The sequence below is a fragment of the Luteimonas sp. RIT-PG2_3 genome (assembly GCF_054902115.1).
On the sequence record NZ_JBUBPF010000010.1, the window covers coordinates 1 to 57671 of the forward strand.

The following is a 57671-nucleotide window of genomic DNA, read 5'->3' on the forward strand; positions in this document are numbered from 1 at the left end:
GCCCTATTGGCAACGATGATATACATCCACCAAGCTGGCCAGATAAGGCAGATGATCAGCCGGCATACCAAGCGCGGGATCCATTGTCACAACAGACGGAAATGACGACTTTGTGGATCTTTAAGTGCCCAAAGAGCGAGCTTCTTGAATCAGCGCGCCTTGAACCCGAAGGACAATCCAACTTCCAACAGCTTGATTGCCGCCGGTCCTGAAATGGAGAACGGATAACTTTCGAGAAGAGCAACCATTGACTGGTACGCAATTCCATACTCTCCTGCGTCTTCGATCCATTCACGGATCTGCTCGATTTGGTCATCAAACGACATAAGTTCTTTTGGAACAAGCAAGGCAACACTTGCCTGTCCTGCCATTTCCCGATGCAGGAGCATGAGCGCCGTCTCGACTTCATCTGAATTCATTGATGCGATTCCTGTTTCGGTTGACTTGTCACCCGGTTGCCCCTCGATCTTTCCGTCAAGCACCTGCTGACACTACTCGCTGCTTTCGGGCGTTAGTCGCGGCGGTAGAGGCAAAGCGCTCGCCTCCAGCGATGTGAACGGCCGCGCAATCAAGGCAAGACCTCTATCCTGACCCGCCTCGAGTGCAACCGACCGTCTTCCATGGACAGCAGACCCGGGGCGTTTGAGTACTTACGAGGAGCGGGGCTGAGGTACGACACTTGCAATTCATAGTCGCCAGGCTCCTGAAACAGGTCTCGTCCCTTGTCGACCCGACAGAAACCCAGCGAATGCCCCGGCCGAAGTGGAACAAAGTACTCCGGTTCTTCAAATGTGGATGGAATCGCTCGTAGATGATCCATTTCCTGAGACAACACCCGCTGCGTGCCGCCCCTGAGAACTTCCAATCGCAGCCCCCACCACTCGCCCCAGCCGAGCCGGCCATACACAGTGACATAGCCGCTGCCCTGGACGTTCTTGAGACTCGCGCACACAGAAATGTCGTCATCAATCCCTACCCTCGCGTGGTCAACGGCTGCATTCAATTCAATGGCATGCATACCGTCATCGCCGGCCAGTGCCGCTCCACTGATCAAGACGAACAGGGCACCCGCAAAGGCCGCTTGGAACCCCGGGGGATGATTGAGGGCAGATCCAGCCTTTCCGCCAACGAAATCGGAATGTTTCATCGCGACGAGACTAGTCGAAACATCGGCTTCATCCAATCATTCACCTTCTTCCCCGAATCGGTGGTTTGGAGAGACCCGGGGCAGGCCTGTAGCGGCTTCGGGTGGCTAATGGGCTGCGCCGGGTTTGCCAAGCCCACTGAAACGAGCTATGTCGGGAACGACGCCATCAGCCCAAAGCAGGTATAAGCAACCCAAGCCATGCAGTGCGGCTCGGCTTTGCCCCTGCGAGGATTCATCATGAACATCATCATCCCGGCGTTGGCATTGATGCTGCCCTGTCTGGCTGCAGCAGGTTCCGACTTCGCTCAGTCGACCGCGCCGATGCCTCTCGCCATCCACCCGACGGCAGCCAGCATATTTGAGTTCAAGAACGTCACGGTCGGCGACGCCAAGTCGGACGTCATCCGCAAGGCGGGCAACCCAGGGCTGAGGGGCCATCCGGGCAATGACCAGGAAGTCTGGTACTACATCGAGGACAACCTGAGGGTCGCAGTGACTTTCGACCGGGATGTGGTCACGTCGGTGGCGACGACTATTTTCTGAATTCTGCAAGTAGGACATAGCGGACGAGCACCGTCTGAGCGTATTGAATGCTCGGCGGCCGCTTTCGCATGCCTATGTTACTGAGCTTGCGAGATGGAAGAACAAGTAAGAGAGGGTCAATGTCCAAGGCTGCGCGTGGGATTCGAGCACGTTCGATCCAAAAGCGGAAGACGCCTCGCGCGATTGCCAGATTCCGACACCGCAGTTGACGCAGACCCCACTCATCGAGCTACTGACCTCGAATCTCCGCGATACTCCAAAGTAATACAAGCAACCACAGACGCCGAAAGCACAGCACCACGATCAGGACGACCTCCTGAGCAGCCCCCTCAAATAACGCCCCAAACCTATCTCGTCACCGTCACCTGGCGAAAAATCCATCTCCATTCTAGCCAAAACCGCATCACACCCACCCAATCTATTAACGACGCGCCCGACAAACTCAGAATCTCCCGCGAACAGCGTGACATCTTGATCCAACCTGATAATCCACTTCCCAGCCAATGAGAACACGTAATGATCCGACATGAAATTCAAATCATTCTTCCAGTATTCAAGTAATTCTAACAAATCCGCATTGATCACATGAACTGCAGCGTCATCGTCAATATCGCAGTCTTTTGCAACACTGATGGAGCGCGATCCAACTGAATCTTGCAGGTGCGTCGATAACCATTCACGCCAGACGTCATCAGGTGCGAATGATTCGTAAAGGTTTCGGTCAAATGCCATTCCTGTCCACGTACTGAGCACCAGCGGGTTCTCCGGCGGAAAGTTACGAAACAGATGACTATGTATAAAATCTGATACATGCCCCATTACCTGCTTCCTTTTGGATAGCGAATAGTCGTTGAAGGAACATTACTATCCTTCGGATAGTGCTTAATTGTGTCCGTTCCTGCAGGAGGCCCATCTTTGTAAGGCCTAGTGCTTGTATGCCGATTTGCATTGCTTCCATCTGGAAACTTTATGTTGTTAGGCCCATTAGATTGCGCACCCGGGATGCCATTCAGTTTCTCCCACGCGGCATCTCCGTCCCCTGCCCCCCCCTGACGCTCACCTCGCTCGCCCGCAGTACCCGGAGCTGGCGTCGTTCCTTCTAGAATCCCTTCAATTACATCATTCACGACGTCTGTCGGCGATTGCTCTTGATTGGCCTGATAGATCTTGTAACCAATCTCTCCAATCGCACCCGCAAGAATAATTGCGCCAACAACATCACCTGGCCCAGGGAGAGGACTATCTAATTGTGACGCTATACCCGCTTGAGTACCGCGCCTTACAGCCACATCCCCGACCACTTTCCAAGGAATCACGATTGCTCGCCCATCCGGATCAACAAACTTGTAAGGATTGTTGTTCGCATACCGATACCGATGGAACTGCCCCACCGGATTGCTGTATGCCGTCACCGGATCGACAGACAAGAACAATCCAATCTGCGGATCGTAATACCGCTGCTGCATGTACGTCAGGCCGGTCGCAGCGTCTTCCACATGCCCGGTGTAGCCAACACCATCCCTGGCAGCTCGATTACCGACACGCCCGTAAGGTTCGTACTCGCTGCGTTCGACGACAACGCGACTGGCATCGGTGATCGCGACCGGGCTACCAAGTGCATCGGTGTGCTGGTACTTGACGACGGCAGCGCCGGAAACCGTGTCCCGCTCACGAATGGCAACAAGGCTTCCATTCAAATGAACGTACCAGGACTGCAACTTTGCACGCAGGTCGCTCACGAAGGAAAGTTGCCCGTCGTTCGCATACTGACTGTACTTGCTCGCCGTAGTGTAGTCCCGTGCCCGACGACCATGGCCGTCATACACATAACTAGCAACTCCGTTCGATCCTCGCAGCCGATTTCCGTAGTCAAATACGTAGACTGCACCGTTCTTGTTTGTCACATTCCCTTGGAGGTCATAGCCAAGGCCCACCACGGTGGCTCCAGCGCATGACCCCGTCTTGACGTTTGTCAAGCGCCATGCGCCGTCATAGCAATAGTGGTGGTTTCGCGCTGCAAGGTTCGAAGTGGCTCCGACCTGGACACGAGTCAAGTTATCCAGAACGTCATATGTGTACGACGCGGTCCCGAACATCGGCGATACGGTGCCTGTCAGCCGATCCAGTGCGTCGTAGGTCATTGTCCGGTTGCCACGATTCCCCGTTCGACCATCACTGATCGCAGCTACGTTGGCATTGCCATCGTAATCGTAGCCGTCATTGAGGACAGCTGATGCGTTGCATGTGCCGTAATAGTCGCAACTCGTATCGGGCAAGCCACGCGCATTCTGCGTCAGCGTATGCCGTAGGCCATTGCCGTAGGAAAACTCTTTCATCGCCCCGTTGGGGAAGTACTTCACCCCAGTGGCATAAGTACCTGCCTGTGTCGGCTGGCCCAGCGCATTGGGCGCATAGGCCACCTGGAATCCGCCGTAACTGCCCTTCGACGCGAGATGACCATTCGCGTTGTAGGTGTACTGGATAGGCCAATCAACGCTTCCCCATAGCATCCGCTCGCCGATCATCAGGCGGCGACGGTTGTAGGTGTAGTTGGTGGTGACCTGGCTGGAACCACCATTGTCGGCTGTGATCGAAGCCAGCAATCCGTCAGGAGTGTAGGTGCTGATGGTGTTACCCAGGCCATCTGGAAAGCCAAGAGACGCCACCCTATTGCGCGCATCGTAGGCTCGAGTTGCCTTGCGAGCATTGATGACAGCGAGGTTCCCCGTGGCATGACAGGCAGTCGCTGCCGGGAGGCCGGATGCTGACCAAGTCAGATTGCCTGCACCGTCATAGCCCATCAACGTGGCGCCAGTCTCCGGCTCCACTGTGCGGCACAACTCTTGTGCCGTGTTGTAGGCGTAGCTGCGATTGACCGCGAGCGTGCCGCCGCTTGCACTACTGTTGTTGCTGCGACGCAACTGCTTGGGCTTACCGAAGACATCACGATCAATGTGTGTGTATGCCCCCGCTGGATGCCAGATCGTCACAGGATAATCGTGGCTGGGCTGGTCGAAAGCCTGGTACCAAGTCCGCGTCTGTCCACCCCGGGGATCGGTCACGAGCGTGTAAGAGCCCGCAGCATTGCTAAGGTATGAGGTGGTCGTGGTCAGCTGTCCAGCGCCTTCCCAGTCCTGCTTGACCGACCGCACCCGACCTAGTGCGTCGTAACTGGTCCAAGCCCCATTGGTCAGGTTGTGCACCGCCCCCGGATAGGATGCAAAAGTTGTCCTTCCTTCGTGGTCGTAAGCGAACCGAGTGAAGCGAGTGGTCTCGGAAATCTGGGACTGATCGTGCTCTCTTATCACAACCGGTCGCCACAAGGCGTCGTGATACACGTGCTTGCGATAGTTGCCCGTCGCAATGTCCTGACGCCAGTATCCCGCAGGCAAGCCAGATGCACCGGTGGACTGCGGAGCGAAGCTAATCGTGGTAGCCCCCCACTTAGACGTATCGCAGACTCCAGCCTGCGTATCCGACGGATAGATAATCTGCGTTACGCGACCCATCGGATCGTACTCATAGCAAGTCTTCGAATTTGTCTCGTCTGTGACGGACGTAATCCATCCATTGTTGTCTATGTCCGCAGACTGCACCGCACCTAACGGTGATTCAGGCGTGACTGGATGCTTGATACTTCCAGGAATGCCACGCTTCCAAGCAGACAACGTTGTGACGTTGCTATTGCCATCTTTGACGGTGACGACGTTACCGTTCGCGTTGTACGTCAACGTCTGCTGCAGCTTGCCGAACGCATACGTCTGCAACGGTAACGCAGTGGTGGCGTCATAGGTCGTCGCGTATTCGACCAATCCAGTATTGCTGTTGGTAGACGACGCAACCTGTCCCAACACCCATTTGCTGGTGTTGTCGTGATACACGATGACGTCCGTGCGCGTGTATGTCTGCGCACTGGCCAAGCCAGGCAACAGCGCGGCGCCAAGTGCACCGACCAGCACAGCAATTCGTAACCTATCCATTTGGTATCCCCATGAATCCTATTGCTCGCTACCAGCCATCCCATCGCGGTCAAGGTGTCGGCGCGCTAGATCTTGTGACGCTTAGTGGACGCCCCCGGCTATCCAAGCTATTGACTTGCGTAGAAAACGTCACGCCATCCTGCGTGATGGTCGAACGCACCAACGGCCGGAGCACCGCATCGTCATAGCTTCCTCCACGGAACTCAGGGTCGAACCCAACCGCTTTCGGATAAGCAGGGTTTCCTTGACCAAGCTCGTATGTGTTGGCAACTCGCCGACGAAGGACTCCGCCTCCGTCATAGGTATCGATGCTCAATAGCAGACCATCGTTCTGCTTGAAGACGTTGCCAAACGTGTGGATCTCGTATGAGCCATCCGGCTTCAGAACTTTGCCTTGTGTCGCGCCGCCCGTGAATGGCAGGAATCCCAGTTGCGACGTGTACGTGTATTTCCAGATGGCGTCAGCGAGCCCTGGGCCGGAAACCTTCTTGTAGGTCAACCCCAACCCTGAAGTCGCGACAGGGCTAATTGGCTGGTAAATATTCTCATAGCTGCCAGCTCCATCTGGCTGGATACCAATCACATAGCATTGCCTAGGCACTCCCGACCTCCCAATGATCAGGGGAGACACACCAAATAAGGCTTTCGCGCCGGATGGTGCCGTCACGGTATACGACCTTTCATACATCCCCGCACCCAACGTATGGTCCGGCACTGCGTTCGGATGCACATTACATCCGTCAAAGCTAACATCCGCGTAGTAGAGACTGCCGTACCTATCTCCGCCAAACTGGTAAAGCCACTTACTTTCGTCTGGATTATCAACTTGCGTAAGCATATAAGGGTAATTTCCCAGAGTAGACGGGCTTTGTCCATACGAGTACGTCCAAACCCGCCCATTTGCGGAAACAGATGAAACCTTGTCAGTTGCATACGGGATATTTGCATACGAAATGTCTATACGGCGGCCATCACTAGATTCGATAGCGTCTAGCTTGACCTTTTCAGTACTTTTGTTGGAATAACTATAGGTTACCCAGTTGCCAAATCTGTCTTCGATGCGAGTAGCGTGCAACGATATCTGAACGACATTCATGTTGAATGTACCGACATGATTTGATCTAAACGTAGATGGCCCACTATGAAAGGACATAAAGCTAGTGGAAACCCAGTCAAACCAGTATCTTGTTCCATCTGGTGCCAGCATCAAGTAGCCCTCTGAACTTCCCCACAATATCTCTTTGGCAGTTGCCCCACCTGCATTTTTTAGAGTCGGGATACACGAGAAGTAATGATTATCTTTTGTAAGCCAATAATAGGGTCCGCCTCCGCTCGGAGCGGCCATGTGCCCCAAGTTGTACTGAAGCCCAAGATCTTGACCTCCTGGAATGTGTACCCTTGGTGGCTGCCAGTATGTTTGAATGCCACCGAGATAAGGCTTGGTATCGTTTGGCTTTATTAGCGCGCTACCTCCGACCGAGCAGTTCTTTCTTGGCGCACTAGCATCCGACGTTAGCCAACCATCTATACCATCGTGAACCACGTAGATCCTGGGAAGATCTATCTCCCAGTCCACCATCGCGTTACGGTACGACCCTTCCGTCGTTCCCTTTACCATCTCCACCTTGCGGCGCCTGAACTCCACAGGAAGGCGATTGTTTCCTGGCAAAGATACGTCAACCACGTTGAACGATATCGTTCCAGTTTGCATGCTGACCTGATCACCAAACTCGCTCCCCGCAGTTGTCATCGGGGCATTCGAATTATTGTGGACAGAAGCATATTTCGGGTTCGGCTGATCCGAATTGTCCTGCGCCCAGGCGGACAACGCCGCAGACATGGTCAATACTGCGACCAGACACGCTTTGTGCTTAAGTCTATTACTGCCCTTCTGATCCACACATCCTCCAGCCATTTGGCACGCAAACGCAAGAACGCTCCGCGTAGAACGCGCAGCGGAAGTGATTACAGAAATTGGTGTTCCCAGAGCCCCTGATGAAGTCCATTTCTTCCTGCATGCAGACCCAATCCGGATCTGTTCATATCCCCTTGTCTGCCTAGATACCTCTGCCCTCGTAGCATGTCAACAGAATCGTGCGGCGGCGCGAATTTTTAACGCCCGTCTGGTCTGATTGGATAGGTCGCCCCGGCGGCACTAAAGTGGCAAGACGAGTACACCCAAGATCCAACGACGCTGTTCCAACCATCGTCTGGGCATTTGATTCGCGAAATCGACGAGCGCAGCGATCTTTCCAACACGGACGATCCACATCCAAACATGCCGCACCGGCCCTTCCTATTCTTGGCTTACGCCAACTACGGAACCCGCCCGGATGTCAGTTATCACGCTCACCAAGCGCATCGTCACCACCACCAAACCCCGGGATCGCGCTTACGAGCTCAGGGATACGCAGGTGCGTGGCCTGCTGTTGCGGGTGCAGCCCAGTGGGCACAAAGCTTGGGTTGTCACCTGGACGCATGGCAAGCGTCGTACGCTGGGGTCTGCTGCACATCTGGATCTGGACCAAGCCCGCGATATCGCCCGCAAGGTGATCGCTGACTATATCCAGACGGGTCTGCCCAGCATCGCCAAGTCCAACACGCCAAAGATCACGCTGGACGATTTCCTGCGTAACCATTACGCCCCATGGGCACGCAGCGAACTCAAGGGCGCAGACAAGTACATCGAACGCCTGTCGCGGGTCTTTCCGGATGCCCTGCCCCTGCCGATGTCGTCCATTGATGCGGCTTGGGTCGAACGCTGGTGGCTGGCACGCCTGCAGACCCGGGCGCGTCCTGACGCCGAAACCCCGATCAGCAAAGCCACGGCATGGCGTGACCTTGCCAGCCTACGGGCGGTCATCGCCAAGGCGGTCAAATGGGGCGTGCTGGATCAGAACCCCATCGGGCAATTACGCATGCGGGCAGCCAAGCCCCGCAATATCGTCAGGTTCTTGTCTCCAGCCGAAGAACAGCGCTTGCGTGCAACGCTCACCAAGCGCGATCAAGACCAAGCTGCAGCGCGCGCGTCAGCCAACCAATGGCGTGCTGCTCGCAAGCGCCCCTTGTACCCGACCCTGCCTGCTGGTGCCTATGCCGACCACCTGACTCCAGCCGTGCTGCTGGCAATCAATACCGGGCTGCGTCGGGGCGAACTGCTGTCGCTGGACTGGTCCGACATCAACCTACAGGCCCGGATGCTGACCGTGCGCCGTGAACATGCCAAGTCAGGTAAACAGCGTCATGTGCCCTTGAACGCCGAAGCCATGTCAGTCCTGCGGCAATGGGCGTCGCAAACCAAGGATGCCGGCAGCGTGTTCGGTGTCGCGGGCGTCAAGTCGTCCTGGGACACCCTGTTGACCACAGCCAAGATCCAGAACTTCCGGTTCCATGACCTACGCCATCACTTTGCGAGCCGGCTCGTCATGGCTGGCGTGGACTTGAACACCGTCCGGGAACTGCTGGGACACGCCGACCTGACCATGACGCTGCGATATGCCCATCTGGCACCGGAACACCTGGCTGCTGCCGTCGAGAAGCTGGCTGCGTAGGCTACCTCGACGAAGCCTTGGTCTTGACGAGGATCTTGGCTCGGGCTTCAGGGTCCAATTTCTCAAACGCCAAGATCCAGTCCGCGAGCTCATCCGTTTCGGCAAAAAGGTACGCGAGTGGAACCTGCAGCGCTTCAGCCAACTGAGCGGCAGTATCCATGTCGGCACGCGATGTCTGTTGTTCGTATCGATTGATACGAACGCTACCGATCTTCTTCGTCATTCCTAGCATCGCTCCCAGCGCGCGCTGCGACACGTCCCGCATTGCACGGGCGTCCTTCAGTCGTTGCGCAAAGATGGCTGTTGCTTTGCTGGGCAAGCGGAATCAACGGTCGATAAACCTGCCCCATCTTCACCCTTGCGCCTCACTGTGCGTAGACTCTACATTTACTGAAGAGGGGGTGTAAAGCCGAGCGCGTCGTTGGGGAAGACATCGTGCGCGCAGACAGGCTAACCCCTTGATCCGTCGACCGACCATGGGGGTTCTATGAAGCGTTTCGCGTTGTTTTGCTTGATACCTGCGCTGCTGACAGGGTGTGTCACGCGCCCGATAGCACTGGCTGATGCTGTCCCTACCCCACCCGACCGCGTGTTCGCTTACAACCAGCCCATTGACGTCCCATCGGGCCAGATCGTCGTCGTTCGTGACGCAGGGCTGCCAGGGGCAGCTTGTCCGTTCGGGTTCTACATCGACGGCCAACTGACCGCGCATCTGCGCCGTGGCGAAACGACCACCCTGATCATCCCTGCGGGCAGTCGCATCTTGGCCGTAGGGCCAGCTGGCACTGGTGTGTGCGACCTCGTCAATGCGGAAGCACGACGACGCGAAACAACGGTCATGGTCGAACCCAGCAGTGTCACGAAGATCCGACTGGCTGTGACACAGGACGGAACGTACATGGTCACGCCCACGGCGTTCTGACCAAACTTTCGAGGGGACATCATGAAGACGACACTTGTGTCTGTGGCAACAATTGCACTTGCCTTGCTGACATCGCCTGCGACAGCCATTGCAGCCCCATCCGCGAAACAGCTACAAGCCCTGCGAGCTGCCGTAACGGAAAACTTCAAAGATCCAGCAAGCGCGCAGTTCCGTCGGCTTGAACTGGTATCGGGACCGGACTCCCCGCAGAAGAACCCCGGCGAAGGCATCTACTGTGGCGAAGTCAACGCCAAGAATTCACTCGGCGCATACGTTGGATTCATGCCATTCATGGCGGCGATCCTGGGGGATGGCGCGTTTGCGATAAAAGTTGCCGAAGACACCGATGGCGTCACGATCGTACGCGAGGTTTGCCGTCGTGCAAAAGCTGGAGAACTTGGAGCCGATCAACCATGAACTTCGAAAAGCTGGGCATCTTCATCATCCTGGTCGGCATGGCGATCGGTGGTTGGGCTGTACACGAACACCGCGAGTTGGAGCACAAGATTTCAAGCAACTCACTAAAGAATCTGATGGACCTTGACCAAGGAAAGTCCTTTGAAATCTTCGAAAGGCGATTGCAAAGCGAGCAGATGCGGGAAGACATGAAGAAGCTACCACCATGGATGATCGGTGGTGGCGCGTTGTTCGTCCTGGGGTTTGGAATGATGTATGCAGGTCGCAGCAGTGCGGGCAGCACCCGCACTTGCCCACGCTGCGCCGAAACGATCCAAGCCGAAGCCGTCATCTGCCGGTATTGCCGATCCAACTTGCCTTCAGATGACCGTGGCGCCGGGACTGACGAAGATGAACCCGGCAATGGCAAGCGGCAGTCGTATCGGGCGCTGGCCAAGGCTGCCGAGCGCGCCGAACGCACACTGAAAAAATAGCCGCCTCCGAGTCCACAGTCTTGATTCAAAGCACTCGCTTTCAACACTGCAGAACTTCATTGACGCCTGTTCAATTCACCCAGACGTATCCGACTATTGCTGACGCCTGTACGTTCTCAACAGGTGATCAGCTAGTCCGTCTTGCTGGCGCAGAACACCAACTAGATTCCTCATGGCTTCTTCTGGGTAGCCCTCGAAGATTGCATGAGACTCAAATTTCCAAGCTTCCAACAGCCTGGAGACTGCGTGCTGCCCTCTTTCAGTCAACTTCAACGGTTTGCGCCGACGATTGCAATCGTCCTGTTCGCTTTCGATGAGCCCAAACCTAACAAGATCCCTAAGGTGTTGCTTCGTAGGGAATGCAAACATCCGATCCAGTGAATCCGCGTAGACGACATCAAAGTTGTCTTCACAAGCCGAAATTCGCCACAAGACCTGGACATGACGCAGGGTCAGATGTCCATGCATCTTTCCAGTTTCGCTGCCATCAAAGTTAACTTCGCCATCATCGCGAAGAATGACGTCCGCGTGCATGGACAGCGCTCCTGCTATGCGCAAGAAAAATTCCAGATCGCTGAATGAAAAGCTTGGAACAATTCGCGGCCCGCTCATACCACCCCCCAATATTGTAGTCAACCAATTTTAGTTGGCAGATACAAACATGGCGACCCCTTTCGCCAATTTTGGTTGCGTATCGTCCGTTCCGCAGCAAGTCGCTGCCCAACCAAGACAGATACAAATGAACAATCACGCCTCCACCCACCAGGCCATCAACCCGACGGCCGCAACCGACACGAACTGCAGCAGCATCCCTGATTACGCCCGCCTCAAAAGGCTTCTTGAAGCCCATGCCATCAGCCCCGAACAGGGCGCCAATGCGGAAATCGAAATCGTCAATGACCTGATCTCCCGCGAGGTGCTTGAAGCGGATAGGCTCTGGCGTCGTCAAGCCCATCCTGACGTCGCGCACCTGACCGCGTTCCAGGCGACCGAAGCGTTGTCGGATGTCTTGGACACCTACCTGCCGGCCAACAAGAAGCGCCGCTATGACCCCAAGCTGGTCGATGCAGCGGTCGTTACTGACGTCTGGTCGCTGCGCCAGACCATTGACAGCCTGGGCATGCCCTATGACCGCTACATCGACATGGCGATCACGTACATCGGCAAGCCCCATGGCCGCGCACCCCGCCTGAGCCAGTTCAGCCATGTCGATGTGGTCACGCACGTTGTCACCGAGTGGTCGAAGCGCTCGTAAGCGGTACCAAGTAACCGTAGCACCTGATCCGCGCGGATCATCTTGATCTACACCAGTAGTCGATAGGCGCCTGTCGACTGTCATCGGGCAAGTCTGCCCACACCCAAAACCCTATCCCCACCCGATGTGACACCACATCGGTAGCCAAGTCGCACCCAAAATTCGAGCAACGTCATGTCACACGATCCGCCAAAACCGACATCAGCGCCAATCAAGAAGCCAGCCCGCGCCCCGCATCGCGCGAAAAGCAAGAACGCCCCATCGGAAGCCAAGAAAGCTCGGGGGCACAAGAACAGGAAGCACGCTTATCCACCCGGCATCGCCCTGCGCAATCCTGGATTCAAGCGCAAGGCCTACATCGACAACCAGTATGCAGACCTGCAAACAGACGTTGATGCCAGCCGCACAAGCGGTGACAAACATGAAATCGCCAGGGCTGAACTGTTGCTTGCCCGATCAATTGTCCCCAAGGACTCGTTTCGCGAGGAGCCGGAACTCATGGGCACTGCGTTTGTGCCGTATCGGTTCCGATCAGCCTATGAGCGCACCGAACATTTCGCACGCATCTTCGACAAGCTGTATCGGGAGTACAGCGCCAGCCCTTTCGGCAAGGTGATCGAAGCACCTCCACGGAAGAACCTGTCGCTTTGGCCCGATAGCGACATCATTGCGCTTTGGCATGCCAGGCAACACGCAGACTATTTGGGGGTCCCGTACGAGTTCTACTTGCGGCAGGCGTTCAAGTACCGGCTTTGGTCTGGCTACAAGCGCTGCCCCATGCCCAATCAGATGTGGCACGGCAAAGTACTGCAGGTCGTATCCGACGAGTACCAGCGGCACGGGGGACGCCACTCGAACACTTCATACTTTGAAGACCCGATCCACCCGATGTTCTACGCAGAAAACTACCGGGAACACCCTATCCAGATTGCGGCGCATCTGGACCTGATCGGCAAGACGAAGCAGTTCCCCGACTTCTTCAAGGTGGGCAGCTTGATTCTGGCCAGGAAGCTGCTGCCCGAAGACATCGCAAGGTCGCATCTGAGCGACCGTACGGTTGACGTCGCGATTTCCAACCACTCGTCGTTAAACATCACCAGGCCAGATACCGTGCCATTGGGCCCTGAAGAAGTCCCGTTGCTTGGATGCTTTGGAACTTACCATCCCGCGGCAATGGACTGCCCGACGTGCCCTCATCAATCAGCGTGCAGGGATATGCAGCACGTCGTTGATACCGCGATGATCGCAAAACACGGAACGGCAGATCCTCGTCGAACTGAAACAGCCAAAGATGCCACTGAACGCAAGCGCAGGCAGCGGCAACGCGAACGGCATGACCGGGCAGCAACCAAGGCAGCACCCGGTGGTGGGGACGAACCGGAACATGGGGTGGGTCTGAATCCGGAACGGGACCCGGGATGCGAACCGGATGTGTAGTCCGACGCTGGCAAGGTGTCACGATGTCTAATGCTTTTAAGCTTTAATAGCTTTTATAAAAAGCTAGACTTCGTGACACTTCCGGTATGGCTTCAACCGTTTGGAAGACCATATCCCTCGGTGACATCGGGGCCTCTGGCCCCTCGTCCCTGTCGGGATATGATGCGTGCCCTGGCGGGCACGCATTGGGTTTTAGATTCAATTCCGATGGATTTCTAATTCCGGGATTAAGCTTCCAACGTGACAGCAGCAACCCTACTTCCGGATGTGTTTTAAACGCCACCAGCAGCGTTAGGAAGCCCCCTCAAACGTTACGGTTACACGCCGACCTCCGAATCAGCAAGCCCGTCAGAAACGCATACAGCGTCTTCTACACCTGATGCTTCGGCGTGGATATTGCGGCTTTGATGTCCATGCCAACCCCTACCAAACCCCATACCGTCGGCATGGTGTCCACAACCTGACAAGCGGCTTTGCTGCGCCAACCTTGCCGGGAACGACAGCTTGCCGCAAGTAGATCGTGCTGTTGTCCCCTTGTATGAAGTGCCACGTGGTGTTTGGCTTTGCACCTGCGGCGATGTCAGTCAACATCCAAACACAGCCTGTCTCAGCCCATGCGACAACAGCGGGCAAACCTGACCAACATCGGACAGGGGGCCACAATGACACGCATGCACTTGATGATCTTCCGGCTGTACGCGCCATCGCTGGCGTTCCTGGTCGGGGCAATGCTGGTGACCTGGTGGCTTGGCACGCTTGGACAATCAGCGCTGCTAGCCCAAGTGACGTCCACACTGCGATGGCTGCCCCATGCCCTAGTTGGGTTGTCGGTGCTGTGCTGGCTGGTCGCAACCGTGCGTCTGTGGCGATGGGACATCGGAAGCGCAGACACATGTACCTGTGGTGGGATGTTCGGCATGGAGCGCCATGGACGATATGGGCCGTACCGGAAATGCATCGCCTGTGGTAGCGACCACGCGTTGCGGCGCTAGGTCGCGACCAGACCACACCATCCCGTATGATGCCGCCCGGGGATGATCCCATAGGGAACGGAGCCTAACGGGCTATGCCGACTGAACTTGACGAAAGACTGAGCCGACGCTTTTGGTTTGAGCATACATCCGGGGAACGGCTGTACCCATACAAGCTGCGCGACAACAACACCGGGCGCGTGACGTACCGGGTCGCCGTCGGACAGACCGGTGCCAACAAGGTCGAGAACCAGATTCAGCTGGACGATGTGGAAGACGTGTATCGGTATGTCTTTGGCAAAGGGTATTCAGTGCGCCTATGCGGTGTCGACGGAACACCCGAAGGCCTTTACAGCAGGAATGGCCACAGCATTGTTCGAACTTCGGAAGACTAGGGTGGGCTAGCCATCGCCGGGTTGCAGGGCATGCTTGATTGGATGGATTGGGCACAATTGATCGTTAGGGCGACATCAGCTCATTCGTCACCAGCGCGCGCCTACCGCTGTCCGACACTGACCACTGCCCTGCTCGCTGATGCCACTTGGAGCGCAACAGGCAGTGATACAGCCAGCCTGGCGCACATCCAGAATGCTTGATCGGCTCATGGTCGTCTTGACACACCAGACTCGGTCTTCGCCACCGGCTTCAGGGCCACTTACGAGCGCGCCGAGCCTGCCGAAGACAACCGGTAGTGATTGATTGATAAGGGATTCCTGCCGATCTGATACGGGCCCCCCTTGCATCACAAATGCCAGGGTCGGACGTTCGGCGTCGATGCGGTTGATCCGCAACCGTGGGGGTGGAAGTCCTAGAAGCCGCACAGGACCACCACCCCGGGCGCGCCGAATTGGGGCTTTGTTGTGGCGAACTCCATACAGGACGGTGGATTCTGGGCCGGACGCCCGCATCACATTTGCTCAAACTCCGTGGATTGAAGCGACGTTTCGTACAATCCATCGACAATCTTGCGTCACTAACTCACGGCCTTTCTGGGCTCATCGACAGCGCTTGCTCGGGTACAACCACCCAAAGGCCAAATCGATCAAGGGTCGCCATATCACCAGCTGGCTTGGCAATGGCACAATCATCACGAAACTCTACTGCTGAGCCACTCGAAGAGACGAGGACGCTTCAGTTACAGTACACGCGGCCACAAGAACAGTCTCACGCCGCTGTGAGAATTAAACTAAAGAGACCATCAAATGTTCAAGGACGGCGTTGGCACGGCTGAGCGCGTCAGCACTTCAGAGGCCGACTCATGCCAAGACTCCAAAGCCACCACGGAAGGCTTGCCCATCGTAGTTAGCTTGTTCGCCGGCGCTGGTGGATTGGACCTAGGCTTCAAACAAGCGGGCTATAAGGTCGCAGTTGCCGTCGATTCGTCGACGGCCGCCATCCGTACTCATAAGAAGAACTTTCCGCGCACGCTCTCAAAGGCCGCGGACCTCAACGCACTGGGCGCACAAGGCCTTGTCGAGTTGGTGATGACGAAAGTCCCGATGGGCAGCGACATAGCTGTAATCGGCGGTCCGCCATGTCAAGGCTTCTCTCGGGCCAACAATAGTTCAGGGCCGTCAGACCCCCGCAACGGGTTGGCGGCCCTCTACATACGCATCGTTCGGGAACTCCAGCATCGATACAACGTCCGGTTCCTAGTCTTTGAAAACGTGCTGGGCATTCGCGACAAGAAGAACAAAGCCGCGTATCAGGCAATCCTCCAAGGAATCGAGTCCTGCGGCTTCGAGATCTCGGAGAAGACTCTATGTGCCCTCGATTTTGGTGTCCCCCAGAATCGAAAGCGCGTCATCCTGGCCGGATTGATGGCGCCCGCTAGCGAGTTGAAACTTCGGCGCCGCAACAATGGCCCCAAAACCGTTCGAGACGTCCTGCAAGGACTCCCTCGGCCGACATTCTTTCAGCGAGGACTCCAGCCAGCGGATATCCCATACCACCCAAATCACTGGACAATGGCGCCGAAGTCGCATCGATTCTCTAACCCGTCCGAGACGATCCCAGAGAGTCGGAGCTTCAAGCGACTTCAATGGGATTTCGCCAGTCCAACTGTTGCATACGGCAACCGAGAGATTCACATCCACCCCAATGGAAAACGCAGGTTGAGCGTGTATGAAGCGATGCTACTTCAAGGATTTCCATCCAACTTCGTCCTAGAAGGCAATCTCTCGGAGCAGGTCACCCAAGTATCCAACGCAGTTCCTCCGCCGCTTGGTAGAAGCATCGCGCAGGCTATCTCTAGGGCTATGGAGTTCAAGCCATGAGCAGTTCGGAAGCTGATAGCAATGACACTGCAGCGTTGATTGCGAGCATTCGCGACAGCGTAGATAGTTCGAAGACCGTCAAGACAACCCTCAAGACGAATGAACGCGTTATCGCGCGAGTCACGGACGGCATTTACAGGCAACCTGGCTCAGCACTTCGAGAGCTCATATCCAACGCCTACGACGCAGACGCAACCCGTGTCGTGATCAACACGGATGCACCAAGGTTCCAAAGGATCAGCGTAGAGGATGACGGGCACGGAATGTCCCCAGAGGCCCTCGCTTACCTTGTCCAGAACATTGGTGGAAGCGCCAAAAGGACGCCAAAAGGAGCGTCTCTAGGCATGACTTCCGACGAGGACCAACTACTAAGCCCGGGCGGCAGAAGGCTAATCGGCAAGATTGGTATCGGCCTCTTCTCCGTATCCCAGTTAACGCACTCATTCCAGATTGTCACCAAGACAAAGGATGATCCATTTCGGACTATCGCAACCGTCGTTCTCAGGCAGTTCAGCGACGATGATCCAGCAGGATCCAGATTGGCGGATGGAGAGTACGAATCAGGCAAGGTCACGATTTGGCGTGAACGCGCCTCTGATGTGAATGTCGCGGGCACAACAATCGTATTGACAAGCATCCGCCGACAGGCGCGAGAAGTTCTCCGCACCCAGGAGATTTGGTCAGCCATCGAAGAGGCTGAAAAGTCTGACGAAACCGATGGCATGGAGATCGCCCCCCCGCGATTCCACATTGGACGTGTCGACTCTTCAGGAAACCTCTTTCATCCTGATTCCGATGGCACAAATCAGTCGCTTCCTTGGTTGGCCTCGGATACACCTCCAGAGGCTTTCCGCAAGCTTGTAGCGTCGGTGTGGGAGCAGATTGCTGAGGGCGTGCCAAATCCGAGACTTGAGGACATCTTTGACTACTACCTGCGCATGGTCTGGCAGCTATCACTCTCGATACCTGCTCCGTACGTAGGTGGCCATCTATTCGATAAACCTTCTGCGACTTGGACACGAACTTTCCTGCTGTCAAACGACAAGGGAGAAGCTGCAACAGAGATCACTCAAGAAGGCGCTACGGTCCGAGAAAGAGCGAAGCTTGCCGACAATGACTCGGACAACTTCAGGGTAACCATCGACGGCCTCGAACTGGCTCGCCCGATTAGCTTTGACTTCCTTCCCGAGACAAGTGCAGCACTGGCCATGCCCCTCGTGTTTGTCGGGAAGTGCCACGAGGATTTCAGCAGGGTTCAAGCGGAACTCAGTGGCGGCCCACTTTCGTTTGAAGCCTATCTTTTTTGGTCACCAAAGATCGCGCCAGTAGAGCACCAAGGCTCTTTGATCCGCATCCATGGATCAAGCGGAACTCTGTTTGATCCGACCTTCATGAGATATCAGATTCAAGAGATCCGCCGACTAAAGCAGATCACTTGCGAGATCTATGTGCACCAAGGCCTTGATGGCGCACTAAACATTGATAGAGAGTCGTTTAACAGCGCGCACCCGCATGCCGTCTTCATTACAAAGTGGCTCCACGGCGCGCTGCGGCAGCTTGCTTCCGCGCAGAAGCGCCTTTCAAGCGAGGTTCTTGACGTAACAAAAGCTGCAAGGACTGAGGCCGCGCTAAGCAGTATTGAGAAGATCGCAGCCAAGGCGTGGCAGACCGTTAATGATGATTTGAGTCTGCCGCCAAAGATTCAGATCGTTGAAGCGGCCTCTGATTTCCGCACGGATGGCTCCGAAGCCTACATGTTCTCGAGGACCGCAGTAGTCCCTCCAATGGAGCGCTCTAACACCGCTAATGCTCGCAACCAACGAACTATTGCGGAACAGAAGGTGAAGGCTATTGCTCAGGTACTTGCTGCTTACGGTCTTCTGGACAAGTTGAACCAACGGTCGCGGGAGCAAATGCTCAAGACCATCTTTGAGATTCTCGAGTCCGCAGGAGCCTGACATGGAAAACAGAGAGCAGAGCGTCGGCGAGGGCATTGCTGAAGAGATCTTTGACGCGGCCTTGGTGTACGAAGCACACGAGCGACCGGAACCACGACCATTTCTCCCGTGGCACCGCCCCCGAAAGCAACTGGTTAGGGAGCAACAGTGGATCTACGAGATCGAACAGCTTGTCACCGCCAGCCCGCCAGAGCACGGCGAGATTCGCTATCTGGGACTACCCGGCATTGACTTGCTGGATCTCCGTTGCATTAGGCAAATGATCTGTGACACAAGAGACCTGAAACTGCGCTACTTGGGCTTCAACTCTGGAGTACAGCCGAATAGCCGTGATCACGAGGAGATGACAATATCGGAGGACGAAGTTAAGCGCTCCAGACTGGTTCATGAACTTTCGTTGATTCGTGGAGATGACTTCACGCTACTTGGCCAGAGAAACTCTCTTGCCCAAAAAGCAGCGCTGAGCCACGGGCCGTTTGATGTAATAAACATTGACCTCTGCGACGGCTTCGGCACCCACCCACCTGCAAGGCTAAACGCCACTTACTACGATGCGGTGAACAGCCTTTGTGCTATCCAAGTGAGGCGCACGCGGCCTTGGCTGCTATTCCTCACCACCCGAACTGACCGCCCCACAATCGACGGAGCCGTTCTAGAGTTATTCTTGGAGAAGTATCGGGCAAATCTGGCAGACCATGCGGACTTCACTACCGAGTCAGATAATCGCTTTGGCATCAGCTGCGAAGCGACACTTGCTGAAGCGTGTGGAACCGATAATGGGCACCTGAGAGTCTTCCTTACGGCGCTTTGCAAATGGCTCATCGGAATCGCGCTCGCAAACGCTCCTACTGATGTCAGGCTGAAGAGCGTAGTCGGCTACAGCGTTGCCGACGGCCCCAGTCCGGACCTGATGTCTTTGGCCTTCCTGTTTACTCCTACGGTTGTACCGGGCGAGGATCCGATGCGCCTCGCTCGGGTACCGGATCAGGCGCCTACCGAAGGACTCATGGCAGTACGTGCTCTCAGGCGGGTAAGCGCTCTCCGAGACGCTGACGAAATATTGTCGAACGACGATGCGCTTCAAGCACGGATGACCGACAACATGGCGGCTCTCTTGGCTGAAGCACGATACGATCCAGAGGCCTATCGAGAGTGGGTCCGTAAAGGAGCAGCCTAGGGCGAGTCACGACCATGAAACCGGAGAGTTCTTTCCGGAGCTCAATTCCATTGATGAATTTTCTGAAGCGATGTGCAATGAGGTTTGAAATTCGCTTTAGTGGTTTGACTGATAGTGCCGCATTCGGCGCCAGAACGTTCCGAGCCACTGGCTGCATCTGTGCTATCAGCTCATCTAAGCCGAGAAACCGCTTCATGGCTCCGCCAAACACGACTCCCTGCCAGCGCCTTAGCTAACCGTGGCTACCCCATTAGCGCAAGCACAGGCTTCAGGCCGGCTTCCCGACACTTGGCCTCAAGCCACACATCCTAGAAAATTCGCAGTTCGCCGCGCCCATCCATGCCCGGCACCGTTTACGGCTATGTAGCTCAGCCGGTTAGAGCACAGCACTCATAATGCTGGGGTCGGTGGTTCGAGTCCACCCATAGCCACCAGGCTCCCCTTGGGAATCAATCGCTTACAACAACCCGCCCACTTGGCGGGTTTTTTGTGGGTGCTGGCATGGGGTGTGGCTGGGGTGTCCGGGGTGCGGGGCCGGCTTCGGGGTGGCTTAGGCGTGTCGCCCCCAGAAGCGCGTAGTCGCCCAAATGCAAGGACCGTAGGCCTGGCTTGGCTGATGCCCATCTTGCGACAGGATCTTCTCCACGGTGGTGCCGCTCTCGGCCTGCTTCAGGGCGATCGCAATCTGCTCTTAGGTGAACTCGACCTCTTCATGGCGACGGACCTCCTTGGCGCCTGAGTGTCGCCGAATCCTCTACTTCTGGCTGGTCCAAATTACCGGAAGGAGGTCAGTCCAGAATCAGATTCAATTAACGAATGTCTAATTATCCCAACTCGCATCCGAGTACGAAAATATAACCCCCACGTCAGCCTCATGCGCGCCGGAACTTGAGTCAAAAACAAAATGACTTCCAACTTTTCCAGATGCGGCAAGTTTCAATACTGAACTCGCTATTGACAGAAATCCTTCCGCATTAGCCTTGATAACTACCTCTCCATCGTTAGATCTAATCTCTATGAACGACTTCCCTCTTCCCTTTCCACTTAGCATAGAAACCTCTCCCTGGATCCGTTCTAGTTCTTCATTCATCTTCTATTCTCATCTGAAAGATACACATGACTATTGTGTTCGGCGTCAAAAACCTGCCTTCCTGACGGCTTCGTCGTAGTAACCCCCTCTTCAAAGTTCATATGCGGTGCGCCCGCATGATTCTTTGAGGTCGCGAGGTCAGAGTTCGTCATACGAACCTGCCTTGTACCATCAGCGGATCTGAAAACACCATCCGCGATTTGCTTGTAGCCGTCACCAAGATACGAAGAAGCTGTGTCTAGCGCCTCATCTGTGCCCATTGCAGCCCCATCTGCGGGGCGCGCAGCCCTGGTGGCGTCAGTCACTCCGTTGACGGCTCTAACAGCGTCAGCGGCACTGCCCCCCGCACGCACGGCGACACCAGCGCCAGTAACACCAGGAACAGCCGCCGCTCCAATGTCTGCTCCAAGTGCAGCCAAGTTAGTCCAACTCGGATCCTTTGCCAGCACGTATGCGCTATATGCGGCAAATCCGATGTCCAAAACTATGTCAGCTATCCGCCCATCAGGATCCGTGAACTTATACGGATTGTTGTTCGCATACCGATACCGATGGAACTGCCCCACCGGATTGCTGTACGCCGTCACCGGGTCAACAGACAAGAACAGCCCAATCTGCGGATCGTAGTAGCGCTGCTGCATGTACGTCAGGCTGGTCGCAGCGTCTTCCACGTGACCGGTGTAGCCGGGACCGTCCCTTCCGACCCTGTTTGCCGTCCACCCGTAAGGCTCATACTCCGTCCGCTCCAGCACCGCCCGACTCTGGTCTGTGATCGCTAACGGGCTGCCGAGCGCATCGGTGTGCTGGTACTTTGTCGTGTAGACGTTCGTTACAACGTCCCGTTCCCGGATCGCCACCAGGCTCCCTTGCAGGTACACGTACTCCGCGACCTTTCCCGCCCGATTGTCTCCCGTCATCGACAGACGGCCATCCTGCAGGTAGTGGGTATACTTCGGACCAGTGCCGACCTGGTCCAGCACCCGTCGTCCGTGCCCGTCATAGGCGTAACTAGATCCCGGGCTGCCGCTGTTGCTCCGCAGCCGGTTGCCGTAGTCGAAGGTGTACGTCCGACCGTTCTTGTTGGCAAGGTTCCCCTGCGCGTCGTAACCCAACCCCATCACTGTCGCACCCGCACAACTCCCTGTCTTGACGTTAGTCAGTCGCCAGGAGCCGTCGTAGCAGTAGTAGTGATCACGAACTTGATTGCCGCCGGTCAGCTTCACTCGGGTCAAATTGTCTAACGTGTCATAGCCGTAAGTTGCCGTCCCGAACATTGGCGAGACCACCTGCGTCAATCGATCCAAACTGTCATACGTCATGGAACGATTGCCGCGCCCTCCCGTACGGCCATCGCTGATCGCAGCCACGTTGCCGACCTGGTCATAGTCATAGCCATCATTCAGAATCGCGCTGGACGTGCAAGTTCCGTAGAAGTCGCAACTTGTGTCGGGCAAGCCCCGAGCATTCTGGGTCACACTGTGTTTGATTCCGTTGCCGTAGCTGAACTCCTTGACCCCCCCATTGGGGTGATATGCCACTCCTGTTGCATAGGTGCCCGCTTGGGTTGGTTGACCCAACGCGTTAGGGGCGTAGTTCACATCTAGACCATGCCACGACAGCGAAGACAGATGGCCATTAACGTTGTACGCATAGTAAACAGGCCAGGTGAAAACAGACCCGAACTGCAAGATCTCGCGAGTGAGAAATCGTCTTCGGTTATAGCTGTAGCTATTTGTGGTCCGCTGCAACTCGCCAGCGTCATTTTCAGTAGTAATCGAAGCCTGCAGCCCATCAGGCGTGTACGTCAAAGCTTGGCTGCCTTGACCATCCGGGAAGGCAAGCGTCGCAAGACGATTACGGGCATCATAGGTCCGCACTGTTTTTGCCGCTGCCGGAACGCTGCCCTCGTTACAACTATTGTGACTGGTCAAAGCCAGACTTCCAGCAGACCATGCCAAGTTCCCTGCGCCGTCGTAAGCCATCACGCTTACACCGGTCTCAGGCTCATTGACCTTACAAAGCTCCTGATTCGCGTTGTAGGTGTATCGGCGAATTGCGGCTAAGGGGCGAGGCACCAAATAGGCGCCCGAGTTCGTCAGCGTGAGATTCCCGGTTCCCAGGGGTGACAGGCCATGAACATGAATCGATTTCCCACCATGTGTTTGACGAACCGTTGAAGTCAACGGAAACATATAACGATAAGCTGCCCCAGTGGTCTGACATGCCGTGGCGACAGCTGCCTCACTTGCCAGATTCGCTGTAGCGGCACCTACATAGGTGCCACTACCAACAGCCCCCCCAACATATACGTGCACATTGATTGAGGGAGCGTGGCCTGCTTGACAGGCCCACCCACGCACGAAGAACCCTCCTGATCCATCAGGAAAGGTCCCGTCTACGTAACCTCGGATTTGCGCATGCACGGACGCTGTAAGAAGCGAGCACAGCACAACTACCACCGCTTTCCATCTCGACATCTTTTGCATAACCACCCCAAATCTTAATGAACGGTACCGTGCGATTCATGCACGACCTCGGCACACTAATTCGGCCCAGACCGCATCAATTCACGTGGCTTGCCAAATACGTCTCGACTGATGTCTGTGACACCACCTCCAGGAGCCGTGACTCGGATCGGCCATTCCGTGACGGGTCGGTCATAGGCCATGTATTCGGTTGTCGTCTGAAATCCACGGGGGTTTGTGACCTGCAATTTGAATCCAGGCAGGTAGGAGGTCGTCGTCGTCAGCTGCCCGGTTCCTTCCCAATCCTGCCTGACGATCTGCACGCGTCCAAGCGCGTCGTACGTAGTATGCATACCGATGTTAGGAGGAGTTCCATCTGCAACAGGGTAAGAAGTAAAGATCAAACGACCGTCATGGTCATACGTGTTTCGAATCAAGCGACGTGTTTCCGTGATCTGGCTAGTGTCGTCCTCTCGGACGATGGATGGACGCCATAAAGCATCAAAGTAGACCAATTTTCTACCAGTTCCGGTCGTAGTTGTCTTTCGCCAGTGGCCCGCTGGAATCCCGTACTCCGCAACGGAAATTTGCTCGAACAGAACTATCGTATTAGTCCAATTTGATGCATCACACACGTTTGCCTGAGTCTCTGATGGATAGATGATCTTCGCGATCCGCCCCATCGGATCGTACTCATAACAAGTCTTTGAACTTGTTTCATCCGTGACGGACGTGATCCAACCGTTGTTATCTGCGACGGCAGACTGGATTGCACCCGCTGTCGCCTCGGGGGTCGCCGGATGCTGGATCATCTGCGGGATGCCCCGCTTCCAGCTAGAAAACGCCGTGACGTTGCTGTTGCCGTCCTTGACCGTCGCGACGGTACCGTTCGCGTTGTACGTCAACGTCTGCTGTAGCTTGCCAAACGCATACGTCTGCAGCGGCAGCGCACTGGTCGCATCATAGGTAGTCGCGTACTCGACCAATCCCGTATTGGTGTTCGTCGACGACGCCACCTGTCCCAACACCCATTTGCTGGTGTTGTCGTGGTACACGATGACGTCCGTGCGTGTGTACGTCTGTGCGCTAACCAAGCCGGACAATGACACCAAGCCAAGTGACGTAACCAGCACGGTGATCCGCAGCCTATCCATTTGTTGCCCCCAAGAGTCCTATTGATCTCCACAACGCATCACGCTTGTGATCATCGACCTGATGCAAACTGACCAGCATAGTCATACCGAATGGCTCGCCGCAGATGCACTTCTGGCTACTGCCGGCCATGCCGTCAAGGTGCAGGCGCACTGCTTCTAGTGATCCGCACTGGACGTACAAAAGCATCAAACTGTTCGGCACTCCAAGTGAAGCCGACTCCATCCCGGTATTCAGTCACACTCTTCAGCGGCCGATGATAAGCATCGTCGTAACTTTCCCCGCGCACGGTGGGGTCAAATCCTAATCGCTTCGGGAATCCAGACGCACTCAGTTCATATGTGTACGTCGTTCTACTCAGAGGCGAAATCGCCCCGGATGCGAACCGCTTTGTTTGCAACAGCAGTCCGTCGTCATAGTTGAATGTGTTTCCATACTCATGGAGTTCGTATGACCCGTCCGGGTTGACGATTTTTGTCTCAGTGAACTTCGGGCTCGGCGCACCACTCGTCCGATATCCATACTTCCATACGCGATCGGCAAGCCCTGGGCCGGAAATCTTTTTGTAGGTAAGCCCTACAACATCGATATAGACCGAAAAACGCTCTTGTGAGACATACTGAGCAACGCCAGTATCAACATCGACAATATTGCTCAACGTCCAACACTCAAAAGGCACATCCCATCTTCTGAACATCACCTTTGACAACCCAAAGATGGCCGTTGCACCCGAAGGATTCTTTACCGAATAGCCTTTACTGTACGATCCAGCGCCAGCGGTGAAATCTGGATTTGTGTACTCACTGTCCCGAGGGTCGAATGACCCATTGCAGCCCCCTCCCCTGATTGCATAGAACTTGTAATTATTCAGGTCTGCATATTGCCATGTGCTGTTATCTGGATTAGTTACCAGAGACAGCATTCCCGGCTCATGGACACCAGGCGCCACAACACCGGAATATTGATAGGCCCAAGACCTCCCATTGGAGGTTACCAATGAAATTCTTCCCGAAGCGTAGGAAACGTCAATCCTTCTCCCATCACTTGCGATGATCGAAGTGGGCGCTATCGAATCATTGGGACCATTGCTATACGTGTACTCAACCGTGTTCCCATGCACGTCTTGTATCTTTGATACATACAAGGAGACCTGCCCCTTGTTGAAATTGTCGCCACTGGCATGGATCCCACCCTCTGAAATCCAAGCGCCCGGACTTATATAAATCCTGCTATCCAACGCCATCCAATCAAACCAGTACTTTGTTCCTTCTTGATTGACCATCAAGAAGCCTTCCACACCGGTCTTGTTCTTGATGGTCGAGAGACACGAAAAGTAGCTATTGTCTTTAGTCAACCAGAAGTACGGGCCGCCCGATGAAGGCGCCGGATAAACGCTATCATTGTATTGAAGCGTACGACTGGCCGAACCCGGGATATCAACCCTTGGCGCGCCCCAATATATGCGCACCTTGCCCCAGTAACTCTCTGCAGGCCGAATGCGGGACTTGCTTGAAACCGAACAGTTCTTGGTTGTTCTGCCAGGATCAGATGTAGTCCATCCATCCGCCAGATCATACGAGACCGTTATCTTTGGGATGGCAACCTCCCAATCAAGCATCACTCCCTTCCTTCTGTCACTAGGATCAGGAGGGACAGTCGGATCAATGACAAAGTCGCGCTTTACGCGAGAGAATTCCACTGGCAACTTATCGTTTCCAGGTAGAGAAACATCATTGACGAATATTTGGAGCGATCCGGTCTGTGGCGAGAACTGATCACCAAAGTCAGTGTTACTGACTCGCGGGATGTCGCTTGGCGGCTTCGCAGCAAGATATTGCAGATAGGCTTTTGGTGTTGCTTGCCCCCAAGCATTGGCGAGCACAGACAAACCCAGAACGACAACAGCCCCTTTAATCAACATCCTTGCCATACTTAACTCCATCCACACGGGCTACAAACGGATTGGAAGAACCGCACGCAAGGCGACTGAACGAGCGTGACATACTCATTCTGGCTAGCGGACTGCGGCATCAACGACGGAATCGGGCCACCAGATGCTCTTCCCCAGCTTCTGGCGCATCGCGACCATGAGTATGGTTTAGATCAAGACCCTGCTGTCAAGTACGAAAACCTCAAATATTGACGGAATCGACTCAGGCGTCTCCGGGCGTGACAAAAAGCTGAAGGCACTGTCGCCGGCAATAGCACCGAGACGACACACCAAGCCGGCCTTCATGGGCGATCAGGAAAGCCTACCCTGACCGCTGTTTTCCCATTAAATCCCTGCTCAACCATCGCTGACTGTGCCAGCGACGAGATCATTCACGTAGCGGAGCATGGGAAGATTGGCCGAAGAATCATCCAATCCGAAGTCGCTAGTCATTGCCATAACTGATCCCATCTCGCCACCAAATTCCTTCATCACTGAAAGCAAGAGCGAGGACTCTCCCCCGACAACTGTTAGATCTGAGTCACCCCATACCGCCCACTTTTGGCCAACACCAGCCATGAAGAACTCTGGCAAGTACCTATCGCTGCGAAGAAAGTGCGCGAGAACTTCGTCCAGATTCAAGCGAACGACGAATGGCTGCTCAACCTCCATCACCACACCACCCGTGAGGGGATCAGGCGATGCCACGAAGGCAAATTCCTCCCTGTACGTTCTTCTGATCTCATCTATGAGTCGACGCCAAACACCTTCCGGCAAACGGGTATTGCCCTGACGATCACGATTGAAAGCTAAAGCCTTCCAACCTCCAGGCTTCAGCGGAAAGCCTGGGAAGATCTGAGGTTGGAAAATGCTCTTCCGCCACTGCTCCACCAAAAAGATGCTAAAGGGGTTACACCTGGTCATTCATCGCTCCTTCTGCTCCGGATACCGAATGATGTTCTCAGCCCTAACTTTTCCGTCGGCATCTTGAATTTTGACGGTCCGATCTCCTTGATACTGTCCACCCTTAGTCGATGTATGCGATTCAACCTTTCTTCCATCTGGGAGCTGAACTACCGTCGTCTTGTCGTTCTCAACCAAGACTTTCGAGCCCTCAACTCCCCGTGCGGTATCGATAGCAGCATCCGCGCCTGCCGCACCACCTTCACCAACCTTGACCCCATCTCTCCCTGCTTGCCCATCAGCAGGAACAGTGCCTCCCATGATTGCGTCAACGGCATCTTGACTGGCGGATTCAGCTGACTCGTTCGCCACTGAGAAAATTGCATTCTCAAGCAACCTTCGAGCATAGAAAACACCAACCGTGCCGTAATCCACCACCACCTCAAGAATTGAATGGCTTGTACCCGTGCAGCGATTCTCGTCGCAAGACACGGCCCGCCCATCCGGATCCGTGAACTTATACGGATTGTTGTTGGCATACCGATACCGATGGAACTGCCCCACCGGATTGCTGTACGCCGTCACCGGATCTACAGACAAGAACAATCCAATCTGCGGATCGTAATACCGCTGCTGCATGTACGTCAGGCTCGTCGCAGCGTCTTCTACATGACCTGTGTAGCCCACACCATCCCTGGCAGCACGATTGCCGACACGTCCGTAAGGTTCGTACTCGCTGCGTTCGACGACAACGCGACCGGCATCAGTGATCGCGACCGGGCTACCAAGTGCATCGGTGTGCTGGTACTTGACGACGGCAGTACCACCTGCAATCGGAACTTCGCGGGTAGCCACCAGGCTGCCGTTCAACAAGATATGGTCGACATCCTTGCCGGTCCGCTCGTTACGCTGGAACCGCAAAGCGCCATCCTGCCCATAAACGGACCGCAGCACCCCACCTGAATGGAACGAACGCACACGGCGCCCGTGGGCATCATAACGATAACTCTCGACCCACGTGGACCCCTGCATGACCAGCCGCAAACGATTGCCGTAATCGAACGTATAGGCAAGCCCATTCTTGTTCGCCAGGTTGCCCTGCACGTCATAGCCCAGCCCAGTGACGGTGGCTCCCGTCGTGCAACTGCTGGTCTTGACGTTAGTCAAGCGCCATGCGCTGTCATAGCAATAGTGATGATCACGTGCTGCCAGGTTCGCAGTAGCGCCTACCTGCACTCGGGTCAAGTTATCCAATACATCATATGTATACGTCGCGGTCCCGAACATCGGCGACACAGTACCCGTCAACCGATCCAGCGCGTCATAGTTCATCGTCCGATTGCCACGATTACCAGTCCGACCATCACTGATCGCGGCCACATTGGCATTGCCATCGTAATCGTAGCCGTCGTTCAATACGGCCGACGCATTACATGTACCGTAGTAGTCGCAACTTGTGTCGGGCAGTCCCCGTGCGTTCTGCGTTAGCGTATGAACGATGCCATTGCCATACGTGAACTGTTTGATCGCGCCATTGGGGTGATACGTCACGCCAGTTGCGTATGTCCCAGCCTGCGTAGGTTGCCCCAAGGCATTGGGTGCATACGCAACAGGCAAGCTAGACGGATAAGTATGGGCAGACAAGTACCCGCCCTGGTTGTATGTATAGCCAATCGAACGACTAAACTCGTTGGTGTCGTTTTGCGTTTCTAGGTTTAACAATCGGCGACGATTGTATGCGTAGCTGTTGACAACGCTGGAAGCGCCCTCAGTGTTCCTTGTAGTCACTTGTGCCGGCAGCCCATCAGGTGTGTAGTTCCACGTCTGATTGGCATTCAAGTCCGGGAAAGCAATCGTCTTCAAACGATTCCGCGCGTCATACGTGCGCGTCGCCTTCCGGACAGTGATCGCTGTATCGACCCCCGTCGCATGACAGCCTGTGAAAGTGGCAGGCAGTCCAGATGCCGACCAGCTGAGATTGCCAGCTGCGTCATACCCCATCAAAGACACACCAGTCTCAGGCTCAGCAGAACGGCACAACTCCATCGAGTTGTTGTAGGTAAAGAACCGATCCAACCTCAACGAGTTAGCATGATTCCGCCTGGCGACCCTTGTTACCTTGCCGAAGGTGTTCCTGTAAATCTCCGTCGCAGTATTCGCGTTGGTCGTCATTCCAGTGGGGAATTCCTGCGTCGGCCGATCAAATGCCATGTACTGCGTAACAACCTTCATGTTGTTTGGCAGCGTGACGCGTGTCTGAAAGCCGGTCAGATACTCGGTCTGAGTGGCCAGCTGAGGAATCCCCTCCCAGTCTTGTTTATCGAGCGTGTTTCGCCCCAATGCGTCATAGGTGGACCAGGTCCCGGTAGTCGGATTGCTGACGGCGCTTGGATACGAGGCAAAGGTCACGCGACCATCATGGTCATATGTGAAACGCTGGAAGCGCTGGGTCGTCGCTTCTGCTGCAGTGTCGTATTCACGCGTGACCAGCGGGCGCCACAGCGCATCGAAATACGTGACCTTGCGTCCGTTGCCAGTGCTGATGGTCTGGCGCCAATGCCCTGCAGGAATTCCGTACTCACTTGAAGCGACGGGCTCGAAGGCCTGCACTGTGTCATTCCACGCACCCGTTGGCTCCAACGGATAGATGATGCGCGTCAGACGCCCCATTGCATCGTAGGTGTAGTTGGTCGCAAATCCGTTCTCGTCAGTGACGGACGTGATCCAGCCATTGTTGTCTACAACCGCAGACTGGATACCCCCCGATGTTGCCTCGGGGGTCGCCGGATGCTGGACGGTTTGCGGGATTCCCCGCTTCCAGTTGGACAACGTTGTGACATTGTTGTTGCCGTCTTTGACGGTGGCGACGTTGCCGTTCGCGTTGTACGTCAGCGTCTGCTGCAGCTTGCCAAATGCGTACGTCTGCAACGGCAGCGCACTGGTCGCGTCATAAGTGGTCGCGTATTCGACCAGACCGGTATTGGTGTTCGTTGACGAGGCCACCTGCCCCAACACCCATTTGCTGGTGTTATCGTGATACACGATGACGTCAGTCCGCGTGTATGTCTGCGCGCTGGCCGCGCCAGGCATCAATGCAGCACCAAACGCGCCGACTAACGCAGCGATTCGGAACCTATCCATTTGTTATCCCCAAGAATTCCAATGACAGTCACCAAGCAGCACGTCGCAATTACGGCACGGGAGCACTTGATCTGGTCACGCTGGTCGGACGCCCTCGGCTGTCCAGGCTATTCACCTGCATGGTGAACTTAACACCATCCTGGATAACATCCGATCGCACCAACGGTCTCAGCACCGCATCGTCGTAGCTGCCTCCTCGGTACTCAGGGTCAAAGCCAACCGCCTTTGGATAAGCAGCGTTACCCTGACCAAGCTCGTAAGTGTTGGCAACTCGCCGGCGCAGGACACCGCCAGCGTCATAGGTATCGACACTTAGCAGCAATCCGTCGTTCTGCTTGAACACGTTTCCGAACGTATGGATCTCATAGGACCCATCTGGGTTCAGCACCTTTCCTTGGTTCGTGCCGCCGGTGAACGGCAAGAATCCCAACTGCGATGTGTATGTGTACTTCCAGATGGCGTCTGCCAAGCCAGGACCGGACACCTTCTTATACGTTAAGCCAAACCCAGAAGTCGCGACCGGGTTGATTGGCTGAAAAATGCTCTCGTAGAAATCGCCGCCGCCCATAGCCGGCGCACGCGCAATGGCATAGCATTGTCTCGGAACCGCCGACCTGCCAACAATCAATGGCGACACGCCAAACAGGGCGGTTGCGCCGGACGGCGCCGTCACGGCATACGATCTTTCGTACATTCCAGCGCCAATTGTGTGATCCGGCACTAGGTTCGGATATACATTGCATCCATAGAAATCGATGTCTGCGTAGTAGACGCTGCCGTGTCTAACGCTACCGTAGTGATAAGACCACTTGCTTGCATCAGGATTCGTAACTTGCGTAAGCCTAGACGGCGAATAACCAGAGGGAGTTGGACTCTGTCCATACAAGTACGTCCACACCCGTCCATTCGCCGAGACAGAAGAAACTTTGTCAGTTGCGTACGGGATGTCTGCGTACGAAATGTCAATACGGCGGCCGTCATTAGATTCGATAGCATCCAACTTGACCAACCCCGTGCTCTTGTTGGAGTAGCTGTATGTCACCCAGTTTCCGAATCTGTCTTCTACCCGAGTTGCGTACAACTCTATCTGTGCAACACTCATATTGAATGTATCGACAGCGCTTGATAAAAATGTAGTTGGCCCACTATGGTAGGTAATGCCACTGGTGGCGACCCAGTCAAACCAATACCGCGTGCCATCCGGCGCCAACATTAAAAACCCTTCCGAACTTCCCCGCTGAATCTCTTGGGCAGTTGTTCCACCTGAGTTTTTCAAAGTTGGGATGCATGAAAAATAGTGGTTATCTTTTGTCAGCCAATAATAGGGGCCACCAGCACTTGGCGCGGCCATATTGTTCACGTTGTACTGAAGCCCCAGGTCTGCACCTCCTGGAATGTGGACCCTCGGAGGCTTCCAATATGTTTGAATGCCGGCTGGGAACGCCCCCGCTTCATTCGGCTTGATCAGCGCCGTTCCTGCAACCGAGCAGTTCTTCCTCGGCGCACTGCTATCTGAAGTGACCCAACCAATTACAGAATCGTGAACCACGTAGACCCTCGGAAGATCTATTTCCCAATCCACCATGGAATTTTGGTATGCCCCTTGCGTCGTTCCCTTTAAGATTTCAACCTTACGGCGCCTGAACTCCACAGGAAGACGATTGTTCCCGGGCAGAGACACATCAACAACGTTGAACGATATTGTCCCAGTCTGCATGCTGATCTGATCACCAAACTCGCTCCCCCCGGTTGTCATTTTGGCATTTGAGTTTCTATGGACCGATGCATACATTGGGTTCGGCTGATCCGAGTTGTCCTGCGCCCAAGCAGGCAAAGCCGCGTACATGGCCATTACTGCCACTAAACGCATAGCGCACTTGATTGAATAGCTAACCCTTCTAGTCACGTATCCTCCGTCCATATTTCACGCGCAAACGCTAAAGCGCCCCGCGTGGAACGCGTGGCACAGTTCGTTATGAAAATCGGTGCTCTCGGAGCCCGCAATGAATTCCATTTTTCCCAACCTGCAGATCCGATCCCTGATCTGTTCGCATCCCCTGTCTTCCTAGATACCTTTGCCCTCGCCTCATGTCAACCGAGACGCGTCTTGGCGCGAATTTTTCACGTCCGGCCCCGACGAGTTGGACACATGGGCATGGCTGGGGATGTCGCTGAAACAGCAAGGCGTGCTCACCTAACACCTGACTACAGCCGCACCAGCGATCACATGAGCCCCTGGCTTTGAAAGTCTCCAAGTAGGGCAAGCAGGCCAAACACGGACGATCCGCATCCAAACATGCCGCGCCAGCTCTTCCTGTTGTTGGCTTACGCCAACCAAGGAAACCGCCGGGATGTCAGTTGCTACCCTTACCAAGCGCATCGTCACCACCACACAGCCCCGGGATCGCGCCTACGAGCTCAGGGACACGCAGGTGCGCGGCCTGCTGTGCGGGTGCAGCCCAGTGGGCACAAAGCTTGGGTTGTCACCTGGACGCATGGGAAGCGTCGTACACTGGGGTCGGTGGTTCGAGTCCACCCATAGCCACCAAGTTCCCTTTGGGAATCAACGCCTTGCAAACACTCGCCCACGTGGCGGGTTTTTTGTGGGCGTTGGTTGGGCGTGTGGCTGGGGGTATCCGGGTGCGGGGCCGGCTTCGGGGTGGCTTAGGGGCTGGGCGGGTTTGCCAAGCCCACTGAAACGAGCTGCGCCGGGAACGACGACATCAGCCTAGAAGCGGGTGTAAGCAATCCAAGCCATGCACTGTGGTTCGACTTTGCCCCCTGCGAGGATTCGTCATGAAGATCATCATCCCGGCGTTGGCATTGATGCTGCCCTGTTTCGCTGCAGCAGCTTCCGACTTCGCCCAGCCCACCGCGCAGATGCCTCTTGCCATCCACCCGACGGCAGCCGGCACATTTGTATTCAAGAACGTCACCGTCGGCGACGCCAAATCGGACGTCGTTCGCAAGGCGGGCGATCCGGGGCTGAGGGGGCATCCAGGCGATGACCAGGAAGTCTGGTACTACATCGAGGACAACCTGAGGGTCGCGGTTACTTTCGACCGGGATGTGGTCACATCAGTAGCCACCACCATTTTCTGATTGCTGCGGGCAGGACATAGCCGACGGGCACTGCTGGGAATCAACGCATTGCGACCATCCGACGGGCTTTTGTAGGCGTTGGTTGGGCGTGATGGGAATGTTCGGGGTGCGGAGCCGGCTTCGGGGTGGCTTAGGGGCGTTGCCCCCAGAAGCGCGTAGTCGCCGTCATGCACGGACGCTAGCCCACATACGAATCGCAACAATGACAAGGCCCGCGGATGCGGGCCTCTATTTCACGCGCTGTCAGCAGGTGAACCGATCCCCCGTTATCTATCAATAGTTCAACCTGACCCCGATAGTTCTGCAAGCCTCAACTACCGCTGTCGCTTCCGGAAGTCCAGCGAAGAAACTTTGGGGGACGCCCCAGGTATGCGAGACAACCGAAACAGTAGAACCCCACAAGCATCGGTAAGCTAAGCAAGATCGTTATGCCGACGTTCTCGCGCAGTCCAAAGACAAGTAAACCGATGGTAGACAAGCAGAATGCAAGCGCCACTATGCATGACACCACCCTGTACCCTAGCCCGATTCTCCCCTTCGGCCGTCTGCTCACTCAATCTTCTCCTTCCAACGTTCGAGCCGCACGATTTACCGAAGTGCGAATGATTGATCCGGCAGCTGTTCCGGATTCCCATGATAGGCCAATTAGCAGGCCGTTCGTCGCAGTTGTAAAAGCAGCCAGTCTTGCACTTGCGCCGTAGGTGCCAAGATGTTTCGCAGGTCCATTGAACAACAACTGGCCGAAAGTATAGCCACCGTATCGCTTTGCCATCGCGCTTCCAACTCCAAGGCCGACTAGCTTCTTATCCACATCGTCAATGGGACCCACGGTCAGGCTTGTCGATCTAAAGTTTGCTTCAACGTCACCAAAGAATGTATTGCCTGAGCGCCCGCCAGTCGCACCTATAACTACACCAAGCGCACCGCCTTTGCGATAGTCCTCTGAGACTCCATCCGCTACGGCATTAGCGCCGAACTTCACCCCATCAACAACTCGATCCACGCGACTTCGTACTGCGTCAGAAACCTTGCTTACTACATTGCCATTGGCGCCTTCGGCTCCTTTACTGCCCTCAAATCTGCTTGAGTCACTGCTGAGTCCGGCCTGCTTGCAGTAAGAAACATTGCAGCTTGAGCCAACTCGCGAGAAACGCCCATCCGGATCCATGAACTTATACGGATTGTTGTTGGCATACCGATACCGATGGAACTGACCTACCGGATTGCTGTACGCCGTCACCGGATCAACTGACAAGAACAATCCAATCTGCGGATCGTAATACCGCTGCTGCATGTACGTCAGGCTGGTCGCAGCGTCTTCCACATGACCGGTGTAGCCAACACCATCCCTGGCGGCACGATTGCCGACGCGGCCGTAAGGTTCGTACTCACTGCGCTCGATGACCATGCCACTGGCATCGGTGATTGCAACTGGACTACCAAGCGCATCGGTGTGCTGGTACTTGACGACGGCAGCTCCACCTGCAATCGGAACTTCGCGCGTAGCCACTAGGCTGCCGTTCAACAGGATATGGTCGATATCCTTGCCAGTCTGCTCGTTACGCTGGAACCGTAAAGCGCCATCTTGTCCGTAAAAGGACCGCAACACCCCACCTGAATGGAACGAACGCACACGACGCCCGTGGGCATCATAGCGATAGCTTTCGACCCATGTGGAACCCTGCATGACAAGACGCAAACGATTGCCGTAATCGAACGTGTAGGCAAGACCATTCTTGTTCGCCAGGTTGCCCTGCACGTCATAGCCTAGCCCGGTGACAGTAGCTCCCGTCGTGCAACTGCTGGTCTTGATGTTAGTCAAGCGCCAAGCGCTGTCATAGCAATAGTGATGATCACGTGCTGCCAGGTTCGCAGTAGCGCCTACCTGCACCCTGGTCAAGTTATCCAGTACGTCATATGTATATATCGCCGTCCCGAACATCGGCGACACAGTTTCTATCAGCCGATCCTGTGCATCGTAGGTCATCGTCCGATTGCCACGACTACCAGTCCGGCCATCACTGATCGCGGCCACGTTGGCATTGCCATCGTAATCGTAGCCGTCGTTGAGCACAGCCGACGCATTGCATGTGCCGTAGTAGTCGCAACTTGTATCAGGCAGTCCTCTCGCGTTCTGCGTCAGCGTATGGACGATGCCATTGCCATACGTGAACTGTTTGATCGCGCCATTGGGGTGATACGTCACGCCAGTTGCATACGTTCCAGCCTGCGTGGGTTGACCCAAAGCATTGGGCGCATACGCAACGGGCAAGCTGGTAGGATACGTATGAGCAGACAGGTGCCCGTTCTGGTTGTACGTATATCCAATCGAACCGCTGATCTCGTTAAGATTGTCCTGCGTCTCTTGCGTCAACAGCCGGCGACGATTGTATGTATAGCTATTGACGACCGTAGTACCGCCTTCTGTGTTGAGGGTGGTGACCTGTGATGCCAGCCCATCCGGCGTGTAGTTCCACGTCTGATTCGCATTCGAGTCTGGGAAAGCAATCGTCTTCACGCGATTCCGAGCGTCATACGTGCGCGTCGCCTTTCGCGCAGTGATCGCCGTATCGACTCCCGTCGCATGACAGCCTGTGAAAGTGGGTGGCAGTCCAGACGCCGACCAGCGGAGATTTCCAGCTGCGTCATACCCCATCAGAGACACGCCGGTCTCAGGCTCAACGACACGGCAGAGCTCCTGATTGGTGTTATACGTGTAAGTACGATTCAGTGCGACGGTACCACCGGTGGGACTAATGCTATTACTGCGCATAATCTGAGTTGGCTTTCCAAACACATCACGCGCAATGTGTGTGAACGAATTTGCAGGATCCGAGTAGACCATAACTGGGCGATCGTAATTAGGTTGGTCGAAAGACTGATACCAAGTCCTGTCCTTGTTTCCGCGAGGATCGGTTACCAACGTGTAGTGTCCATCCGCATTGCTCAGATAGGACATCACGGTCGGCAACTGAGGAGCTCCTTCCCAATCTTGTCTAACCCCCTTGATCCGACCAAGCACATCATAGTTCGACCAAGTCCCTGTAGGCGAACTGCTGACGGCGCTTGGATACGACGCAAACGTCACGCGACCTTCATGGTCATATGTGAAGCGTTGGAAGCGTTGTGTGATCGCTTCTGCGGCAGTGTCGTATTCACGCGTGACCAGTGGACGCCAAAGCCCATCGAAGTACGTGATCTTTCTGGCGTTGCCCGTACTGACAGTTTGTCGCCAATGCCCCGCAGGGATCCCGTACTCAGCGGCAGCCACAGGCTCAAAGACACGCGTCGTGGTGTGCCAGACGGTGGTGTCACCTGTCGGGTAGATCGTATCCTTCAGCCGCCCCATCGCGTCGTATGTGTAGCTGGTTGTAAAGTTGTTCTCGTCGGTGACGGACGTGATCCAGCCATTGTTGTGCACGACGGCAGACTGGATCGCACCAGATGCCGATTCAGGAGTTGCCGGATGCTGGATGGTTTGTGGAACCCCCCTCTTCCAGGCAGACAACGTCGTGACGTTGTTGTTTCCATCCTTGACGGTGGCGACGTTACCGCTCGCGTTGTACGTCAACGTCTGCTGCAGCTTACCGAACGCGTAGTGACGCACAGGCAACACGGTCGCTGTGTCGTAGTCAATGCGGACAGCTTCAATCCCATTCGTGGCACTTCGCTTAACCTGGTCGAGCACCCATTTGCTGGTGTCGTCGTGGTACTCGAAGGTCTCGACCTTGCTGTGGAGATAGGTCGGGGTCGGCGATGCAACACCCTGGATATTCACGGTAGCAAGCGTCAACCACGGTTCCGGCACTTTTACTTGCTTGAGATGGAAACGCAGGCCGGTGGAAGGTACCGATATCGTCTTGGAGCCGCTTGGCCCACTGGCAAACTGTTGCTCGCTGTTCCCATTGAGGTCTGTGACCAGCACGACCACCTTCTCCGTCGTGTAGAAGCTCCCCCAGTTGATGGTGACGGTGCAAGGGTTCACGGTACACGAGCTCGGCGACGCGGTGATGGTGCCCGAGGGTGGCGGTAGCGGATTGGCACGGGCATCGACGGTGGCCAGCGTAGTCCCCGCAAAAATCAGGTGGTAGCGCTTGGCAACGCCTGCGTTGAGCATGGTGCCCTGCGAGCCGTTTGGCGTGTTTCCGAAAGGAGCCATCCCCGCATTGTTAAGATCACTGACCCACACGGTGGCAGTGGGCGCATTGACGGAATTCCATGAAATGGTCGTCAAACATTGGACGCTTCCACCACTCACACTGCAGGGGTTCGGCGACGCACTGATGGTGCCGGACGACGGCGGCGGGGCATTGGCCAGCACGTCCCGCGTCGCCAGAGTTTGGCTGCCATTCCTCAGGTGGAAGCGGGAGCCAGCCACGGTGATGGAAGCTGCCTGAGCACCGGTTGCGCCACTGGCAAAGAGCTGGAGGCCGTTGTTGTTACGATCACTGACCCATACGGACGCATTTGTCGCATTTGCTGAGTTCCAACTCACCGACGTTGCGCAAGTGGTGTTGCCGGGGGCGATACTACAAGGATTAGGCGTTGCAGCGATAGAACCCGAAGGCGGCGGCGGTGTGGTGACAGTGACGGTTACCGTATCGGAGGTCACTGTCATTTCATGCAACGTGACCGTATGCATCGCCGTCGCCGTCGCCTGATAGGTGTAGGTACCAACCGGCAAGCTTGACTCGGTGTGGGACGTTCCACCGGACGCAATGGTCTGATTGTTGCGGGTAATCGTGACAGACCCACTCTGGATTCTGTACTTGTTGCTACCAGTCCCATGTTTCAACGTCACGGTGACGGAGAAGCTTGCCGGTGCGGGATAGCTCGTGCCGCCCGGTGCTGAGATGGTCATGGACTGGGCATATCCGGCCCCTGAGATTACCAGTAGACAGAGGATCAGCGTCTGGATCCATGATTTCATCGCCCCACTCCCCAAGATTGCTTTCTGCCGGCGCATGAAATATTCCCGCGCCTATACATGGATATCCCTATTGGGCTGCGCGGATCTACGGCGCGACCGCGCTGCCCTTCGTCACCGTGACGGGGCGCGCCAACGCGTCGAAAGCGTCCACCTGCATGGTGAAGAGCATGCCGTCCTGCTGCAGCACAGTCTTCTGCAGTGGACGCGGATACTTGTCAGAGAAGCCACCCCCTTCCAGGATCAGGCTGCTCCCGAATGCTGCGGGATACACCTTGTCCATCATCGACAGGTCATAGGTGTAGGTTTCCGTGGATAAGATGCTGCTCGCGCTGCTTCCGCGTTCGACCTTGAGCAACTTGCCCTCGTTGTAGAGATAGCTGTTGCCGTGCGTATAACGTGTCCACTCGCTGTTGGGTCCACTCACGACGGTCCTACTGAAACCAGCACAAGCTTCGGAACGACATGGTGGAATCGAGCACGTGTAGTTCTGCCAGTCGCAGACCGGATACTGATGCGTCGTTCCCGGATATCGGTGAACCGATATTCCCGGTTCATAGGCATAGTTCCACTGCGCCGTCGACAACCCGGGACCACTGATGTACTTCTGTTTGAGCGTGAAGCTGTAAGCGCTGGTGGCCCACAGGTTGACGTCGTCATTCGGATTATTGCCGGTGCCGAGAGGAGCACCCACCTGGCTATTCACGTTCTTGCAGCTGATCGGCACATTGCTGCGGCCATGCAGACGCAGATCCATGACAAAGGTACCGACTGCACCAGAAGGGTGCGTGACTGCCCCGGTAAACGTTGCTCCGACATTAGTCGGGGCGTCGGTCAACAGCATACAGTCGCGGACGATCTCCCCAACGGGAGTATAGTCGCGATAGAGGATCTCGCCCTCATGCGTGAAGCCATAGAAATTGATCGTCCAGCGACTCGCATCCGGCAAGGTGACCTGGCTCAACATGGTCCGCCCCGAAGGGGTGCTGGTGTAGGCGTAGCTCCAGGTCCGGGCGCCATCGTTCACGCTGGAAATGAACTTCCCGGTGTACTGGATATTGAGGATGCGTCCATCGCTGGACTGGATACGAGTGAGCTTGGCCGGTTGGTTCCAGGCATTGGTATAGGTGAGGTCGACGCTGTTTCCGAACCGATCTTCGATCCGCGTGGCGTACAACGTGTTCTGTTTCAGGATCATGTAGTACTCAGTAGGCGGCAATGACCCACTGGCGCTTCGGATATCCGTGATCCCCGAGTCGGGCACTTGGGCCATCCAATCGAACCAGTAGCGGGTACCGTCGGCCGTCACAGCAACGAACCCCTCACCCGTGCTGTTTTTGACCTCCGGAAGGCACGCGAGCCGGATTCTTCCATTGCCTGTCACCCAGTCATACTGCTTCCCATCTGAAAGCGAGACACTCGTATTGGCGCGCAGAATTTGCCCGGCCTCGCCGCCTGGGATATTCAGCGTGATACCCCGCCAGAAGTCGGACTCAGAGAAATCGAATTTCTTGGGCGGCCCCGCCTGCGTCGAGCACCGCGCGGACGTCGCAGGCGTTGTCGTATTGACCTGCACAAGCCAGTCAGGATTAAAGATACCGCCAAGGCTGGGCAGATTGAGGTCCCAGTCTGCCAGCATGCCTTCTGTCTGTGTCCAACGCCGATCATGCACGGAATACTGGCGTTCGAATGCCACCGGCAAGGCGTCATTTCCAGGCAAGATGATGTCAGTCACTGAGAACGACAGCGCACCGTTGGACAGACTGACCCTGTCGCCGAACACATCATTGGACAGTGGTGCAACTGCGCTACTCGCCGATATCCGATCGCCGTATTTTTCCCAGACGTAAGGCCCACGCGTCGAAGACTGCGCGGCCAGATTGCCCCACATCGTCAGCAGGCATACCGCCACGAAAGCACGCTTCATCAGACTTCCCCAATCCCTTTGGCCATCGCCATGGCGACGATCGAAAATTCGATGGAATTTCTCAGGCTAATGATGTCGCCATCAGGCACATCACCCACCCTGTTTAGTGGATGCGAACCCCACATGCTCTTTATGCAAGCAACTCACCTGACCACGGTGAAATCGCAAGACATGACCATGCGGAGCATGCGCTCAGGGCTTCCACAACTGATGCCAGCCGCGCGCTGATACGCTCACGAATCTCGCAAGCGCCAATGCAAAGCATCTGGCAAAAAAATGCGGAGCAGTATCGAACGGTCCCGACGACCGGAATGCACTGACTCATGTCATCATCCTTGATGAAGTAACTTCCCTGAATTTGAACTCAATTGAGTCCACCCCTGACGAGAATGAATACATCTTCCGAACTGGTAAAGTCAACCGCCTTCGATCCAACAGGATACCGAACGGTTTCTGTCTTCTTCCTTGGCTGACAGGAGAACAACACCGAAAAGCCCCAAGTAGCCTGAGGCGTTCAAGTCGCGTAGTCGCCCGTCCATACGCCCCAACCCTGTGGCCGCAGTTTGGTGGGATACCCGGCATCCTGGATACCCGGTTTTCAGTCGCCCAACACGGACGATCCGCATCCAAACATGCCGCACCGGCCCTTCCTATTCTTGGCTTACGCCAACCATGGAACCCGACCGGATGTCAGTTATCACGCTAACCAAGCGCATTGTCACCACCACCCAGCCCCGAGATCGCGCCTACGAGCTTAGGGACACGCAGGTGCGTGGCCTGCTGTTGCGGGTGCAGCCCAGTGGGCACAAAGCGTGGGTTGTCACCTGGACGCACGGGAAGCGTCGTACGCTGGGGTCTGCTGCACATCTCGATCTCGACCAAGCCCGCGATATCGCCCGCAAGGTGATTGCTGACTATATCCAGACGGGGCTGCCCAACATCGCCAAGCCCACCAGCCCCAAGATCACGCTGGACGATTTCCTGCGCAACCATTACGCCCCATGGGCACGCAGCGAACTCAAGGGTGCAGACAAGTACATCGAACGCCTGTCGCGGGTCTTTCCGGATGCCCTGCCCTTGCCGATGACAGCCATCGATGCGGCATGGGTCGAACGCTGGTGGCTCGCACGATTGCAGACCCGTGTGCGTCCTGATGCTGATGGCCTGATCAGCAAAGCTACCGCATGGCGTGACCTCGCCAGCCTGCGGGCCGTAGTCGCCAAGGCCGTCAAGTGGGGCATGTTGGATTAGAACCCCATCGGACAGTTGCGCATGCGGGCAGCCAAACCCCGCAACATCGTCAGGTTCCTGTCTCCTGCCGAAGAACAACGTTTGCGGGGCGAACTGATCAAACGGGATCAAGACCACGCAGCGGCACGTACAACAGCCAATGTGTGGCGTGCAGCCCGCAAGCGCCCGCTGTATCCAGTCATACCTGTTGGGGCATATGCCGATCACCTGCCCCCAAGTGGTCCTGCTGGCAATCAATACCGGGCTGCGCCGGGGCGAACTACTGTCGCTGGACTGGTCCGATATCAACCTGCAGGCCCGCACGCTGACCGTCCGTCGTGAACACGCCAAGTCCGGCAAGCAGCGTCATGTGCCCTTGAATGCCGAAGCTGCGTCCATCCTGCGTCAATGGGCGTCGCAACATGGCGACAACGGCAGCGTATTCGGTGTCGCGGGTGTCAAGTCGTCCAGGGACACCCTGTTGACGGCAGCCACGATCGAGAATTTCCGGTTCCAAGATATGCGCCATCATTTCGCTAGCCGGCTCGTCATGGCTGGCGTGGACTTGAACACCGTCCGGGAACTGCTGGGACACGCCGACCTGACCATGACGCTGCGATATGCCCATCTGGCACCGGAACACTTGGCTGCGGCTGTCGAGAAGCTGGCTGCGTAGGCTACCTCGACGAAGCCTTGGTCTTGACGAGGATCTTGGCTCGGGCTTCAGGGTCCAATTTCTCAAACGCCAAGATCCAGTCCGCGAGTGCATCTTTTTCTGCAACATCGCTGGGCAAATGTTGAATGCGGATACTCACTTTTCTTGTCAGATACCAATCGAAGCACGGATCATGGTCACCCAGCCCCGGTGGCCAACCGTGCTGCAGCACACCCGGACAATCATCTGATCCAGGAAGCAGGCATGACGCAAGACACGCTGAGGACGCAGATCGACAATTTCAAAGCCGCGCTCGCGCTTGAGCAATGGCATGGCAAGTCACAGGACGAGTATCAGGCATTCTTCAAAATGGGACTGACTGACCTGAAAGCTGCTTGCAAGCATGAAGACGATTGGTATGACGCGTCTGCCGAGATCGCGACGTTTATGGGACTGGCAGAAGCGGGAGACCCCATCGCTGACTTCTTTGAGCGTTATGGATCCAAGCCATGACCGGCGCGGAGAGCCGCCACCCTCGATCTTGCCGCCAATCCTGTTCCACGGCGCGATGACCCCGTGCAGACATCCAAGCGGGCATCAAGTCCTGGAACCAGCGCACAATATCTGTCCGGAAAAAATCGATTCAATGTCAGGTGTGGCGTACTCCTTGCAAATGAACGCTGCTCGCGTGCTGAAGCTGAAGAACACCGGCTCGGCAGCCCGAACCTCGACCAGGCATCCAGCCATCACCACTTCGTGCGGGCGCGTCATATTTCGAGCGGGTTCGGCAGATCATCCATCTCAGGTTTCCTTGCCCGGTACGCATAGGCATCCAGGATCTGGCGAATAGCGGGCTCCTCGCTGGGATGCCGATCCACCGCCTCTCGCTCAATGATCTCCAAATGGGCAGAAAACTGGTCATCTGGCAAATGACGGATAGCGTAGATTCGGAGCCAAGATCGGGCCAATGTCTTCTTCGTTGTTGTCATCAAGCACTCCCCATGTACCGGTTGCGAAGGGCCGCCCAGGCCTTCCTCGAAGCGGACGGCATCCCTGGCTGCATCCTCCACACTCCCCCTGAATGCGAACGTGTTTAGTCTTCACAGTTGACTCTTGAACATGTGTGATGTCAGTCGCGAAACCGCGTGCATCGTCCTTTGCTTATGCTGTCTACTCGCAGAAGAATGAAATATTGGCGATATGTTCCGCTATGAAGAGATACCGACCCCCCCTGACTCTCATCCCCGCCCCTGATCGGCCAGCGATCGAAACAGAACTAGACTCGCGTTTCTGGGAATATGATTGGCTCGCTATTGCTAGCCATTACCAACCTGTAGGTATCTCTTCCGGCCCTCTTTGCCTCGTACAGAGCGGCATCTGCTGCACCCGTCAGAACCTCGATTGGAACAGGCCCAACTGAGTAGGCGAGGCCGATGCTCGCGGTCACACGGAGCTTTCGGCTATCCACCACAGCGGCTTCCGTCATCGCCGATATCAGCTTTTTTGCGATGGCCTCCACAGCATCACGAGACGAACGATCCTCTATAAGCACCACGAACTCGTCCCCTCCCCAACGCGCCACCAGATCGCCACTTCGCACGCACGCCTTCAGTCGCTGACCGAAGATGCGCAGCACCTGATCCCCCACTGCATGCCCCAGACGGTCGTTGATCTGTTTGAAATGATCGATATCGATGTACATCAATGCCACGTCCGATCCATATCGGATGCTTCGTTGGATGGCGAGCTTCAACCGCTGATCGAACTGACGGCGGTTGGCGAGCCCGGTGAGACTGTCAAGACTCGCCTGGGATTCCAGCTCTCGCCTGCTTACCTCCAAAGCCCGCTCGGCACCGACTCGCTCCGTAATATCTCGACCAGCCAGAATGACGTCAGCAGTGGTGCCCGCCTCACCAGGAATCCGTCTGGCAACAACTTCCATCCAGATATAGTCGCCCCGCTTGTGTCGCATGCGATAGATCGAAGTGACTGACTGTCCTGAAGCGACTACGCCAGCCACCATCTGCTCCTGCACATATCGGTCATCTGGGTGCAAGAACTGATCATCCGCTTGCAGCAGATCGTTCGGCTCCCATCCCAAGATCTCCTTCGCTGATGGAGACACATACAGCTTCTTTCCGTCAGCACGCATTCTCACCACGACATCGTGCGAGTAGTCCGCGAGCATGCGATAACGCAACTCGCTGTCCTTGAGCCGCGCCACTAGGCGCGCGCGCTCAGCCATTCCAAGCGCCACTGGAAACGCCATCACGCATGCAGCGCCTATGAACAGCTGAAGCAGAATCATGCGTTCAATGATTCCACTACCGGACACCAAGGCCAGCGGGCCATAGTCCAGTGCAGTTGCAATGCTACCGATCAGTCCCATCAATGAAATACCAACAACAACCCCGGCAAAGCGATGCCGGAACACGGCAAACAGCAATGGTGGATATGCAAGGAATAGAAGCGGGTAATTCTCCTGATAGAACACCGCTCCGCACACCGATGCGATCAACATCATGCACAGAATGAAGTCCCACCTCTTCCCTGGAACATCGATCATCCCGAGACCCTTTCGATGCACCACAAGCGTCAGCGTCCCTACAATCACCATGCCCACCACATGGGATGACCACCAGGTCAGGAAACTTGGCAAGAACTCCGCATGTCCCAATGCACTTCTCAGCACGACCAGAATGAGCCCGGAGATTGCGCACGCCATCAAGGTAATACCGGTCGCCGTACCACCCAAAGCCTGCCAGCTTCTGGGATTTCCGACATCAGGGATCCCGTGCCGAATGAAACCTGCGATAAGCAACACTTCAATCAGGTTGAGGGCGCTGAGGATGACGCCCGACAACGGATCGTCGCCGACCAGCAAGCAGACCGACAGCAAGGACAAGAAGCCTACCAACAGATAGCCTGGCCACAATGCAGAGCGACGCGAAAGTAGCCAGCCAGCCCAAATGCCATTCGCGATCCAGACGACTTCGACGCCACCAGGTGCCCGTGCAACACCCAACGAGAGCCAGGCCGTGGCAGCCATGAGCAACATCATGACCAGCCGATCCTGCCAGACCCGGAACCGGTACGATCGTATGGATATGGCGTTCAATCGCGGTCTACCGCACAACCGCTGCGTCTGAAACCAGCGCTGATCGCTCAATCTTCGGCGCATCGAACAGGAAGTCGACCGATCCGGCTGGCGCAGGCTTCCCAAGCAGATAGCCTTGCAGCGTATCGCAACCAATGCCAACCAGGAACGCAGCTTGCCCTGCAGTCTCCACTCCTTCGGCGACCACACTCAGCCCCAGCTCATGTCCAATAGTCACAATTGCCCTGGATATGGATGCATCGAGGACATTCCTGGGCAAGCCCTGTACGAAGATCTGATCAATCTTCACCTTGTCCAAAGCCAGGTGCTTGAGGTAGGCAAGACTCGAGTAGCCCGTACCAAAATCGTCCAGCGTGAGCGTGGTTCCCAAAGACCTCAGAATCGCAAGCTCTTCCTGGACACGGGCCAGATTTTCCATCACTGAGCTCTCGGTGAGCTCAATCTCGATCATTTCACCGGGCACATCGAACTCACTCAGTGCTTCACCGACTGAGCGGGCAAACCCGGCACGGCGAAGTTGCTGCGGCGAGACATTGACTGCGATAGTGAAATCCGCGCGACCGGCGTCCAGCCATACCCTCGTCTGACGACACGCCTCGCGTACGACCCAATTGCCCATCTCCGGCATCAGCCCTAGCGCCTCGGCGATAGGAATGAATCGCGTGGGCGGCACGTATCCGAGAACAGGGCTGTTCCATCGAAGCAACGCCTCGAAACCGACGAGTCTCAGGTCATCCGACGCAAACTGGGGTTGGAAGTGGAGCATCAACTCACCCGCCTGCGTGGCACCACGCAAGAGACCCCCTTTGGTGACACGGTCCTCGATGTCCTCCATGTCTTCGGTGAGAAAGGGACAGACGCAATCCCGCCCCAGAGCCTTACCTCTTTCGACGGCCATCTGTGCCCGACGCAACAGATCGAGGGCTGAATCCCCGTGTGCCGGCGCGCAGCTCATCCCGATCGTTGCCGTCAGAAGGACTCGATAACCGGGCCCCTCGAATGGAATCGACAGCAGGCTGCGTATTCTTTCTGCAAGGGCGAATGCCGATTCGCCTTCGCCTCCTTCCTGGACAACGAGGAATTCGTCGCTGGCAAAGTGACAAATGGCATGCTTCTCTCCGGAAAGCGTCTGCAGCCTGGCTCCTACCGACCTCAGCACCTCGTCAGCGAGTTGATGCCCTATGGATTCATTGATCCCATGAAAGCGATCCAGATCGACGAACATCACCGCGACGAATGAGTTTCCTGCGCTTAGTATGCGGGTCAGGTGAGGCTCCAGAACCACATACCGATCCAGTCCGCTTACGATGTCTTGCCTGGCGTGGTTCTGCACTGCCTCAGACAGTCGATGCTCTTTGGTCAGATCGCGGATGAATGCGGTGAAGTACGGCGTGGCCTCAAAATCGCTTCTTGTCACGGTCAACTCAATGGGAAATCTATCGCCTCCTGAGCGGATCGCGACGAGCTCCAACCGCCTGTCCAAGAGCGTCGCGGTCGCCGTCGAAATGTGGCGTGCAAGCCCGTGCCGATGGCTATCCCTCAGCTCAGGAGGAATCACGACAGCCGCCACATCCAGGCCAAGCACCTGCTCTCGCCTCCATCGAAACATGCGTTCAGCGGCTGGATTGAACTCGTGAATCAGTCCGAGCTCGTCAATGACGATAATCGCATCCAAGGCAGACCGTACGATTGCCCGGTATCTAGCTTCGTTGGCAGCGTTCGTGGCTTTGCTCCCGATGGAATTCGTGATACATCAGCCCCGTGGGGACGTGAACTTGAGCGCAGGCCAGCATCGACACCGCGAAGGTTGCAGTCGTCAACAGGCCGATATCATTTGGCCGCTCAGATGCTGGCTGTCGAGCGAATGGGAATCGAAGTTGGGCGCACTAAGAGCGCGAATCGCCAACACGAGATCGTGCTGGAAGGGGATTCAATCGCTCGATTGAACCCGCTGCAAGTAGAACGGCACACCTTTGTCGCAAGGCAATGCTGCCGCAATCAGGAGCCCGCGAATCCGAAGGACTTCCCATCTTCACGGGCATCTGCAGAATGACGTCCGTGACGATAAGTACGGTTGACCATAGGCGCCCAATCCTGAACGAGCTATAGCAATGCTGAATAGGCGCGATCAACTAGTGGAAGGACAGCACAGCGCTTTGTACCGGTGAGTCGAATGAGCAGCAACCAGCAAGCACGCGAATAATTTCGCGAACAATACTCTTGCTATCTGTTGAAACAGACCGGGCGTCATGAGCATCGACGCACTATCGACAGGCTGCTCCATTGATCAGTCGAATCCAATGACGAGCCAGGTTAACCAACGCGGGATTCAGAGCCTGGCTCGTGGCGGCCGCCCGGGCGTGGCCCCGAAGCCAGAAAGTGGCGTGGCAAATCAATAGTGAACACGCAACCTGAGCCAGGAAGATTGCGCACGCTCAGCATACCGTGGTTTGCCTCCACGCTGCGGCGCGCTATCGATAGACCTAAACCGAGTCCAGTACGATCCGTCGCACCCTGCATGAAGGGTTGAAACATATCTTCTGCCAAGCCCGGCGCGAGCCCTCCACAGTGATCCTGGACATCGATCAGGATCCGGTCGGCCAACGCATATGCGTTGAGCGTCACTTCGCTGTGCGCATGAGTGAACTTGAAGGCGTTCTGCAGCAGATTTCCGGTCGCCGACAGCAGAAGATCGCGATCCACGTCCACCGCAAGCAGTGGATCGACTTCAGACACAGTGAAAACGCAGTCTTTGACCTGCGCTTCCAGCGTTGCCGACAGTTTGATCTCAGCGATGAAATCGGCCAGTGAGAACAGGTGATGCTGCACGGCAAAGCCCGCGCTCATGCGCACTTCGGCCAGAGATCGATCAATCAGGTTCCCCAAGCCGACGAGCACCCGATCCAGGACGCCTCCGGTCGCACCGCTTAGACCGACATTGCCTTGCTTGATGATGGAAAGCGCCAAAGCGCCGTGCAGAGCTGGTTGCGCAACTCGTGAGCAAAGAAGCCCAGGCGCTCATTCACGGCCACAGCCTGCTTGTCCGCAATCGCGGAATCGCGCTGGTAGCCAAACTCCGTCACTGCGCTGGCGATGGCATTGTCGAGACATCGGTTGAGCGTGCGGAACTCGTCAGTCTCGATATGAACGCCAGTCTCGAACGCCAAGTCAGAGATCGACTGGCAAAGATCGACTGGCAAAGGTCGCCATAATCATGAACGACCTCTTCCACCGTAAATTCGTGCTCCTGCAGTTCCTTTCCGTGACGCGTGGCCGAATCGCTCATTTCTGACAGCGCCGGCTTTCCACCTCCCGACGCGTCAGACACCCTCCGGCTCAGCATTGGGGTTTCAGTCCGCTCCACAATCAAGGTTTTTATCAACTGATCGAGAAAGATGCTGACGCCATTGGCGAGCTCCTCCGAAGGCACGCCCGGCGGTGAACGCTGCGCAACCTTTGCCCGGCAACGGGCGATCAGCTCGGACCGATTCGCGGTGAGGAACTGGTGCATCATGATCCACCATAGCGCGTTTCCCGCTGCACTGCCGCAGCACGTCGCCAACGGTCAGCGGGCGCCGGCTCGAACTGGAAGCCCAGGCAATCGATTCACTGACTTGATCGGACGGCGCTGGATATGGCGTGTGGCGACTCCTCCGCCTCCGAGACGCCATCGGCCGTCTTGCCATCCCCGAGCTGCCAGGCGTAGATTCCCGATCCCGGATTTGGGGAATTTGGTGTCTTTGCCAAGTGGGCTAGTTACGCCCTTGGAGTGTGGATGATGAGTGCCATGCATACCCTCGCTGACGCGTGGAAGCGCATCAGCGCAATTGCAGACTTACCGGAACCAGAATTCTGGCCCCGTTGCCGAGCCATCGAACAAGCAGCCATTGAGCTGCATCCGGATGAAGCGGCCGAGATCTCAGAATGCATAGACATCTATGCGATGCGCGTAGGCAAGCCGTCACGGGTGAAAGCATTGTCATGACTGAATCTGCCGGCGCCCCGCACCGAGCCATTCTGTTGAACTCTGCCCATCCGCGCCCATCTTCATGCAGGCTTTCCGACACGCGGTCCCATCCTGGAAAATTAGCAGTTCGCCGCGCCCATCCATGCCCGGCACCGTTTTCGGCTATGCAGCTCAGACGATTAGAGCACAGGACTCACGATGCAGAGGCTGTCGATTCAGATGTTCTCCTTCCAGGAGCCTCTTTGAGAGTCGATACGTTTCGTGCTCGCCTGCACTACGTTTTCGCGCCTGCAAGATTCAACGCCCTTTCGAGTCCTCGCCACGCAATGTCATCACTGCACTGGCGACGCTGGCTACGAGCTTGCCGTCTTCGCGCTGGATGTCGCATCGATAATGGCTGATCGTCCGGCCACGGTGAATGGCGGACGCATGGGCACGCAGGCGGGAATGCCAGACGGGCCTGATGAACGTGGCTTTGAGATCGATGCTGGTGAAGCTTTCGCCCGGCTGCATCAGGGTGGAATGGGCGGTGCCGATCGCGGCATCGGCGAGTTCGCACAACAGGCCGCCATGGACGGTTCCTTGCTGGTTTCCGTGGCGCATAGCGTCTGCTTCCAGTTCAATGGCCGCCATGGCTTCTGCGATGGCGACAATGCGGAACCCCAGCAACTGCGATATCGCGGTGGGATAGCGCATGTGGGTCCCGTCGCCTTCTGCCAGCGATCCGTAAAGCTGTCGCCGCAGGTACTCGAGCACGGGAAGTTGGCGTGAGCGGTCTGTCATGGCGAGTCCTGTGCAGGCGAGTCCAGGGTGTCGGTGGTGCGTTCCGGCTGCGATGCGGTGAACGACCGTCAGGCGACGCGCTCACTCAAAGGAATGGGCGTGAGATCAGCTCCAGCCCCAATACGATCAGGAACAACAGGAAGCACTGGCGGAAGCGCGCGGCACTGATCCGGCTGCGGATGCGTTGCCCGAGAAACATTCCCAGCAGCGCTGGCACGATGGCGAGCGAGGACAGGCCGAACTGGCCGGGGCGAAACCCGCCATGGGCGAGCAGCCCGATGGCCAACGCGACGGTCGAGACCGTGAACGACAGTCCCAGTGCCTGCACGAGCGTGTCCCTGTCCAGGCGCAGCGCCTGCAGATAGGGGACGGCGGGAATCACGAAGACGCCGGTGGCGCCGGTCACGATGCCGGTCAACAGTCCGATCACGGGAGACAGCCATGGCTCGACCCGGCGCGGGACCGCCAGCACTGGCGAGTAGAGGGCGAAGATCGCGTACGCGACCAGCGCAGTCCCCAGCGCCATGCCCGACCACAAGGGATCGACCCGCACCAGCAGGCGCGCGCTGGCAATGGTGCCCACCATGATCCCGATCGCCATCGGCCAGAACCGCCGCAGCAACGCGGCCGTCGCCCGCCCGGCCAGCAACTGCCAGACATTGGTGACCAGTGATGGAACCACCAGCAGCGTCGCCGCCGCGGCGGGCGGCATGGCCATGCCGAGCAAGCCCATGGCGACGGTGGGCAAGCCCATGCCGGTGACGCCCTTGACCAGCCCGGCCACCAGGAAGGTCAGGGTCAGCAACCATGGCAGCCAGGAATCATGCATGCCCTATTGGAACCCTGGCCGCGCTTCGCCACAATGCGGCTTACTCGTTCTATCCTTCGGTCCATCCGAAGGACAAATAGACTGGAGTTACCGTGAGACTCGATATCGCGGACCTGCGTCTGTTCCTGTGCGTGGTGGATGCGGGCAGCATCACCCAAGGCGCGGCACTCGCAAACCTGGCGCTGGCGTCGGCGAGCGAGCGACTGCGCAACATCGAAGCCGAGGCCGGCGTCGCCCTGCTGGAACGTCGACCGCGCGGTGTCGTCACGACCGAAGCCGGGGAAGCGCTGGCCCACCACGCACGGCTGATCCTTCGGCAGCAGGCGTTGCTGAAGGGGGAACTGCACGACTTCTCTGTCGGCGCGCGCGGCACACTCCACCTGTATGCGAACACGGCCGCACTGACGGAGTTCCTGCCGCAGCGGCTTGGCCCATGGTTGGCGGAGCGCCCCGATCTCTGGGTCGAACTGAAGGAACGCACCAGCACGGAGATCGTACGTGCAATCGATTCCGGACTGGTTGACGCCGGGATCATCTCCGACGCCGTGGCGACGCAGGACCTGCACTCGCAGCCGGTCGCGAAGGATCACCTGGTGCTGATCGTGCCCGCCGGACACGCGTTGGCCCACGCGGCATCGGTTCGCTTCGGCGATGTGCTGCACGAACCCTTCGTTGGCCTGGCTTCGGGGAATGCCCTGCAGGAGCACATCGACGAGCATGCGCGAACGGCCGGACATCCGCTGAAGCAGCGCATCCGCATGAAGACCTTCGAAGGCCTGTGCGAGATGGTGGGCCATGGCGTTGGCGTGGGAATCGTGCCGCAAGGCATTGCCAGGCGCCATCAGCGACGAAGCGGCTACAAGACGCTGACGCTGGCCGAGCCCTGGGCACGCAGGCGCCTGTGCCTGTGCTACAGGGAATGGAGTGCCCTGTCGCCGCCGATGCAGAGCCTGCTTGAACATCTGGGCGCAGCCGCTGACGTGTAAACGCCTGCGTCTGACAGCGAGGACCCACAGTGACGATCGCGGCAGCGGTATCCTGTTCAAGGCCATGCCGAAGGCGGCAATACAGCGTTTTCACCGATGCATCGCCCAACAGGCATCCGCATGCTGGAGTCAGGCATGCAGGTACATGGAACCCAACGATGAGCCGTCCTTTCCGTCATCGCGCAGGCATCGTCACAGCGATTGCTATCTGCTGGTTCGCGCTCCATGCACCCCTCACCATGGCCAAGGGCTTGCCCGAGCCTGTCAGCGATCTTTCCATCGGCACACGCCACGTCGTGCATTCGGCGACGCTGGGCGAGGATCGACAGGTCTTCGTGCACCTGCCCAAGGCCTACGAGCGCACGGAGCGGCGCTATCCCGTGCTCTATGTGCTGGACGGCGAGTCGCATTTCGCGCTGGCGTCCAGCATGGTCGACTTCCTGGCCGACAATCATCGTATCCCCGAGATGATTGTCGTCTCGATCCCCAACACGCACCGCGACCGCGATCTGTCGCCGCCCAGCTCGGCGCCAGACGCACCGACCCGTCGCAGCCGATCGCAACCCGATGCGACCGGAGGCGCAGGGCGCTTCCTCAGCTTCCTCGCCGACGAGCTGAGGCCGTGGGTGGATTCGCATCTACGGACCGAGGACTTCCGCATCCTGTCCGGCCATTCCCTGGGCGGCATCTTCAGTTGGTACACACTGGTCAATCGCCCCGATGCGTTCCAGGCACACATCACCATCAGTCCTTCGCTGCATCTCGACCAGGGCAGGCTGGCGGCGCCGTCCACGACCGATGCCGCGCAGAAGCTTGCGCGCATGTCCGGTCGGCATTTCATGTATCTCACCTGGGGCAACCACGAGCCCAAGCTGGCCCCCAAGGTGCAGGAGCTGGTGAGCTGGCTGCAGGTCAATCCGCCGCCCGCGCTGCAGTGGACGCACCACTACTATCCCGACGAAACCCACAGCAGCAATCCCCACGCCAGCCTGTACGACGGGCTCGAATGGCTGTTTGCCGGTTGGAGGATGCCGGGACAGGAAGGCTACTGGCGCGCACCGCCGCAGCCGGGGCAGGACTTCACCCTGCGCGAGGTGCAGGCGCACTACGCCGCGCTGTCGGACAAATATGGCTACACGGTCGTCCCCTCGTCCGAGTCGATCCAACGCGTCGCCTACTACCGGATGGCACACAAGCAGTACGACGATGCCATCGCGCTGCTCACGCAAAACGAACGCGACTACCCGGAGGACTTCGGTTCCAGCGCGGCGCTGGGCGATGCGCTGGAGAACGCGGGCCGCTGGAACGACGCCGCGGATGCGTATGAGCGCGCGTTAGCGCTGGCGATCGAAGACGGCCCGCCCTATACGGACCAGGCCGATCGCTTCCGCCGTGCGGCGGTCAGGAACCGCGACATGGCGAAACGACAGCCCTGATCCGCGGCCCCCGTGTTTTATCAAAATAAGCGTCGCTCGACACACTATTGCGGCTGGCCCGGCTCTACGCGATGCAGGGACACCCAATGGCTGAGCCCATAGACGAAGTAGGGGCCCGATGAGCCAGCCATGGCCTCGCCATTAAGCTCATCTCCGCGCATCTGCAGCGTCAGCCTGACCGTATGCGGCCGCCTGCTGGTGTCGCTGGTCGGAATCTGACTGAGCGTGCGTCCGGTCAATCGGCCTTCCTTGAAATCTGTCTTGTCGAGCAGGCTCCACAACTGCTCGGCGATGCGAACGTGTACGTCGCCCGAAGCCAGCACCTTCAGCTGAATTGGCAATGCTTTCTCATGGGTCTGCACGGTGCCGGCCCATTCACCCTGCCAGGACGACGGCGCAGATGCAGGCATCGTCACCGCTTCCTTGGGAGGATTGGTCCAGCCCGGCAACATGAGTTGCATGATGTCGTCATGGATCGGGATCGATGGCGCGTTGCTGGAGTTGCCAACCACCACGACCACCAGATCTTCGCTTGGCACCATGGCCAACTTCGTTTTCACTCCCGACATCGAACCCGCATGCTCGACGACAGTGTAGTCGCCGTATTGTACGACCTGGATTCCAAGCCCATATTGCCTACCCGCGCCCTGCCGGACCGTATCGCCGATCATCGCGTCGCGGCTCGCCTTGCTGAGGATTTCACGCTGCCCCGGTAACCGGTGCCCGAGGTAGAACATGCCGAAGCGTGCGAGATCCGACACGCTGGAATACATGGCGGCTGCTCCCGGCTCCTGGAACCCATAGAACGGAATACGCTCGCCTTCCCTACCGTAGCGGACGGCGGCAAAGGGCTCGAGTCCGGGCGCGATATCGATCGAGGAATGCGTCATTCCCAGCGGCAGGTAGACATTCTTCCGCATGTACTCCGCATAAGGCTGCCCGGACACCCGTTCGATCACGTAGCCCAGTAATCCATAACCCAGATTATTGTAATCCCAGCGGGTGCCCGGCTCCTGGTAGAGCTTGCCATAGCGCAGGATCGCAAGATCCATGTCCGGAATCAGGTCTCGCTCTTCTTCACCATAGAAGAACTGTTCACTGGTGCCCAGACCGGACGTGTGATTGGCCACGCGCCGCACCGTCGCTTCACGCACGTCACCCACCCATGCCTGCAGCTTGGCATCACCCAGATAGTCGTTGATCGGCTTGTCCAGATCGACCTTGCCTGCCTGCACCAGCGTCATCAAGCCCACGGCAGTAAAAGTCTTGCTGACCGAGGCCAGCGAATAGGCCGTGTCCGCAGTGGCCGGAATACCGCCCTCCAGGTCCGCCCAACCGAAGCCTTCCGCCCAAACGATCCTTCCGTCCTTCGCGACCGCTACGGACATCCCGGGCACGTTGCGCTCCTGCATCTGGGCGCGGATCAAATTGCGGATGCCGTCGAAGCGATCCGCTGCTCGAGCAGTCGTCGCAACGGTCAGCGCCAGCACCAAGAGGCAAGGGGCCGACAGCATCAGAAAGATGCCCGACTTCCGCCGACCCGCAGGAGAATGAGGATTGCCGATCTGGGTCATGCGGATTCCAAGCGTGGCATGCGGAGTGCATTGCTTCGATTGCAGCACGCCAGGATGGCGAGGGTAATCCGTGAAAACGCTGTACCCAGCACGCATGCCCGCCATGAGAGCCGGCACTTCCTGTTCGACCCAGCTCGCCCGGGCGCACTGTCGGCCTGCTGAGCGGCGCCCCCGGACGTCAGCCCTGCGACGCCCGGCTCCGCAACCACAGATGTCCGAACAGGCCGCCCACGGCCAGCACGACAAGCCCGTAGCGCGCCGAAGGCGGCCCCGTCAGCAGGCTGACGGCCACCATCGCCAGCGCACCGGTGGCGAACACGATCGCCGCCAGGCGTGTACCGATACCGGCCGAGGGCAACAGGCGGAACACCGCCAGCGCGGCCAGTGCGTAGAACAGCCAGCTGGTGACGACGATGTAGCCGAGTAGCGCATCGAAGCTGCCGACCATCGCCAGCACGATCGACACCGCCGCGCACAGCAGCACCGCGGCCGCCGGCACCCGGTGCCGCGATGTCAGGCGCGCCAGCGGTGCCGGCAACAAGCCGTCGCCGGCGATGGCATAGACCAGTCGCGAACCGGTCAGCAGGGTCGCATGCGCCGCGCTGAGGACCGCGATCACGACCACCACGTCGACGAAACGGGCCGTGCCCATGTGGCCTGCGGCCACCAGCGCCTGCGCGACCACATTCCCCGACGTGGCCTCCGGCAGCCAGCGCCCGACGGCCAGCGTCACCAGCACGAAGGTCACGCCCAGGATCGCTACGCCACCGATCAGTCCGATCCGGATCGAGCGTCGCGGATTGCTGAATTCGCCGCAGGCATAGGTGACGTACTGCCAGCCTTCGAAGGCCCACAGTACGGAGATCAACGCGACCGCGATCCCGGGACCGGCGGATTGCGGCGTCGCGTGGGCGCTGGAGGCAACGCCGGCCTCGGGCGCGGTGACCAGCAGCCAGATCGCGATCGCGAGCAGCGGCAGCAGTTTCAGCAGCGCGGTCCCGTTCTGCAGATCGCGCGCGCCACGACTGGGCAGCAGCGCGCCGGCACCGATGGCGGCAGCGGCAAGCCCCGCCAACAACGGCTGCGGCACACCGGGCAACCAGGGCGAGACCAGCGACGCGAACGCAGCCGCGAGCGCGGCGGTCGTGCCGGCGACGCCGACAAAGACCATCATCCAGCCGAACAGGAAGCCGGCGGTACGCCCGAAGCCGTCGCGAATGAACAGATAGAGACCACCCGCCTGCGGACGGCTCTCGGCCAGACTTGCGTAGCTCAATGCGCCGCACAGGGCGAGCACGCCGCCGGCCAACCACAGGACGGTGGCCCATCCGGCATGACCGCCGGCACCGGCGAGCACCTGCCCGGGGACAAGAAAAATTCCCGAGCCGATGACGCTGCCCACGGTCAGCAAGGCGATATCGACCGGCCCCAGCACGCGGCGCAGGCCGCCTTCATCGCCGGCTGGCGGCATAGCGCCCGACGGGCGCTCCCGGTTCGTCTGCATACCCGTCTGACTCCACAAAGATTGGCGTATGCGAACGCTCGCCGACCCGACGTTATAGCGTGAGCGCCCGCAGCAAATCCAGCGATGCACGCATAACCCGAAAAATCCGTGTCGGCCGGGTCTGGCGCAACACACTGGGGGTACCCTGCCTTGGCGGGGCAGACGCCCGCCACGGGGCATGCTTGCTGCGGGTGCTTGTCGCGAGCGCTTGTGGTGAACGCTTGTGACAGTCGGGCGAACACGCTTCAATGCCAAGCCATGAGCACACCCCGCCAGCCCGCCTCCCTCTTCCGCCGCCGCTTCCTGACCGGCACCGCGATCACCGGGATTGCCGCATGTCTGCCGCTGCGGACCGTCTTCGCCAGCACGCACGGACAACCAGATCGCGACGATCACAGCTGGATCCCGGACGATGCGCTTCTGGCCGGACTGCCGCGCACGATGGCCGCGTTCGCGGTGCCGGGGCTCGCGATCGCGGCCGTGGAAGCGGGCAAGGTCGCGTGGAGCCGCGGCTTCGGCGTGACCCATGCCGGGCGCGGTACGCCGGTGCAGGCCGACACGGTGTTCGAGGACGCGTCGCTGAGCAAGCCGGTATTCGCCTACCTGGTCATGCAACTGGCGGACCAGGGATTGATCGATCCCGATCGCCCGCTGGTGCAGTACCGGCGTCCCGACTACCTCGGGCAGCACCCCTGGGTGGAGCTGATCACCGCGCGCGATGTGCTGCGCCATTCGACCGGCCTGCCGAACTGGCGCAAGCATCCCGCGACCGAGCTGCTGGTGCCGCAGGTCAAACCCGGCACGCGCATCGACTACTCCGGCGAGGCGATCTTCTGGCTGCAACT

General features: G+C 57.2%; 44 protein-coding genes and 1 tRNA gene (1 of these 45 running past the window's edge). 21 read left to right on the top strand and 24 right to left on the bottom strand.

From position 1 onward, the window contains the following. Positions 1-149: 149 nt before the first annotated feature. Together ACYX7E_RS14670 and ACYX7E_RS14675 are read right to left on the bottom strand one after the other, a co-directional pair. The gene (locus tag ACYX7E_RS14670; RefSeq protein ID WP_462081333.1) at positions 150-419 is read right to left on the bottom strand and encodes a hypothetical protein; all 270 of its coding nucleotides are present in this window, start codon (positions 417-419) and stop codon (positions 150-152) included. Between the two features lie 149 nt (positions 420-568). Next, positions 569-1147, bottom strand: a complete 579-nt coding sequence (locus tag ACYX7E_RS14675; protein ID WP_462081334.1) for a hypothetical protein — start codon at positions 1145-1147, stop codon at positions 569-571. 237 nt (positions 1148-1384) lie between these two features. Between ACYX7E_RS14675 and ACYX7E_RS14680 the strand changes: the two genes are divergently transcribed. After that, positions 1385-1690: a hypothetical protein gene (locus ACYX7E_RS14680; RefSeq protein ID WP_462081335.1), complete on the top strand. Its 306-nt coding sequence runs from the start codon at positions 1385-1387 to the stop codon at positions 1688-1690. A 303-nt stretch (positions 1691-1993) separates the two neighbouring features. Here ACYX7E_RS14680 and ACYX7E_RS14685 read toward each other — a convergent pair whose 3' ends face one another. Genes ACYX7E_RS14685 through ACYX7E_RS14695 form a run of 3 tightly spaced genes read right to left on the bottom strand, consistent with a single transcriptional unit; the run spans position 1994 to position 7510 of the window. Next, positions 1994-2509 (bottom strand): hypothetical protein, encoded by a 516-nt coding sequence (locus ACYX7E_RS14685; protein WP_462081336.1) that lies wholly within the window; start codon positions 2507-2509, stop codon positions 1994-1996. After that, complete coding sequence (locus ACYX7E_RS14690; protein ID WP_462081337.1) at positions 2509-5670, bottom strand: RHS repeat domain-containing protein; 3162 nt, start codon at positions 5668-5670, stop codon at positions 2509-2511. The genes ACYX7E_RS14685 and ACYX7E_RS14690 overlap by 1 nt, the downstream gene beginning before the upstream one ends. Positions 5671-5719: 49 nt before the next feature. Continuing rightward, a complete protein-coding gene (locus ACYX7E_RS14695; RefSeq protein ID WP_462081338.1) occupies positions 5720-7510 on the bottom strand; it encodes a hypothetical protein in 1791 nt (596 codons plus the stop codon). A gap of 493 nt (positions 7511-8003) precedes the next feature. Between ACYX7E_RS14695 and ACYX7E_RS14700 the strand changes: the two genes are divergently transcribed. Beyond that, positions 8004-9221 carry a tyrosine-type recombinase/integrase gene (locus tag ACYX7E_RS14700; protein WP_462081339.1) on the top strand — a complete coding sequence of 406 codons (1218 nt, stop codon included), beginning with the start codon at positions 8004-8006 and terminating at the stop codon, positions 9219-9221. A gap of 1 nt (position 9222) precedes the next feature. On the opposite strand, the gene ACYX7E_RS14705 is transcribed toward ACYX7E_RS14700, so the two are convergent. Beyond that, on the bottom strand, positions 9223-9540 hold the full coding sequence (locus ACYX7E_RS14705) for a helix-turn-helix domain-containing protein (RefSeq protein ID WP_462081340.1): 318 nt from the start codon (positions 9538-9540) through the stop codon (positions 9223-9225). A 270-nt stretch (positions 9541-9810) separates the two neighbouring features. Between ACYX7E_RS14705 and ACYX7E_RS14710 the strand changes: the two genes are divergently transcribed. The 3 genes from ACYX7E_RS14710 to ACYX7E_RS14720 are packed head-to-tail and all read left to right on the top strand — an operon-like array spanning position 9811 to position 11033. After that, on the top strand, positions 9811-10143 hold the full coding sequence (locus ACYX7E_RS14710) for a hypothetical protein (protein ID WP_462081341.1): 333 nt from the start codon (positions 9811-9813) through the stop codon (positions 10141-10143). A 21-nt stretch (positions 10144-10164) separates the two neighbouring features. Further along, entirely contained in the window at positions 10165-10560 is a 396-nt protein-coding gene (locus tag ACYX7E_RS14715) for a hypothetical protein (RefSeq protein ID WP_462081342.1), read from the top strand. Further along, a complete protein-coding gene (locus ACYX7E_RS14720; RefSeq protein WP_462081343.1) occupies positions 10557-11033 on the top strand; it encodes a hypothetical protein in 477 nt (158 codons plus the stop codon). Before ACYX7E_RS14715 ends, ACYX7E_RS14720 begins: the two co-directional genes overlap by 4 nt. Before the next feature lie 93 nt (positions 11034-11126). Here the strand turns inward: ACYX7E_RS14720 and ACYX7E_RS14725 are convergent, their stop codons facing one another. Continuing rightward, positions 11127-11567 carry a hypothetical protein gene (locus tag ACYX7E_RS14725; RefSeq protein ID WP_462081344.1) on the bottom strand — a complete coding sequence of 147 codons (441 nt, stop codon included), beginning with the start codon at positions 11565-11567 and terminating at the stop codon, positions 11127-11129. 205 nt (positions 11568-11772) lie between these two features. Between ACYX7E_RS14725 and ACYX7E_RS14730 the strand changes: the two genes are divergently transcribed. The 7 genes from ACYX7E_RS14730 (at position 11773) to ACYX7E_RS14760 (ending at position 20541) form a co-directional block, all read left to right on the top strand. Next, the gene (locus tag ACYX7E_RS14730) at positions 11773-12288 is read left to right on the top strand and encodes a hypothetical protein (protein WP_462081345.1); all 516 of its coding nucleotides are present in this window, start codon (positions 11773-11775) and stop codon (positions 12286-12288) included. A gap of 174 nt (positions 12289-12462) precedes the next feature. Beyond that, a complete protein-coding gene (locus ACYX7E_RS14735; protein WP_462081346.1) occupies positions 12463-13725 on the top strand; it encodes a hypothetical protein in 1263 nt (420 codons plus the stop codon). 1066 nt (positions 13726-14791) lie between these two features. Beyond that, entirely contained in the window at positions 14792-15091 is a 300-nt protein-coding gene (locus tag ACYX7E_RS14740; RefSeq protein WP_462081347.1) for a hypothetical protein, read from the top strand. 807 nt (positions 15092-15898) lie between these two features. Beyond that, entirely contained in the window at positions 15899-16972 is a 1074-nt protein-coding gene (locus ACYX7E_RS14745) for a DNA cytosine methyltransferase (protein ID WP_462081348.1), read from the top strand. Then, the gene (locus tag ACYX7E_RS14750) at positions 16969-18930 is read left to right on the top strand and encodes an ATP-binding protein (RefSeq protein ID WP_462081349.1); all 1962 of its coding nucleotides are present in this window, start codon (positions 16969-16971) and stop codon (positions 18928-18930) included. Before ACYX7E_RS14745 ends, ACYX7E_RS14750 begins: the two co-directional genes overlap by 4 nt. Before the next feature lies 1 nt (position 18931). Next, a complete protein-coding gene (locus tag ACYX7E_RS14755; RefSeq protein WP_462081350.1) occupies positions 18932-20107 on the top strand; it encodes a PP_RS20740 family protein in 1176 nt (391 codons plus the stop codon). Between the two features lie 357 nt (positions 20108-20464). Continuing rightward, positions 20465-20541 (top strand) — tRNA-Met (locus ACYX7E_RS14760). A gap of 652 nt (positions 20542-21193) precedes the next feature. Here ACYX7E_RS14760 and ACYX7E_RS14765 read toward each other — a convergent pair. The 6 genes from ACYX7E_RS14765 to ACYX7E_RS14790 all read right to left on the bottom strand — a co-directional run bounded on the left by ACYX7E_RS14765 (position 21194) and on the right by ACYX7E_RS14790 (position 32634). Then, positions 21194-23179, bottom strand: a complete 1986-nt coding sequence (locus ACYX7E_RS14765) for an RHS repeat-associated core domain-containing protein (protein WP_462081351.1) — start codon at positions 23177-23179, stop codon at positions 21194-21196. A 560-nt stretch (positions 23180-23739) separates the two neighbouring features. Continuing rightward, positions 23740-24717: a hypothetical protein gene (locus ACYX7E_RS14770; RefSeq protein ID WP_462081352.1), complete on the bottom strand. Its 978-nt coding sequence runs from the start codon at positions 24715-24717 to the stop codon at positions 23740-23742. 233 nt (positions 24718-24950) lie between these two features. Continuing rightward, complete coding sequence (locus ACYX7E_RS14775; RefSeq protein ID WP_462081353.1) at positions 24951-26744, bottom strand: hypothetical protein; 1794 nt, start codon at positions 26742-26744, stop codon at positions 24951-24953. Between the two features lie 357 nt (positions 26745-27101). Further along, complete coding sequence (locus ACYX7E_RS14780; RefSeq protein ID WP_462081354.1) at positions 27102-27668, bottom strand: hypothetical protein; 567 nt, start codon at positions 27666-27668, stop codon at positions 27102-27104. After that, positions 27669-30788 (bottom strand): RHS repeat domain-containing protein, encoded by a 3120-nt coding sequence (locus ACYX7E_RS14785; RefSeq protein WP_462081355.1) that lies wholly within the window; start codon positions 30786-30788, stop codon positions 27669-27671. Between the two features lie 49 nt (positions 30789-30837). Next, on the bottom strand, positions 30838-32634 hold the full coding sequence (locus tag ACYX7E_RS14790; RefSeq protein ID WP_462081356.1) for a hypothetical protein: 1797 nt from the start codon (positions 32632-32634) through the stop codon (positions 30838-30840). A 950-nt stretch (positions 32635-33584) separates the two neighbouring features. On the opposite strand from ACYX7E_RS14790, the gene ACYX7E_RS14795 reads away from it, so the two are divergent. After that, positions 33585-33890: a hypothetical protein gene (locus ACYX7E_RS14795; RefSeq protein ID WP_462081357.1), complete on the top strand. Its 306-nt coding sequence runs from the start codon at positions 33585-33587 to the stop codon at positions 33888-33890. 553 nt (positions 33891-34443) lie between these two features. Here the strand turns inward: ACYX7E_RS14795 and ACYX7E_RS14800 are convergent. Both ACYX7E_RS14800 and ACYX7E_RS14805 read right to left on the bottom strand, forming a co-directional pair. Then, complete coding sequence (locus ACYX7E_RS14800; protein WP_462081358.1) at positions 34444-38820, bottom strand: RHS repeat domain-containing protein; 4377 nt, start codon at positions 38818-38820, stop codon at positions 34444-34446. 85 nt (positions 38821-38905) lie between these two features. Further along, entirely contained in the window at positions 38906-40744 is a 1839-nt protein-coding gene (locus tag ACYX7E_RS14805; RefSeq protein ID WP_462081359.1) for a hypothetical protein, read from the bottom strand. A gap of 30 nt (positions 40745-40774) precedes the next feature. Between ACYX7E_RS14805 and ACYX7E_RS14810 the strand changes: the two genes are divergently transcribed. From ACYX7E_RS14810 to ACYX7E_RS14825, 4 genes are all read left to right on the top strand, one after another. Continuing rightward, complete coding sequence (locus ACYX7E_RS14810) at positions 40775-40972, top strand: hypothetical protein (RefSeq protein ID WP_462081360.1); 198 nt, start codon at positions 40775-40777, stop codon at positions 40970-40972. A 459-nt stretch (positions 40973-41431) separates the two neighbouring features. After that, complete coding sequence (locus ACYX7E_RS14815) at positions 41432-41995, top strand: Arm DNA-binding domain-containing protein (protein ID WP_462081361.1); 564 nt, start codon at positions 41432-41434, stop codon at positions 41993-41995. Between the two features lie 196 nt (positions 41996-42191). Further along, the gene (locus ACYX7E_RS14820; protein ID WP_462081362.1) at positions 42192-42650 is read left to right on the top strand and encodes a tyrosine-type recombinase/integrase; all 459 of its coding nucleotides are present in this window, start codon (positions 42192-42194) and stop codon (positions 42648-42650) included. A gap of 144 nt (positions 42651-42794) precedes the next feature. Further along, positions 42795-43142 (top strand): hypothetical protein, encoded by a 348-nt coding sequence (locus ACYX7E_RS14825; RefSeq protein ID WP_462081363.1) that lies wholly within the window; start codon positions 42795-42797, stop codon positions 43140-43142. A 254-nt stretch (positions 43143-43396) separates the two neighbouring features. Here ACYX7E_RS14825 and ACYX7E_RS14830 read toward each other — a convergent pair whose 3' ends face one another. From ACYX7E_RS14830 to ACYX7E_RS14850, 5 genes are all read right to left on the bottom strand, one after another. Beyond that, the gene (locus tag ACYX7E_RS14830; protein ID WP_462081364.1) at positions 43397-43618 is read right to left on the bottom strand and encodes a hypothetical protein; all 222 of its coding nucleotides are present in this window, start codon (positions 43616-43618) and stop codon (positions 43397-43399) included. A 287-nt stretch (positions 43619-43905) separates the two neighbouring features. After that, complete coding sequence (locus ACYX7E_RS14835) at positions 43906-45690, bottom strand: diguanylate cyclase domain-containing protein (protein WP_462081365.1); 1785 nt, start codon at positions 45688-45690, stop codon at positions 43906-43908. 64 nt (positions 45691-45754) lie between these two features. Further along, positions 45755-47497, bottom strand: a complete 1743-nt coding sequence (locus tag ACYX7E_RS14840; protein WP_462081439.1) for a putative bifunctional diguanylate cyclase/phosphodiesterase — start codon at positions 47495-47497, stop codon at positions 45755-45757. Positions 47498-48060: 563 nt separating this feature from the next. Then, a complete protein-coding gene (locus tag ACYX7E_RS14845; RefSeq protein ID WP_462081366.1) occupies positions 48061-48714 on the bottom strand; it encodes a sensor histidine kinase in 654 nt (217 codons plus the stop codon). 112 nt (positions 48715-48826) lie between these two features. After that, on the bottom strand, positions 48827-49258 hold the full coding sequence (locus ACYX7E_RS14850; protein ID WP_462081367.1) for a hypothetical protein: 432 nt from the start codon (positions 49256-49258) through the stop codon (positions 48827-48829). 267 nt (positions 49259-49525) lie between these two features. Here ACYX7E_RS14850 and ACYX7E_RS14855 point away from each other — a divergent pair, with 267 nt between their 5' ends. After that, positions 49526-49732 (top strand): hypothetical protein, encoded by a 207-nt coding sequence (locus ACYX7E_RS14855; protein ID WP_462081368.1) that lies wholly within the window; start codon positions 49526-49528, stop codon positions 49730-49732. A gap of 279 nt (positions 49733-50011) precedes the next feature. Here the strand turns inward: ACYX7E_RS14855 and ACYX7E_RS14860 are convergent, their stop codons facing one another. Together ACYX7E_RS14860 and ACYX7E_RS14865 are read right to left on the bottom strand one after the other, a co-directional pair. Beyond that, positions 50012-50497 carry a PaaI family thioesterase gene (locus ACYX7E_RS14860; RefSeq protein WP_462081369.1) on the bottom strand — a complete coding sequence of 162 codons (486 nt, stop codon included), beginning with the start codon at positions 50495-50497 and terminating at the stop codon, positions 50012-50014. Positions 50498-50582: 85 nt separating this feature from the next. After that, positions 50583-51326 carry a sulfite exporter TauE/SafE family protein gene (locus ACYX7E_RS14865; RefSeq protein WP_462081370.1) on the bottom strand — a complete coding sequence of 248 codons (744 nt, stop codon included), beginning with the start codon at positions 51324-51326 and terminating at the stop codon, positions 50583-50585. Positions 51327-51418: 92 nt separating this feature from the next. Between ACYX7E_RS14865 and ACYX7E_RS14870 the strand changes: the two genes are divergently transcribed. Further along, on the top strand, positions 51419-52312 hold the full coding sequence (locus ACYX7E_RS14870; RefSeq protein ID WP_462081371.1) for a LysR substrate-binding domain-containing protein: 894 nt from the start codon (positions 51419-51421) through the stop codon (positions 52310-52312). A gap of 29 nt (positions 52313-52341) precedes the next feature. Beyond that, positions 52342-53748, top strand: a complete 1407-nt coding sequence (locus tag ACYX7E_RS14875) for an alpha/beta hydrolase (protein WP_462081372.1) — start codon at positions 52342-52344, stop codon at positions 53746-53748. A 44-nt stretch (positions 53749-53792) separates the two neighbouring features. Here ACYX7E_RS14875 and ACYX7E_RS14880 read toward each other — a convergent pair whose 3' ends face one another. Next, positions 53793-55322 carry a serine hydrolase domain-containing protein gene (locus ACYX7E_RS14880; protein WP_462081373.1) on the bottom strand — a complete coding sequence of 510 codons (1530 nt, stop codon included), beginning with the start codon at positions 55320-55322 and terminating at the stop codon, positions 53793-53795. Between the two features lie 178 nt (positions 55323-55500). Next, entirely contained in the window at positions 55501-56826 is a 1326-nt protein-coding gene (locus ACYX7E_RS14885; protein ID WP_462081374.1) for an APC family permease, read from the bottom strand. A 258-nt stretch (positions 56827-57084) separates the two neighbouring features. Between ACYX7E_RS14885 and ACYX7E_RS14890 the strand changes: the two genes are divergently transcribed. Beyond that, a protein-coding gene (locus ACYX7E_RS14890) for a serine hydrolase domain-containing protein (RefSeq protein ID WP_462081375.1) crosses the window boundary here: on the top strand, positions 57085-57671 show its 5' end (the start). 709 nt of this gene lie beyond the right edge of the window; the window shows 587 of its 1296 coding nt (coding positions 1-587); its start codon is at positions 57085-57087; its stop codon lies beyond the right edge, outside the window.

Excerpts from the sequence above, each read along its gene's own strand:
- ACYX7E_RS14785 (WP_462081355.1), bottom strand. The coding sequence starts at position 30,788 with ATGGATAGGTTCCGAATCGCTGCGTTAGTCGGCGCGTTTGGTGCTGCA.
- ACYX7E_RS14695 (WP_462081338.1), bottom strand. The coding sequence starts at position 7,510 with ATGTCTGCGGCGTTGTCCGCCTGGGCGCAGGACAATTCGGATCAGCCG.
- ACYX7E_RS14700 (WP_462081339.1), top strand. The coding sequence starts at position 8,004 with ATGTCAGTTATCACGCTCACCAAGCGCATCGTCACCACCACCAAACCC.
- ACYX7E_RS14740 (WP_462081347.1), top strand. The coding sequence starts at position 14,792 with ATGCCGACTGAACTTGACGAAAGACTGAGCCGACGCTTTTGGTTTGAG.
- ACYX7E_RS14860 (WP_462081369.1), bottom strand. The coding sequence starts at position 50,497 with ATGACAGACCGCTCACGCCAACTTCCCGTGCTCGAGTACCTGCGGCGA.
- ACYX7E_RS14850 (WP_462081367.1), bottom strand. The coding sequence starts at position 49,258 with ATGCACCAGTTCCTCACCGCGAATCGGTCCGAGCTGATCGCCCGTTGC.
- ACYX7E_RS14690 (WP_462081337.1), bottom strand. The coding sequence starts at position 5,670 with ATGGATAGGTTACGAATTGCTGTGCTGGTCGGTGCACTTGGCGCCGCG.
- ACYX7E_RS14865 (WP_462081370.1), bottom strand. The coding sequence starts at position 51,326 with ATGCATGATTCCTGGCTGCCATGGTTGCTGACCCTGACCTTCCTGGTG.
- ACYX7E_RS14800 (WP_462081358.1), bottom strand. The coding sequence starts at position 38,820 with ATGAAATCATGGATCCAGACGCTGATCCTCTGTCTACTGGTAATCTCA.
- ACYX7E_RS14720 (WP_462081343.1), top strand. The coding sequence starts at position 10,557 with ATGAACTTCGAAAAGCTGGGCATCTTCATCATCCTGGTCGGCATGGCG.
- ACYX7E_RS14685 (WP_462081336.1), bottom strand. The coding sequence starts at position 2,509 with ATGGGGCATGTATCAGATTTTATACATAGTCATCTGTTTCGTAACTTT.
- ACYX7E_RS14780 (WP_462081354.1), bottom strand. The coding sequence starts at position 27,668 with ATGACCAGGTGTAACCCCTTTAGCATCTTTTTGGTGGAGCAGTGGCGG.
- ACYX7E_RS14775 (WP_462081353.1), bottom strand. The coding sequence starts at position 26,744 with ATGGCAAGGATGTTGATTAAAGGGGCTGTTGTCGTTCTGGGTTTGTCT.
- ACYX7E_RS14810 (WP_462081360.1), top strand. The coding sequence starts at position 40,775 with ATGGCGACGATCGAAAATTCGATGGAATTTCTCAGGCTAATGATGTCG.
- ACYX7E_RS14680 (WP_462081335.1), top strand. The coding sequence starts at position 1,385 with ATGAACATCATCATCCCGGCGTTGGCATTGATGCTGCCCTGTCTGGCT.
- ACYX7E_RS14745 (WP_462081348.1), top strand. The coding sequence starts at position 15,899 with ATGTTCAAGGACGGCGTTGGCACGGCTGAGCGCGTCAGCACTTCAGAG.
- ACYX7E_RS14880 (WP_462081373.1), bottom strand. The coding sequence starts at position 55,322 with ATGACCCAGATCGGCAATCCTCATTCTCCTGCGGGTCGGCGGAAGTCG.
- ACYX7E_RS14790 (WP_462081356.1), bottom strand. The coding sequence starts at position 32,634 with ATGTACGCGGCTTTGCCTGCTTGGGCGCAGGACAACTCGGATCAGCCG.
- ACYX7E_RS14815 (WP_462081361.1), top strand. The coding sequence starts at position 41,432 with ATGTCAGTTATCACGCTAACCAAGCGCATTGTCACCACCACCCAGCCC.
- ACYX7E_RS14675 (WP_462081334.1), bottom strand. The coding sequence starts at position 1,147 with ATGAAACATTCCGATTTCGTTGGCGGAAAGGCTGGATCTGCCCTCAAT.
- ACYX7E_RS14805 (WP_462081359.1), bottom strand. The coding sequence starts at position 40,744 with ATGAAGCGTGCTTTCGTGGCGGTATGCCTGCTGACGATGTGGGGCAAT.
- ACYX7E_RS14670 (WP_462081333.1), bottom strand. The coding sequence starts at position 419 with ATGAATTCAGATGAAGTCGAGACGGCGCTCATGCTCCTGCATCGGGAA.
- ACYX7E_RS14835 (WP_462081365.1), bottom strand. The coding sequence starts at position 45,690 with ATGATGTTGCTCATGGCTGCCACGGCCTGGCTCTCGTTGGGTGTTGCA.
- ACYX7E_RS14795 (WP_462081357.1), top strand. The coding sequence starts at position 33,585 with ATGAAGATCATCATCCCGGCGTTGGCATTGATGCTGCCCTGTTTCGCT.
- ACYX7E_RS14735 (WP_462081346.1), top strand. The coding sequence starts at position 12,463 with ATGTCACACGATCCGCCAAAACCGACATCAGCGCCAATCAAGAAGCCA.
- ACYX7E_RS14820 (WP_462081362.1), top strand. The coding sequence starts at position 42,192 with ATGCCGATCACCTGCCCCCAAGTGGTCCTGCTGGCAATCAATACCGGG.
- ACYX7E_RS14730 (WP_462081345.1), top strand. The coding sequence starts at position 11,773 with ATGAACAATCACGCCTCCACCCACCAGGCCATCAACCCGACGGCCGCA.
- ACYX7E_RS14765 (WP_462081351.1), bottom strand. The coding sequence starts at position 23,179 with ATGGCTTACGACGGCGCAGGGAACTTGGCATGGTCTGCTGGAAGTCTG.
- ACYX7E_RS14715 (WP_462081342.1), top strand. The coding sequence starts at position 10,165 with ATGAAGACGACACTTGTGTCTGTGGCAACAATTGCACTTGCCTTGCTG.
- ACYX7E_RS14750 (WP_462081349.1), top strand. The coding sequence starts at position 16,969 with ATGAGCAGTTCGGAAGCTGATAGCAATGACACTGCAGCGTTGATTGCG.
- ACYX7E_RS14885 (WP_462081374.1), bottom strand. The coding sequence starts at position 56,826 with ATGCAGACGAACCGGGAGCGCCCGTCGGGCGCTATGCCGCCAGCCGGC.
- ACYX7E_RS14855 (WP_462081368.1), top strand. The coding sequence starts at position 49,526 with ATGAGTGCCATGCATACCCTCGCTGACGCGTGGAAGCGCATCAGCGCA.
- ACYX7E_RS14830 (WP_462081364.1), bottom strand. The coding sequence starts at position 43,618 with ATGACAACAACGAAGAAGACATTGGCCCGATCTTGGCTCCGAATCTAC.
- ACYX7E_RS14725 (WP_462081344.1), bottom strand. The coding sequence starts at position 11,567 with ATGCACGCGGACGTCATTCTTCGCGATGATGGCGAAGTTAACTTTGAT.
- ACYX7E_RS14755 (WP_462081350.1), top strand. The coding sequence starts at position 18,932 with ATGGAAAACAGAGAGCAGAGCGTCGGCGAGGGCATTGCTGAAGAGATC.